Here is a 56,915-nt window from a genome sequence, read left to right as displayed (position 1 = left end):
GCCCGCGCCCGCGCCGAGGTCGGCGGACGCGTCGAAGAGATTCGGAGGCAGCTGGCGGATGGCCGTGTAGACGGGCACGGCCATGTACGGCAGCCACAGGTAGGTGAGCGTGAGCACGACCGTGATCACGCTGAACCCGGGGCCCGTGATCCCGAGCGGCGCCATCACGGCGTTGAAGAAGCCGTCCTCCGTGAAGGTGATGCGCATCGCGAGGATCTTCACGAGGTAGCCCGCCCACAGCGGGAGCGTGATCGCGACCGCGAGCACGGCGCGCAGCCACGTCGGCGCGATCTTCGCCATGAAGATGCCCAGCGGCACCGAGATGAGGATGCAGAGCACGGTGACCGCGAGGGCGATCGCGAGGGTGCGCAGCGCGGTCGAGAGGTAGGCGGGATTCGCGACGAGCTGCTCGAAGTTGCGCAGGGTGAACCCGGGCTCGACCTTCGAGGTGAAGGGGTCGGTCACCCAGAACGCCGTCACGAGCAGCATGACGAGCGAGAAGATGTAGATGCCGATGAGCCAGGCCATCGGGAGCGCGAGCAGGCCCGCGAGCTGGAGTCGCCGTTTCATGGTCGTCCTGTCGTGAAGAGGAGACGGCGGGGCGGCTGGGGTCCGCCCCGCCGGGCTGGTCAGCTCTTGACGGAGAGCCAGGCGTCCGTCCACTGCTGGAAGTTGGTGCACGTCACATCCGTGCGGCCGTCGACGCACTGCTCGATCGGCGTGGTCCAGAACCACACCTTGTCGAAGTACTCCTCGTCGGTCGCGTGGTAGTACTCGCAGTGCTCCTTCGCCTCGTCGCTCGTCTCGCAGAAGGCGGCGTTGGCGGGGGCCATGCCGAAGTTCATCGCGATCGCGCCGTTCACCTCGGGCGACGAGGTGTAGTCCATCCACGCGTACGCGCAGTTGGGGTTCTCGGCCTCGGCCGCGAGCATCCAGGCGTCCGACCATCCGGTCGAGCCCTCCTCGGGCAGCACGCTCTTGAACTTCTCGTCCTCGGTGAGCTTGCGCAGCACCTCCCACGACGTGCCGAGCACGGTCGTCCCGCCGACGAAGGAGGTGATCTGCGCGGCCGGATCGGCCCAGTACTCCGACACGATCTCGTTCTGCTGCTGGAGCAGCTCGATCGCGGCGTCGAGCTGGGTCCGGTCGAGCGCGTACGGGTTGGTGATTCCGAGCTCGGGCTCGTGCGCCATGAGGTACACCGCCGCGTCGGCGATGTAGATGGGAGCGTCGTACGCGATCACCTTGCCGGCGTAGGGGCTGTCGGCCTCCCATGCGACGTCCCAGCTCGTGGGCTCCTCGGTCACGACCTCGCTGTTGTACTGCAGGATGTTCGCACCGCGCCCGATCGGCACGCCGTACGACTTCCCGTTGATGGTGTCGTAGACCTGCCCCTTCATGCCCTCGACGATGTCGTCTCCGAAGTTCGGGATGAGATCGAGGTTGAGGGGCGCCACGTCGCCGCCGGCGATGAGGCGCAGGCTCGCGTCGCCCGACGCCGAGACGAGGTCGTAGTCGCCGGTGCGCATGAGCTGGACCATCTCATCGCTCGTGCCCGCCACGCGCCGGTTCACGACGCAGCCGGTCTTCTCCGTGAACGCGTCGCTCCATGCGGGCTCGACGAAACCGCTCCACGCGACGATGTTCACCTCGCCCTCGTAGTCGCCGAGCTCCTCCTGCATCGGCACATCGGGGACGTCGATCTGGAGCCCGCCGGCGGCCTCCTCGCCGCCCGCGGCCTCCGACGTGCTGCTGCAGCCGGTCACGGCCAGCAGCGAGACGGCGACGAGCGCCGCTGGGGTCATCATCCTGGATCGCATTTGATCGCTCCTCGTTCGGTTCTTGTGTGATGGGTGGATGGCGGATGGCCGCGGTCAGGGAAGGCGCGCGGCGTGGTCGGCGAGCCAGCCGACGCGCACGGCGGCGCCGCGCTCGACGGCCTCGGCCGCGGACGGATGGTGGGCGTTGGGGCGCTCGGCGATGAGCTGCAGGCCGCCCTCGACGTCGACGAGGTACCGGGTCGACGGCCCCGTGTAGACGACCTCCGCCACGACGCCCGCGACCGTCACCTCGCCGGGGCGTGCGTGCTCGTCCGGCCCGAGCACCCGCACGCGCTCGGGCCGGATGCTGAGCGCCTCGCGGCGGCCGGCGATGCGCTCGGCCGCGTCTGCGGGCAGCAGATTCGAGAGGCCGAGGAACCGCGCGACGAACTCGGTCTGCGGGTACTCGTACACCTCGCGCGGCGTGCCGATCTGCTCGATCCGACCGCCGTTGAAGACCGCCACGCGGTCGCTCAGGGTGAGCGCCTCCTCCTGGTCGTGCGTCACGAAGATGAACGTGATGCCGACCTCGCGCTGGATCTGCTTGAGCTCGATCTGCATCTGCTCGCGCAGCTGCTTGTCGAGCGCGCCGAGCGGCTCGTCGAGCAGGAGCACCTGCGGGCGCAGGATGAGCGCACGGGCGAGGGCGATGCGCTGACGCTGGCCGCCCGACAGCTGGTGCGGGAGCCGCTGCGCGACGTGGGCCAGCCGGACCTGCTCGAGTGCGGAGCCCACGCGCTCGCGGCGCGCGGCCCTCCCCTCGCCCCGCACTCGCAGGCCGTACCCCACGTTCTCCTCGATCGTGAGATGGGGGAACAGCGCGTAGTCCTGGAAGACCGTGTTGACCTGCCGTCGGTGCGGCGGCACCCGGGTCACGTCGACGCCGTTCAGCGAGATGGCGCCCGACGTCGCGTCCTCGAAGCCGGCGATCATGCGCAGGACGGTCGTCTTGCCGGAGCCGGACGGCCCGAGCATCGAGAGGAACTCGCCCGGGCGGACGTCGAGGTCGAGATCCTTCACGGCGTCGAACTCGCCGAACGTCTTCGTGACACCGCGGAGCGAGACAGCACCCACGTGCGGGTCGCCGGACTGCGGGCGGGCGGGTGCGGCAGCGGGCGATGAGCTCATCGCTCCTCCTCGGATCATCGTCGAACACGGAAGCTGAGGTTTAACATATGAACCCATAGTTCATATTTCAAGTCTCGAAGGCATAACGTTGGGACGACCGCTCTCGAGGGAGGACCGCTCATGGCCGCACAGGCGCCGCCGCACGCCGTCGCCTCCTCGGGCCCGCGACGCCTGCAGGGCGCGCTGTTCCAGCCGATCGGCGACGAGGGGCGCGCCGCGCTCGTCGAGCGCCGCCTCGATGAGGCGATCACCGGCGGGCACCTGCGCGCGGGCGAGCGCCTGCCGAGCGAGACCGATCTCGCGAAGAGCTTCGGGGTCGCCCCGGTCACCGTCCGCGAAGCGCTCCTCTCGCTGCGCTCGCGCGGCCTCGTCGTGACGCGGCGCGGCCGCGGCGGCGGCAGCTTCGTCGCGGAGGATGCCGACCCGCTCGCCCACGCGCGCGACGCGGTCCGTCGCGCGACGCGGACCGCGCTGCGCGACATGGGCGTCCACTACGCCGCCATCACGGGCGCGGCCGTCCGTCTCGCCGCACGGCGTGCCGACCCCAGCGAGGCGCGCCTCGTCGCGCGCCACCTCGAGCGGCTCGACCCGGCCGACATCGAGGCCTGGCGCCGCATCCTCGACGACGCTCAGCTCGAGCTGGTCGCGCTCAGCCAGTCGGCGCGGCTGACCCGCGTGCAGATGCAGCTGCAGGCCGAGCTCTCCCCGTACCTGCGGCTCATCGACGCCGACGCGTCCGCGCGCGACGCCTACCGCGCTGGCCTCGAGCGCGTCGTCGCGGCGATCGAGGCCGGCGACGACGTCGGCGCCGGCCGCGAGGTCGAGGAGATGACGGCCGCCGTGATCGACACCCTCATCGAGCTGCGCTCGCGACCCGCCGCGAGCGCAGACGACGTCCCGTGAACCTCAAGGAGGAGGTCAGCATGCACCAGGACACCGACACCGCCGTCGACCGTGCCGCGTCGATCGTCGAGAGCTACTTCCGCGCGCCCGTTGACAGCCTCGTCGAGACCGCCGCCGCCGTCTCGCGGGATCTCGACGCCGTGCGCGCGGCAGGGCCGCTCACGGTCTCCGAGCTCGACGCGCTCGTCCAGCCGCACGCGATGACGCTGCTGGCGCTGCCTGACCTCGCCGTGTACGGCGCGGGCTACGTCGCGGCGATCGACCTGCTCGACGACGCACGCAGCCACCTCGCCTGGTGGCAGGGCAGCGACCGGTCGCGCCTCGTCCTCGCGGCGCAGTCGCTCGGCAAGGAGCGCATCGACTACAGCGAGATGGAGTGGTTCCGCGTGCCGCACGCGACGGGCCGCCCGCACGTCGCCGGCCCCTACGTCGACTACCTCTGCAGCGACGAGTACACGGTCACCATCGCTGCGCCCGTCGCCTCCCGCGGCGCGTTCGCCGGCGTGGCCGCGCTCGACCTGCTCGTCGACTCGATCGAGCGCGACCTCACGCCGCGCCTCGAGGAGGTGGGGCTCCCGGTGACCCTCGTGAACGGCGTCGGCCGGGTCGTCGTGTCGACCGACCATCGCTCGGGGGCCGGCGACTCGGTGCGCGGGAGCCGCCTCGCGACGCTGCCTCGCGTCTCCTGCGGCGAGGTCGCGCTCGACGTCATCGTGGGGTGATCCGCGCGCTCTTGTAGCGTGAAGGCCATGTCCGGAACGACGCAGCAGAGCGTGCCGTTCGACGCGCGCCCCCTCACCGAGCCTGTCGACCGCGCCGACGTGAAGCGGTTCGCCGACGAGCTCTCGCGGCGCTTCCCGAACGGCACCGGGGCCGGCGCGGTGATCGCGGTGATCGCGATCGTCTTCGTCGGCGTCATGATCCTCGGGTTCGGCGGCCTCATCCTGTCGATCCTGCTCATGGTCACGGACGCCGACGGCGGCTCGGGGGCCGGCGTCTGGGTCTCGCTCGGCATCGCGGCCTTCATCATCGGCGCGGTCGTCTGGGGCGTGCGGGCGTTCCAGGGGCAGCGCCGCGAGCGGCAGTACCGGCTCGACCGCTTCGCGCGCGCGAACGGCATGAGCTACCTCCCGTCGCTCGGCGACCCCGCCCTCCCCGGCATGATCTTCGGGCTCGGTCGCGCCCGCCGCTCGAACGATCTCGTGCGCGGCGACGCGCCGCGGTTCGCGGAGTTCGCGAACTACCAGTACACGACCGGCTCGGGGAAGAACCAGACCACGCATCGCTGGGGCTACGTGGCCATCCGACTCGACGCACCGCTGCCCCACATCGTGCTCGATGCCGTGGGCAACAACACGATCTTCGGCTCGAACCTCCCGGTCGGCTTCGACAAGGACCAGCGGCTGTCGCTCGAGGGCGACTTCGACCGGCACTTCGCGCTGTACTGCCCGCAGGGCTACGAGGCCGACGCGCTCTACCTCTTCACGCCCGACATCATGGCGCGCTTCCTCGACCACGCCGGGCAGCTCGACGTCGAGATCGTCGACGACTGGCTGTTCCTCTACACGCGGCGCGAGGTCTCGACGCTCGATCCCGCGACCTGGGCGTGGCTCTTCTCGGTCGTCGCCGCCCTCATCCACAAGCTCGATCAGTGGGGGCGCTGGCGTGACGAGCGGCTCGCGGCGGGCACGGGGGTGCCGCGTCCGATCGCCTCGGGGCACCACGAGGCGCCCGCCTTCTCGGCGGCCGCGCCCCTCACGCCTCCGCCGCGCGGCGTCGCCGAGCCGGGGCGGCGCCTCAAGCGCCGGTTCTCGTGGTTCGGCGTCGTCATCATCGCCTTCGTGATCCTGCAGTTCGTGCTGCAGGTGATGGGCGTGCTCGACTGAGCGGATCGGCCGCGCCGATCGCGACGCGGCGCCCGCTCTCGCGATACCAGCGGGCGCAGAGGAGCACGACGAGCCCGAGCTCGACGACCCCGCCCGCGTAGTACATCGTGAGCGCGCCGAGCCGCTCGTCGGCGACGGAGGTCGCACCCGGGGGATGCGCGTAGAGGAGCTTCGCGAGAACCGCGTGCGATGCCATCGCGAGGACGAGCACGATCGCGCGCGTCGTCCATCGGCTCGGATGCGGGTTCGGGTCGACGCCGATCAGCGCGGCCGCGAAGAGGTAGCCGGCCGCGACGGTGTGCGCGTGCACGACGAGGTGCACGAACGGGCTCGCCTGCATCGCCTCGTGCAGCGGCGTGAGATGGATGAGCCACAGGCCGCCCGAGGAGAGGAGCGCCGCGGTCACGGGGTGCGCGAGCACGCGCACGGGCGCGCTGCGCAGCAGGCGCGACAGCCGCCTCGCCGGCGTGACGGGGAGCGTGCGGAGAGCGAGGGTGACGGGCGCGGCGAGCACGAGCAGAATCGGGGCCAGCATGCCGCCCACGACATGGCCCCACGCGTGTCCGACGAAGCTGCCGTGAACGGTCGAGGCGAGCGGCTCGACGACCGGTGCGGTCGCGGCCGCGATGCCGACGCACCAGAGGGCCATCCGGTGCACGGGCCACGGCCGTCCGCCGCGCCGCGAGGCGATCGCTCCTGCCGCGTACGACGCGACCGCGAGCGCGGCCACTGCGAGGACGACGACGTCGAGCGGGACTCCCGCCCCGTGGGCGTGCGCGTGGCCGCCGGACATCGGCGTCATCGCTCGACGTGCGCCCACGCGGCGGCCGGGCGCGTGCGGACGACGAGGACGAGTCCCGCCGCGAGCAACAGCACGGCGATCGCGTTCCAGGCGATGTCGTAGGGCAGGACATCGTCCACGTACCGGATCTGGTGGAGCCCGAGCACCTTGTGCTGGATCGTCCCGTCGTACAGCTGGAAGGCGCCGGCGCCCAGCAGGGCTCCGCCGATCCAGCGCGGCGTCCAGAGCGCCCCGCGCCGCGCGACATCCGCGAGGAGGAACAGCCCGGCCACGGTGCCGAACCAGCTGAAGGCGTGGAAGAGCCCGTCCGACACGAGGCCGGCCGCGGGGGTGCCGCGGTCGTAGAAGTGGTGCCAGTGCAGGATCTGGTGGAACACGGCCTCGTCGACGAACGCGACGAGGCCCATGCCGAAGAGCGCACCGGCCCACGCGGTGCGCGTCGCGTACGTGCCGCGCGCGGCCCACAGGGTCCGGGGGTCAGGAGATCCGGCCATGCTCCGACGCTCTCGCGTGCGCCGTCGCCATCCAAGCCATGGACATCCGCCGACCCGTCGTGCTACGCGCGGCGTCGCACAGCGCCGAGCCATCCGCAACCCCCTCGCGCCATCCGAGCGCCCTGCGCAGACTCGACGCGACGAGGAGGACACATGAAGGCGCTGACGTACCGAGGTCCGTACAAGCTCCAGGTGACGGAGAAGCCCGACCCCCGCATCGAGCATCCCAACGATGCGATCGTCCGCGTGACGCGGGCCGCGATCTGCGGGTCGGACCTGCACCTGCTGCACGGGATGCTCCCGGACACGCGCATCGGGCACACGTTCGGCCACGAGTTCATCGGCGTCGTCGAGGAGGTCGGCGGCTCCGTGCAGCGCCTCGCGGTCGGCGACAAGGTCATGGTGCCGTTCAACATCTTCTGCGGGTCGTGCGCGTTCTGCCGACAGGGCCTCTTCTCGAACTGCCACAGCGTGAACGCGAACGCGACGGCGGTGGGCGGCATCTACGGCTACTCGCACACGGCGGGCGGCTATGACGGCGGGCAGGCGGAGCGCGTCCGCGTGCCGTTCGCGGACGTCGGGCCGATGGTCATCCCCGAGTGGCTGAGCGACGAGGACGCGCTCATGCTCACCGACGCGTTCACGACCGGCTACTTCGGCGCGCGGCTCGGGCACATCGAGGAGGGCGACACCGTCGCGGTCTTCGGCGCGGGCCCCGTGGGGCTCGCCGCGGCGCGCTCGGCCTGGCTCATGGGCGCGGGCCGCGTGCTCGTGCTCGACCACCTCGACTACCGCCTCGAGAAGGCGCGCTCGTTCGCGTACGCCGAGACGCACGCTCTGTCGGAGATCGGCGATCCCGTGCTGCACCTCAAGCGCGAGACCGACCACCTCGGGGCCGACGTCGTGATCGACGCCGTGGGCGCCGAGGCCGACGGCGGATGGCTGCAGCACGTCACCGCCTCGAAGCTCAAGCTCCAGGGCGGCTCTCCGGTCGCGTTGAACTGGGCGATCGACGGCGTGCGCAAGGGCGGCAACGTCGCCGTGATCGGAGCGTACGGCCCGCTGCACAGCGCGGTCCGGTTCGGCGACGCGATGAACAAGGGGCTCACGATCCGCGCCAATCAGACCCCCGTGCGCGCGATGTGGCCCGCCCTGCTCGACCACGTGCGCGCCGGCCGACTGGCGCCGCGCGAGCTCGTGACGCACCGGCTGCCGCTCGACGACATCGTCGACGGCTACCACATGGTCTCGGCGAAGCTCGACGACTGCATCAAGACCGTCGTCGAGGTCTCGGACGACTGAGGAGGATGGACATGACGCAGCCCGTCGACGCGCTCCGCCCGCGCATCCCCGGCTGGGGGATCGAGCTCGAGGACGGATGGCGTGAGGAGCACGAGCTCGACCCGCAGGATCTCGCTGCCCCCTGGGCACTCGAGGAGCGGATGTCCGACCCCGCGCGCGAGCACTCGATCGAGCATCCGCAGCTGCCGCCCGTGTTCGGCACCGCGCAGCCGCTGCACGGGCTCTCGGGCAGGATCCGCCGGATCGCCTACGCCCGGTACAGCGAGGGCAAGCTGCGGCACTGGCTGCTGCTCGTGCTCGGCGACCGCGTCGAGTCGATCGGCGCGCATGTGCGCTCGCTCGCGTCGCGCCATCCCGACAACCCGATCACGCAGACGGGCGTGCGGGGAGAGTGGAGCCGGCGCCCCGTCGGGTCGCGCATCGGCCGCGGCCGCATCGACCTCCGCCACGCGTGGATGGACCCGATCATCGTCGTCGGGCCGTGGGTGCTCGCAGGCGTCCTCGCGGTGCGCGCCCTCGGCTCCCTCACGCGACGCCGGTAACGGCAGCCCAGATCTGCATGTCTCACTCGCCGTCGGTTCGGCGCCCCGATACCCGCCGTGAACGAGACATGCATGAAGGGGGCGGCGTGAACCGGGGCGCGCTCCCGACATGCGGCTACGCCCGGGGCGTCAGGCCGAAGTGCTCCAGCTCGGGCTCCGTGAGCATGCGCGACCGGATGAGGAACCGCATGCCCGTGGGCGACTCGACGCTGAACCCTCCCCCGCGCCCCGGCACGACGTCGATCGTGAGGTGCGTGTACTTCCAGTACTCGAACTGCGACTCCGACATGTAGACCTCGATCGGGTCGTCGAGACCCGCGTCGATCGTCCCGAGCAGCACATCGCCCGTGCCGGTCAGGTACATCCCGACCGGATAGCACATGGGCGACGAGCCGTCGCAGCACCCGCCCGACTGGTGGAACATGAGCGGCCCGTGCTGGGCCGTGAGCGTGCGCAGGAGAGCAGCCGCCTCCTCGGTGACCGCGACCCTGCTGAGCTCCTCGGACATCCCTCCTCCTTCCCTGTGCACCCGCGACGTCGTCGTCGCGGGGATCCGACGCCCGGGCGGGGATTCGGGTCATCCCGCCCGGGCGGATCCGATCGGATCAGAAGAAGCCCATGGGCCCCTCCGCATAGGAGACGAGAAGGTTCTTCGTCTGCTGGTAGTGATCGAGCATACGCAGGTGGTTCTCCCGACCGATACCCGACTGCTTGTAGCCGCCGAAGGCGGCATGCGCCGGGTACTGGTGGTAGGTGTTCGTCCACACCCGCCCTGCTTCGATCGCGCGACCAGCACGGTAGCAGAGGTCGGCACTCCGGCTCCATACCCCCGCGCCCAGGCCGTAGAGGGTGTCGTTCGCGGTCGCGATGGCGTCGTCGTACGTGTCGAAGCCGGTGACCGAGACGACGGGGCCGAAGATCTCCTCCTGGAAGATCCGCATGCTGTTCTGCCCCTCGAACACGGTCGGAGCCACGTAGTACCCGTCCGTGAGGTCGCCGCCGAGGTCGACGCGCTCCCCGCCCGCGAGGACCTTCGCGCCCTCGTCCTTGCCGATCTGGATGTACGACAGGATCTTCTCGAGCTGGTCGTTCGACGCCTGCGCGCCGATCATCGTCTCGGGGTCGAGCGGGTTGCCCTGCCGGATCCTCGAGACGCGGTCGAGCCCGTCCGCCAGGAACGCGTCGTAGATCGACCGCTGGATGAGCGCGCGCGACGGACACGTGCAGACCTCGCCCTGGTTCAGGGCGAACATCGCGAAGCCCTCCTTCGCCTTCTCGTAGTACGCGTCCTGCGCCGACGCGACGTCCTCGAAGAAGATGTTCGGGCTCTTGCCTCCGAGCTCGAGCGTCACGGGGATGAGGTTCTGCGACGCGTACTGCATGATGAGGCGCCCGGTGGTCGTCTCGCCCGTGAACGCGACCTTGCGGATGCGCTTGTGCGACGCGAGCGGAGCACCGGCCTCGATGCCGAAGCCGTTCACGATGTTGACGACGCCCGCCGGCAGGAGGTCGCCGATGAGGTCGAAGAGGAACAGGATCGACGCGGGCGTCTGCTCGGCGGGCTTGAGGACGACGCAGTTGCCCGCGGCGAGCGCGGGCGCGAGCTTCCACGTCGCCATGAGGATGGGGAAGTTCCACGGGATGATCTGGCCCACGACGCCCAGCGGCTCGTGGAAGTGGTACGCGACCGTGTTCTCGTCGAGCTGGCTGATCCCGCCCTCCTGCGCACGCAGCACGCCTGCGAAGTAGCGGAAGTGGTCGACCGCGAGCGGGATGTCGGCCGCGAGTGTCTCGCGCACCGGCTTGCCGTTCTCCCACGTCTCGGCGACGGCGATCGCCTCGAGGTTCTGCTCGATGCGGTCGGCGATCCGGTTGAGGATGACGCTGCGCTCGGCGGGGCTCGTGTGCCGCCACGACGCGAACGCCTTCCACGCCGTCTCGACGGCGCGGTCGATGTCCTCGGCTGTGCCGCGGCCGACTTCGCAGAACGGCTTGCCGTTGACGGGCGAGATGTCCTCGAAGTACTCGCCCTTGACCGGGGCGACGAACTCCCCGCCGATGTAGTGGCCGTAGCGAGCGCGGTACTGGGCGACGGAGCCCTTCTCGCCCGGGGCGGCGTAGACGCTCGAGACGCCCTCTTCCACGATGGTCATTGCTGTCTCCTTCGACTGCGCGACGTCGCGGGGATGCCCCCGCGTGGCTGTGCCGTCACGCTACGTCGGCGGAGGTTGCATCGGATTGCGCGCGGGGCGCTACTCGAGCGCCGCGAGCCGGGCGACGACGCCGGCGCGCCGCGGCGACCGGGCCGGGAGCATCCGCAGCACCTGCCGCAGCGCCTCGACGTCGTCGGCGCCAGCCGCGGTGTCGGTGTACGCGAGGAGCACGTCGACGCCGGCCTCCGCGAGGAGCGCCTCCCGCAGGGACGAGCGGATGGTCTCGCGCAGCTCCTCGACGCCCGGTGCGGCCGAGTCGGGCAGCACGTCGCCCCGGTAGGCCGCGAGCGCGACGCGGTGGGCGCCGCGGTCGAGGAGCGAGAGCACCTGCTGCGCGTCGGTCTCGATGTCGCCCGCCATCCGATACGGGCGGGACTCGGGGACGAGCGCCGGCGCCATCCGCTCGAGCAGCTTGCGCAGCCGCACCATCTCGGGCCGCAGCGTGCCGATCGCGGCGGGGTCGCCGTACACGAGCTCGGCGAGCCGCTCGGCTGTGAGCCCCTGACGATGGGTCGCGAGCATCAGCACGAGCTCGGCGTGGCGCATGCCGAGCTCGACGACGCGCTCGCCGCCGTCTCCGGCGAGGGTGAGCAGCGCGCGATCGCGGCCGAGCACGCTGAGCGTCGCCCGCTGCGCCGTCTCGACGCGTCGACGCGGCTTCCGCGACGGCTCCCTCTCCGCGCGCAGCCGCGCGACCAGGAGCTCGCCCTCGACCGCGCGCGCCGTGGCGTCGACGAGCAGCTGCGCCTGCGGGGTCGCGGCCTCGTCGCCGCCGGTCACGTCGATGACCCCGATGAGGCGGCCGTTCTCGGGGTCTCTGACCGGGGCGGCCGTGCACGACCACGGCTGCACGAAGCGGTTGAAGTGCTCGGCGCCGCGCACCTGCACCGACCTCCCGAGGGCGAGCGCCGTGCCGGGTGCCGCGGTGCCGACCCGGTCCTCGGCCCAGTTCGCGCCCTCGACGAAGCCCATGTCGCCCGTGAGCGCGCGCACGCGGCGGTCGCCCTCGACCCAGAGGAGGCGCCCGGCGGCATCGCCGACCGCGACGACGACGCCCGCCTCGTCGGCCTCGCCGGGGAGGAGGAGCCCGCGGATGAGCGCGAGCGCGCCCGCGAGCGGATGGGCACGCCGGTACTCCTCGAGGGCGGCTCCGGTCAGCTCGAGAGCGGGCAGGGCCTCGGCTCCCACCGCGCTGCCGACGGACCTCCGCCACGACTCCCGCACGAGCGGCCGCACCTGCGCGAGGCGCGGATCCGCGCTGTTGCCGGCGAGGAGCTCATCGTGCGCGCGCTCGACGAGGAGCCGTGAGGCGCGGACGCCCTCGCTGCGCAGCCACGGCGACGACATGGGGCTCCTTCCTCGTCGAGGGAGCGGATGGCCACCAGTGTAGGTCGCCGCGGTGCCGCCGGGGAGGCCCGGTCAGCGCTCGGGCGTCTGCACCGTGAGGAACTCCGACGTGCGGCGCAGCGCGAACCCGAGCTTCTCGTAGGCGCGGATCGCGCCGACGTTGTCGGCCGCCGCATGCAGGAGGGCCCGGTCGCCGCGCTCGCGGATGTGGAAGGCGACATCGAGCACGAGCCGCGACGCGAGGCCCTGCCGGCGGTAGGCCTCGTCCGTCGACACGGCGCTGATCTCGGTCCAGCCGGCCGGGTGCAGGCGCTCCCCCGCCATCGCGACGAGGCGGCCGTCCCGCCGCACGCCGACGTAGCGGCCGAGCTCGTGCGTGCGCGGCAGGAACGGGCCGGGCTGGTTGCGCTCGACGAGCGCGAGCATGTCGGCGACGTCGCCCGCGCCGAGCTCGACGGCCTCGTCGAAGGGCACGGGCGCGAGCCGATCCGTCTCGACGAGCTGGACGCCCGAGCCGCGGCCGAGCTCGGCCCATCCGCTCGGGAGCTCGGGGTCGGCGTTCGAGATCGTGACGGGCGCGCCGGGCCCGAACACGTCGATGAGCGCGTCCCACACGTCGGGGTCGCTCCACGAGCGCACGCCGACGAACGGCGAGACGTCGGCCGGGTAGTGCTTCACGAGCTCGTTGCCGATCGCGAAGTGCGCGTGCGGGCCGGTGAGGGATGACCAGGCCGGGTTGTCGAGGACCGCGTCGTCGATCGCGGGGTCGGCGGGCAGCGGGATGGCCGAGGTCATGGGAGTCCTCCTGTCGAGCGGATGGCGGCACGAGCGGCAACGCGCGACGCCCGCGGACGCTTCCCGACACGCCCGCGGGTGAGGCGGGGTGAATGCGCGGGCGAAAAAGCGGGGCGAACCTGCAGATCCGCTGAGTGCGGACGGTGGCCGGGCAGAAGTCCCCATAGGGTCGAAGGCGGGGTTGGGGAATCTCGGCGTGCTCGCACGCCCATGCGATCGTTCGGTCTGGGGCCGACGGTCATCTCGGCTTGGTGCCGTGCGCTCTTGGAGCGCGCCGTGTCTCCTGCCCTCTCGAAAAAGAGGCTGTCTGGGGAGGCACCGGTGAAAACGGAGACACCGACGTTCGGCGTGCGCGGAAGGCGCCGTGACGGACGACGACGCAGGACGCGACGCGGCGCGATGGCGGTCATCACGACGCTCGTCGCAGGGCTGGTCGGAGCGACGGGCACGCTCGTCGTCGCGGAGCCCGCTGCGGCGACGTATGCGGAGGGCGGATCGGGCCGGCACATCGGCGCGATCGACTGGATCGAATGGGGCGCGAGCGGCGCTCCGATCACGAACGGGACGACCGCGACGAGCACGCGCGACATCGCGGGCCAGGAGCTCACGACGACGTGCACGATCACGGATGTCGTCGGCAGCGTCGCGGCGTACCGCTCGGGCGACTACAGCGGCGACTCGCTCGACGACCTGTACAACATCGGCGGCGCGGGCTCCGCGAACCAGATGGTGTACGGCCTCGTGAACCGCGACAACGGCGCGACGGTGAGCTTCCACTTCTCGTGCGAGACGCGCCTGAACGGCGCCCTCGTGCCGCTCGGCGGCCTCGTCGTCGCCGATGCGGAGTCGAGCAACCGGAGCCAGGGCGAGTACGTCCAGGCCAAGCCCGACGAGGCCGCCACGACCTGGCGCGTGATCGAGCGGGCGCGCAGCTGCGACACGAACGTGCTGGCGACCCTCGCCACCGACAAGACCCTGCGCCTGCACCCGGATGCCGAGCAGTGCTCCTCGCGACAGCGGGGTGGCAGCGGCCCGATGGCGATCGGCTACATGGACGGCGCGACCGGCGCCGCGGTGACGGTCAAGGGCGGCGGCAAGAGCGCCGTCGCGCTCGGCGTCGTCCTCGAGGCGGACTTCGGCGACGCCCCCGAGAGCTACGGCGCTGCCGGCGCCCTCTTCGAGCGCGCCTGGACCGGCGGCGAGGTGCCGGTGGGCGAGACGAACGTCTCCTCGTCTTCGTTCGCGCTGGCGACCCAGAGCCAGCCCCGCACGCGCCTCGGGGCGATCGTCGACTCGGACAACGGCCACCAGTTCAGCGCGGCCGCCGACGCGGACGACCGCACCGCGCAGGCCGATGAGGACGCGGTGGGCGCGATCGGATCGATCGATGTGACGCCCGGGGAGCCCTACGTGCTCGAGGACGTGTCCTGCACGGGGCCCGGGTTCGTCGCGGCCTGGATCGACTGGAACCGCAACGGCGCCTTCGACGACGGCGAGCGCTCGGGAGCGGTCGAGTGCGTCGGCGCGTCCGTCGACCTGGCATGGACCGTGCCGATGGACGCGCAGGACGGCGCGAGCTTCGCGCGCATCCGCATCGCCCAGACGGCGGATGGCGTCGCCTCGCCCGTGGGAATGACGACGACGGGCGAGGTCGAGGACCACGCGCTCTCGATCGCCCTGCCCCACCTCGCGATCGAGAAGATCTCGGACGCAACCGCGGACACGCGCCCCGGCGACACGGTCGCCTACACGGTCCGCGCGCGGAACACGGGAGCCACCGCGTACACCGAGGCGTATCCGGCCGTCGTCTTCGACGATCTCTCGGGCGTGCTGGACGACGCCGCGTACAGCGACGACGCGCGGGCCGACCGCGAGGGCGACCTCGCGTACGCCGAGCCGCTGCTGTCGTGGACCGGGCCCCTCGCCGCGGGCGACGCCGTCGAGATCACCTACACGACCACGGTGAAGGCCGGCGGAGACGGCACCGCGCGCAACGTCGCGTGGGAGCCGAACGACCCCGAGAACCCGGCGACCCCGAGCTGCGACCCCGCCGACGGCGGCGTCGACCCGACGACGGGTGAGCCCTGCGCGGAGGCCGTGCACCTGCTCCCGAAGCTGAAGGTCGTGAAGACCGCGGTCACCGAGGAGCTCCCCGCTGTCGGCGAGACCGCGACGTTCCGCATCGAGCTCACGAACGTGGGCCCCGGCGCCTTCACGGCCGAGGAGCCCGCGCGCGTCGAGGACGACCTCGTCGACGTGCTCGACGACGCGGTCTTCGGCACCGTGACGTCCGATGTCGACCCGCAGCCGGTCTTCGACGGCGAGCGCTATCTCACGTGGCAGGGCGCTCTCGCGTCGGGCCAGACGGTGACGATCGAGTACACGGTCGACTTCCGAGGCACGGGCGACAACGTCCTGCGCAACACCGCGTGCGTGCCCGAGGCCGACACCGCGTCCGGCGCACCGAGCTGCGACTTCGCGCAGATCCCGGCGGCGAACCTCACGTGGTGGAAGACCGTCAAGACAGACGACGACCCCGTCGTCGCCGGCTCGACGCTCGAGTACACGCTGTGGTTCGCGAACGACGGCGAGGCCGATGCGACCGTCGACGCGGTCGACCACCTCGTGCACGTGCTCGACGACGCCGACGTGACCGTCGAGCCGTCGTCCGACACACTCACGGTCGTCCGCGACGGCGACCGCATCGCCATCACGGGCACGGTCGCTCCCGGCGCCACGGTGCCCGTGCGGTACACCGTGACCGTGAAGCCGGATGGGCAGCGCGGCGACGACATCGCGGCGAACTTCCTCCTGCCCGCGGGCGAGGAGCCGCCGACCGAGCCCGTCTGCGAGCCCGACGCCGCACGCTTCCCCGACTGCACGACGACGCCCATCGCGGCCGTCGAGTACGCGAAGTCGGTGACCGCGTCGACCGATCCGGTCGCCGAGGGCACGGTGCTCACCTACGAGATCACCGTCACGGGCACGGGCGAGACGACCGCGCCCGTCGCCCGTGAGGACGACCTCTCGGGCGTTCTCGACGACGCCGATCTGACGACCCAGCCGTCGTCCGACACGGAGTCGGTCACGGTGACCGAGGTGCAGGATGGCCGCTTCGCGATCGGCGGCATGATCGGCGCGGGCGAGACCGCGACGATCACCTACACGGTCACGGTCAAGGCCGCAGCCGATCGGGGCGACCACCGGGCCGACAACTTCCTCGTGGCGCCGGGTGAGACCCCGAGCACCTCGTGCGAGAGCGGCGACGACTGCACGTCGACCCCGATGCCCGCGATCTCGGCCGCCAAGTCGGCCGACCCGGCGACGGGCGAGACGGTCGTCGCGGGCCAGCGCGTGACCTACACGCTCGAGTTCCGCAACGACGGCACGGCGGCCGGCGGCGTCGAGTACGTCGACGACCTGTCCGGTGTGCTCGATGACGCGGCCCTCGTCGACGACCCGTCCTCCGCCGTGCTCGACGCGGTGATCGACGGAGACGCTCTGCGCGTGTCGGGCACGCTCGAGCCGGGCCAGGTCACGACCGTCGAGTACACGGTCGAGGTCGGGCAGGATGGCGCGCGCGGCGACAACCGCCTCGCCAACGTCCTCGCGCCGAGCGACCTCGAGGACCCGTCGTGCGACGACGCCCTCGTGTCGTGCACCGAGCACCCTGTTCCCGAGCTCGCCTCGTGGAAGTCGGTCGAGGCATCCGCGACGCCCGTCGCCGCGGGAACCGAGCTGACCTACACGCTGCACTTCGAGAACACGGGCGAGGCGCCCGCGAGCGTCGACGAGGTCGACCACCTCGTCCACGTGCTCGACGACGCCGACGTGACCGTCGAGCCGACCGCGGGAGCCCTCACGGCCATCCGCGACGGCGACACGATCGCGATCACGGGCGAGGTGGCACCGCGCTCGGTCGAGACCGTGATCTACACGGTGACCGTGAAGGCCGACGGCGAGCGCGGCGACGACATCGCCGCGAACTTCCTGCTGCCGGCGGGCGAGGAGCCGCCGACCGAGCCGACGTGCCAGCCGGCCGACGGCGAGCGCCCCGACTGCACGGTGACGCCCATCGGGCGCCTGCTCACCGGCAAGGCCGTCGAGGCGTCGTCCGACCCGATCGTGACGGGCACGGAGCTCATCTACACCCTGACGTTCGACAACCAGGGCGAGGGCCCCGCGACCGTCGCGCACATCGACCGCCTGGCCGACGTGCTCGACGACGCCACGCTCAGCGAGGCCCCGGTGGCCTCCGATGACGCGCTGCAGGTGACCGAGGTGCTGAACGGCGCCTTCGCGATCACCGGCGAGCTCGCGGCAGGCCAGGTCGTGACCGTGCGCTACACGGTCGTCGTCAACGCCGAGGGCGAGCGCGGGAACGACGTCGCGGCGAACTTCCTCGTGCCCTCGGGCGAGGAGCCGCCCGCGACGTGCGACGGGGCCGACTGCACCGTGACGCCGATCGGCCGCATCACGGCCGAGAAGTCGGCCGACCCGGCATCGGGCACGGCCGTCGACACCGGCGACCGCGTGACGTACACGCTGTCGTTCGCGAACGACGGCCAGGCCGCGACCGCGGTGGACTGGACCGACTCGCTCGCCGACGTGCTGGACGACGCCGAGCTCGTCGAGGGCCCGACGGCGGATGGCCTCACGGCCGTCCTCGACGGAGACGTGCTGCACGTCACGGGAACGCTGGACACGGAGGCCACCGCCGCGGTGACCTACACGGTCGAGGTGCGCCCGTATGACGAGCAGGGCGATCACACGCTGGCGAACCACCTCACCCGGACGGGCGAGGAGCCGCCGACCGCGTGCGACCCCGACTCGCGCCTGTGCACGGAGCACCCGACGGTGACGCCGACGCCCGAACCCACGCCCGAGCCCACTCCGACGGACCCGGCACCCGAACCCACGCCCGGGCCGACACCGACGGACCCGGCACCCGAGCCCACGCCGGAGCCCACTCCGACGGACCCGGCACCCGAACCCACGCCCGAGCCGACACCGACGGACCCGGCACCCGAGCCCACGCCCGAGCCGACGCCGACCGACCCGGCACCCGAGCCGACACCGGAGCCGACGCCGACCGACCCGGCACCCGAGCCGACACCGGAGCCGACACCGACGGACCCGGCACCCGAGCCGACCCCGGAGCCGACGCCGACCGACCCGGCACCTCAGCCCAGCGAGCCCGCGGAGCCGGAGCCGAGCGAGCCCGCGGAGCCCGCGCCATCCGAGCCCGCCGACCCCGCGCCGAGTGCGCCGGCGGACCCGACCCCGGCCCCGCAGCTGGAGGACGACGGCTCGCTGTCGCCCACGGGGGTGTCCATCACGGTGGGCGCGCTCCTGGCGGCGCTCGTCGCCGCGGCCGGCGGTGCGGCCCTGATGGTCCTCCGCCGTCGTCGCGAGCGCGACGCGGCCTGACCCGATGAGAGACGGCCGGTCATCCGAGAGGATGGCCGGCCGTCTCTCTGTCTGCCACGGTGGCCCGCCCTCACTTCTGGGGCAGCGCCAGCCGCCACGCGGTCGCCGACACCCCCGGCTCAGCCGACACGGCGTAGTGCTCCCCCTCCGCGGGATACGCACGCAGGGTGACGGATGCGCGTCCCCGCGGGTGCACTTCGACGATCGACGCGTCGATGAGAATGCGCACGTCGTCGCCCTCGAGCTCGCCCCGCCACACGACCTGGTCGCCCAGGCGCAGGTCGGCCGCCCCCTCCCCCGAGAGCCGGACCTCCGCCTGATCCGGGAGCGCTGCGGGGTCGACCTCCTGGGCTCGGAGCGCGTCCAGCTCGCGTGCGGGTGCGAGCTCGACGTCGTCGCCGCGCACGCTCAGCTCGCGCGGGAACGTGAGCAGCCCCGACCATCCCTGCGCGTCGCTGTCCTCCTGGGCGCGCGCACGGGCGCCGTCCTCCGCGACCTCCTGCGCCCATCCCCACAGGAGCACGCGGTCGCCGCGCTCATCCTGCACGGCTTGCGGCGCATAGAACGCCGCCCCCTCGTCGAGGATCCCCGAAGCGCGCCCGCGGAACGCGGGCAGGCCCGAGGCGGGATCGATGTCGAGCGCGCCGATGATGTAGCCGACACCGAGATGCGGCTGGCCGTCGCGCCACAGCGACACGAGCACGACCCAGTCGTCGCCGCTGCGCACGAGCTGGGGGCACTCCCAGCCTTCGCATGCCGGCAGCTGCGCCGCCACCTCGTCGTCCGAGGTGAGCAGGAAGCCATGCTCCTCCCACGCGTCGAGGTCGTCGGCGGCATAGAGCAGCAGCGCGCCGCGATCCCCCGCGACACCCGATCCCTGCAGGGCCCAGCGGCGGCCGCCGAGCTCGAAGAGGAACGGATCCCGCACCATCGTGATCGCGGGGTCGGCCGGCATCCGTGCCGCGACGTGTCCGGTCTGCTCCCACGTCTCGGCGTCGGAGGATCCGCGCGCGATCACGACCTCCGAGCGACCGTCGAAGCCGACGACCCCCGAGTAGATCGCGGTCGGGACGCCGCCGTCGAGCGCGCCGACGCCGCTGAAGCAGCCGGCGGCATCGGGCCCGCCCTCCTGCGGGCGCAGGGCGATCGGATGCTCGTCCCACCGCAGCAGGTCGGGCGAGCTCACGTGGCCCCAGCAGATGCGCTCGTGCCGCGCCGAATCGGGGTTGTACTGGAAGAACAGGTGCCACCGCCCCTCCGTGAAGAGGATGCCGTTGGGGTCGTTCACCCAGCCGCGCGCGGGGCGGGGGTGAAGCCGCGGGAAGCTTCGATCGGGGTGGTCGACGGCCGGGGCGAGGATGTCCGACATGGGGTCCTTTCGTGAGGGGGATGACGCGCGGCTTCCCGCAGGACGCGGGACGACCGTGCGGAGCTGCTACTTGCCCGCGCCGGCCGTGAGGCCCTCGCGAAGCGGCTTCTGGCCGAAGATGAACACGAGCAGCGCGGGGATCATCGAGAGCACGACGCCTGCGAGGACGGTCGCGATCGAGCCGGTGCCGAGGTTGCCCTGGAGAGTGACGAGCCCGAGCGGGAGCGTGAAGTTCTGCTCGCTGATCGTCAGGATGAGCGGGCGGAAGAACTCGTTCCAGTGGTAGTTGAACGCGAGGATCCCGACGATCGCGAGACCCGGTGCCGCGAGCGGCAGGTAGACCCCGAAGAAGACGCGCCACGGCCCGGCGCCGTCGATCTCGGCGGCCTCCGCGAGCTCGGGTGGGAGCCCCATGAAGTACTGCCGCATGAGGAACGTCCCGAACGCGGTCGGCAGCATCGGCACGATCAGCGCGAGGAGCGTGTCGGCCAGGCCCATGCCGCGGATCAGCATGAACACGGGCACGATCGTGACCTGCATCGGCACCATCATCGTGGCGAGGATGAGCGCGAAGAGGAGCCTCTTGCTGCGGAACTCGAATCGTGCGAAGACGTAGCCGGCCATCGCGGCGGTGAGCATCTGCCCGGCCGCGATGAGCAGCGTGACGAGCGCGCTGTTCCAGGTGTAGAGCCAGACGGGGATCTGCGCGAAGACGTCGGCGAAGGCGCCGAGGCCGAACTCGGTCTCGTTCGTCTCCGGGTTCGACGGCGTGAGCGCCGTGATGAGCGTCCAGACGACCGGGGCGAGCGTGAAGAATGCGGCGATGACGAGCACCGCGTACTTTCCGACCTGGGCGAGGGCCTGCCGCGGGGAGCGGGCTTCAACTGCGTGGATGGACATCGTCGTTCCTCATCCGTAGAAGACGTAGCGCTTGCTGAGCTGGAACTGCACGAGCGTCACCAGCATGATCAGGACGGTCAGCACGATGCCGATCGCGGAGGCGAGCCCGAACTCGAGCTGCTGGAAGGCGGATTCGTAGATCACCATGACCGCCGTGCGGGTCTCGTCGCCAGGACCGCCGCGGGTGAGCACGTACGGCTGGTCGAAGATCTGCAGCGCGTTGATGATCGCCATCACCGAGGCGACGAGCATGGTCGGGCTCACGAGCGGAAGCGTGATCTGGCGGAACTGCGTCCACCCGGTCGCGCCGTCGAGCGAGGACGCCTCGTAGACCTCCTTCGGGATGGCCGAGACGCCGCCGAGGAAGAGCAGGAACGTGAACCCGAAGTTCTGCCAGACGTAGACGAGCAGGACGACGATCTTCGCGCCGAACCCCGTCGTGAGCCATCCGATATTCGCGACCCCGAACCATCCGAGCACCTGGTTCACGAGCCCGAACTCCTGGTTGAACAGGTAGGCCATGACGAGCGAGACGGACGCCGCGGAGAGGATGAGCGGGAAGAAGAGGGATGAGCGGAAGAACGTCCGCAGCCAGCTCGGCATCTTCGACTGGACGAGCACCGCGAGGAAGAGGGCGACGGCGAGCTGGAGCAGCACCGCGACGACGACGAAGCCGATCGTGTTGAGGAACGACACGCGCACGGTCGGGTCGGCGGCGAGCTCGACGAAGTTGTCCACGCCGACGAACTCGGGGGCCGTGATCACGTCCCAGCGGAAGAAGGCGAGAAGGAACGACCCGACGATCGGGATGAAGCTGAACAGGCCCAGCCCGATGACGGTGGGCGCGAGGAAGACCCAGATGAGCAGGCGACTGCCCTTCTTGGCCGTGGCCTCGGGGCGAACGCCCTTCACGCCCCGAGGGAGGACGGCCGCGCGCGTGCTCGGCGGCGGAGTGACGACGGTGGACATCAGCGTCCCTTCAGTGCGAGTTCGAGGTCGCGCTGCATCGTCTCGAGCCCGCGGCGCACGCCGCCGGGTCCGTTCGTGATCGTCGAGACGACGTTCTTGATGAGCGCGGATTCCACAGCGGCCTGCTGCGGCGGAGCGGGCATGGGCCCGGTGTCGGGATGGCGATCGAGGGTGTCGTAGAACACCTCCCAGTGCTTCGGTCCGATCTCGCCGCCGTACAGCTCGGCGTTCAGGGTGCGGCGCGGCAGCGAGGAGTCGGGCTTCTGGTGGGCGAGCGCCATGCCCTCGGTCGAGATGCAGTACTTGAGCCACTCCCACGCCTCGTCCTTGCGGGGCGACGTCTGCATGATCGCGTACCCACCCGCGCCGAACTGGTGGCGCTGGCTGCGCATCCGGGGGAAGTACGTGACGTCGTACTCGTCGTTGGCGAAGCCCGCGTCATGCAGACCCTGCACCCAGAACCCGCCGGCCGGCGTCATCCCGACCGAGCCGCGGGCGAAGAGCGAGACGAGCTCGTTGCCGCCGCCCTGCGCGGGGTTCGCCGCGATGCCCTCGCCGACCATCCGCTGCAGCACCTCGAAGCTCTCGATCGTGCGCTCGTTCAGCGCGTCGGCGTTCTGCCACAGATAGCCGCCGCCGCGCGGCGCCTCGCCGGGGTAGAACCGCGACCAGAGCCAGTCGCCGCCCGGCGCCTTCTCCTCGGTGAGGAAGCTCGCGTCGTTGACGTACAGCCACGGCACGACGCCGCCCCACAGGCGGTTGTTCCAGAAGTACGGGAGGAAGCTCCCCTCGGCCGAGTCCTTCATCGTGCGCGCGACGGTGAAGAAGTCGTCGACCGTCCAGTCGTCGCGCGGCCGCTCGAGACCCGCCCGCTCGAACGCAGCCGTGTTGTAGTACACGTTCGCGGCGTTGAAGTTGTCGGGCAGCTGGAAGAGGCTCCCCTTGTACATGAACGACTCGATGAGCGAGGGATGGACGTCGTCGAAGTACTCCTGAAGGTCGGCGGCGTCACGCTGGACGTAGTCATCGATCGGGTGGGCGAGCCGCTCGGCGAAGAGCTGCGTGCCTTCGGTCGCGACCGACACGACGTCGGGCGGGTTGCCCGCGGCGACCATCGTGAGGATCTTCGCGAAGAAGTTGCTCCAGTCCTGGCCCTGGACCGCGACGATGCGGACGGTGATGCCGGGATGGAGACGCTGGAAGCCCTCGACGAGCGACTGGCGTGCGGCCGCGTCCTGGGCGGTCCCGAAGAGGGCGACGGTGAGCGCGTCGTCGCCGCGACCGGGGATGTCGGCACCGGTCAGGCGCGGCCAGGAGATCGCCGTGCCGGCGATCCCGAGGCCGAGCAGGGCGAGCGCAGCCCTGCGACTCAGTTCAACCACGTTGTTGCTCCTGCGGATGGGGCCACGGCGGCTCGCGCGAGCCGACCGTGTGCCGTGAAATGGAGTGCTGAATGCGTTCAGCAGATGCACCGTAGCATGGTCGGGAACCGTGCGCGAGGGATATGCTGAAACAATTCAGCAACGGGGCGTCGGTGAGGACGCAGCGAGGAGTGCCATGCCGAAGCAGAGCCGCCGCGCCACGCTCGCGGACGTCGCCGAGCGCGCGGGCATGTCGAAGGCCGCCGTGAGCATGATCCTCAACGACCGGCCGGGCTCGAGACTCTCCGCCGCCGCGGCGGATCGCGTGCGGGCGGCCGCGGCCGAGCTCGACTACCGGCCGAATCCGGCTGCCCGCGTGCTCCGCCGCGGCAGGACCCAGACGATCGGATTCATCTCGGATCAGGTCACGCTGACGCGTCAGGCCTCGGGGCTCATCGGCGGAGCGCTCGAGGTCGCCAAGGCGCACGAGCACACCGTGCTCATCGCCGAGACCGGCGGCGGCGACGGCGCCCTCGCCGACGCGTTCGAGACGATGATCGACCACCGCGTCGACGGCATCCTCATCGGGCTCATGGGTGCGCGCATGATCGACCTGCCGGAGACCTCGACGAACGTGCCCGTGGCGATCGTGAACGGGCGATCGTCCTCGGATCATCCGAGCGTTCTGCCCGACGAGCGCGCAGCGGGGTACGCCGTGGCGCGTCACCTGCTGGACGCGGGGCACCGGAGGATCGGCCTCGTCGGCGACCTGCCCGATGAGATCGTGTCGGACCTCCGGCGAAGCGCGACCATCGCGCTGCGCTTCGACGGCATCCAGCGCGCATTCGACGAGGCGGGGGTCGTCCCGGCGCGCGTGGACATCGCCGACTGGCAGCCTGCGCTCGGCTACGACGCCGCGGCCGCGCTTCTCTCGCGGGAACCCGACCTCACGGCGATCCTCGCGTCCAACGACGCGGTCGCGCTCGGGGTCTACCAGGTGCTCCTCGAGCGGGGTCGCCGGATCCCCGATGACGTCTCGGTGATCTCGTTCGACGACGAGGTGCTCGCGGGCTACCAGCGACCAGGGCTCACCACCGCGCGGCTCCCCTACCCCGAGATCGGCTCCCTCGGCGCCTCGATGATCCTCGGCGAGCGCGAGCTCGGCCACGAGCTCGTGCCCATGCCGCTCATCGAGCGGGAGTCGGTGGGGCCGCCGCGGCCCTTCTCAGCATGAGAGATCCGGACGGTGCGGCGGCAGGAGCTCTGCCGCCGCACCGTCCGGACCACGGAACTGCGATCGCGTCGCGCCGACCGGGGATCAGCGCGTGATGTGAATCCGGGTGCTCGCCACGACTTCGCCATCGAGCGAGAGGACGATCGTCCACTTGCCGGGCTTCAGGTCACCGGGAAGGGCGACCTCATGGGCGCCCGCTCCGGACACCGACGCGATCTCCTCGGCCCGGGAGCCGTCGCCGCGGCCGATGCCGATGACGGCATCGGCCCCCTCGCGGACACCGTCGAGCGCGACCTGGATCGTCTCGCCGGCCCGAGCGCGCTCGGGGGCGGTCACCGACGGCTCCTCCTCCACGATCTCGGCCGCGAGCGGCGAGACCGTGATCCGGTCGAGGATGGGGGCGTCCTGGGCGCGAAGCGGGATACCCGGCCAGTTGTCCTCCGCGTAGGTCACGCCGTCGAAATTCGGCTGCTCCTCGGCGGCGAACGTGATCGTGTTCTCCCCCGCCTCGAGATCGAGCACGATCGTCCGCTCCCAGAAGCTGTTCCGGTGGAAGGTCGGCACGAAGAGCACTCGCAGCGGGTCACCGCCGTTCACCGAGATGTCGGCGTGGCGTGCCATGGGGTTCGGGTTGTAGTGCGTCGCGGGGATCTGCTCGGGGTTCGAGAACCGCACGACCACGGCGTGGCGCCCGGCCTCCTCCGCCTGGACGGTGAACGACAGCGTGTTGTCGTTCCCCGGCTCGCCGCCGACGCCCGAGACGGCCTTTCCGCCCTCGGCGTTCGCGAGGTCGACGATCTCAGCGACGCCGGACCGCGTCGCGTCCTCCGCCTGGTACTCGGTCGCGGTGAGCATTCCCGCCCCGGACGAGACCCGCAGGCCGTCGATCGTGGCTTCGCCCGTCACGGTGACCTTGTTGATGCCGCCCGCCAGGTGCACAGCCCCGGCGGTCGACCGGGCGAGGTCGAGCACCTCCTCGCCGTTCACGGCGACGCGGCCGTCGCCCGAGCCGATGACCTCGAGCAGCGCTTCACCATCGCGTGCACCGTGCACCCAGAACGTCGCCGTCTGATCCGCCGCAAGCGCGACCGTGCCGTTGCCCGTGTAGGTCGCCGTGCCGTCGTGGTCCGACAGCGTCGCCTCGTACTCGTCGACGCCGCTGTCCTGGCGGGTGAGGACGATGCGGTCCACGAGGGCGTCGCCCTGCGTCGCGCGTGAGCCGTCGAGGCTCTTCGCGGCGAGCGTGATCGTGTGCGTTCCGGCAGCAAGCTCGACGGTGGTGTCGGCGTGATCCCAGACGACCCACTTGTAGCCGAGCGGGAGGAGGATCTCCTGCTCAGCGGCCCCGTCGACCGTCAGGAAGACGTTGGTCGGGCCGTTCTCCGCGACGAGGCTGTATGTGTTGAGGCTGTTCGCGTAGACCGAGAGATCGTAGGAGCCGTCCTCCGGGACCTCCACCGTGAAGGAGAGACGGCCATCCGAGCCCGTGCGCAGGCCGCCGACGTTGTACCCGCCGGAGGTGTAGAACTTGCTGACGTCCGAGGGCGAGCCCTCGGGGCCGTTGAGGCTGTACCCCGAGCCGGCGTAGTCGGCGTCCTCGGCCTCGTAGACGGCTGACCACGGAGCGGTCGGCGCGGACGCCTCCGTGGCCTCGTCCGCCGGGGTCACGACGAGCTCGTACGCCGACGACTCCTCGAGAGCTGGAAGCTCGTCACCGCCGAACTGCAGCGTCGCGACGCCGTCTACGACCTCGAGCACCTGATCGCCGATCACTGCGGGGCCCTTCGAGTCGCCGAGCTGACCCGTCCACTCGATCTCGCGCACCGTGACCTCGACACGATCGCCGAAGACGTCCGCGGGGATGTTGGCGAAGTCGACGGGTGCCGCACCAGACGCGCCCCCGATGAGCGCTCGCGCGACGCGACGCTCCTCATCGAGAGCGGCCACGCCCTGAAGGGAGTAGTTCTCGCCCGGCGAGGGCGGGGTGAGCTCCACGGTGTGCCCGCTCAGCTGCGCGTAGGAGTTGTAGAGCCACCACTGGCCGTTGCCCCGGTTCGACTGCACAGCCGAGTCGGCGAGGTTGCCGTTGATGTTCCAGAAGGCGATCATGGCGTCGACCTTCGCGTCCTCGATCGCGGAGATCCACTGAATCATCTGGCCGGGGACTGACGTGTGGTAGTTGAAGGCGTACTCGTTGATGTTGATGGGCAACTCGGCCCCCTCGCGCGCCGTGCCCTCGAAGGCGGCGGCCTCCCATGCGCGGAATCGCTCGACCGAGTCGCGGATGGCCTGGGGGTGCGACAGCTCGTGCCACGTGATGATGTCGGGCACCGTGTCCTGTTCGACAGTGTGCGCGAGGAAGCCCTTCATCTGATCGAAGAGGACGCTCGTGCCCGGGCCGGCGACGCGGATGTCGGGGAACGCGGCCTTGATCGTCCGATAGGTCTCGTCCCAGGCCGCGAAGTAGGCAGTCGGGTCGTCAAGCCAGCTCGTGCCGTCGAGGCTCCACTGCCCGGTGCCGAACATGTTTCCCTCGGGCTCGTTGAACGGCTCGATGACGAGGTGCGCCCGCTGCTCGTCGGGGATCTCGGCGATCATGTCGAGCTGCTTCCGGAGCACGTCGCGATAGTCCGCGAGCTTCTCCTCCGGAGTGTCGCCGGGCCACTGATAGGGGAACCCTCGATACCAGTCGGTGACGCGAAGGTAGACGTCGCCGCCCGTCGTCTCGGAGAGCGCCGGAAGGATCTCGAGGGCGTCCGAGCCAGGGTGCTGGGAGCCGTCCTGCGCCTTCGTCGCGACACTGCGCACGTTCATGCCCTCGAGGAGGTTGTCCGTCGGCATCCCATCGCCATAGAGGCCGTACAGGACCCCCGACGCGCCCCCGTGAACGGGACCGGTATTGCTTCCGAGGTCGATGCGGACCTCGCCGCGGTGCACGGTCACCTCTGTGGTGACGGGCTGGCCGGCCGCCGTCCCGTCTACGGAGAAGGTGCCGGTCTGTTCGTACTGAGCGGGGTCGACCGGCTCCCATTCCACGGGCACGTCGCGGTCGACGCCGTCCGTGAACGAGGCGCGGATCGACGCGGGCAGGTCCGGCGCGACGCCGACAGCCGTCCGAACCTCGAACGCCGTCTGGGAAAGGGCGTCGAGGCCGGGCAGTTCCCCGCCGACCAGCGCGCCGACCTCCTCGGCGGAGAGAGCGTCGTGGTACACGCGGAAGTCGTCGACCTCTCCGCGGAAAGCGGGATCCGGGTAGAACGAGCCGCCGATAGCGCCCGCGTCTGCCGCCCCTGCCGACAGGAGCTGGCTCGCCGTCGCCGTCGTCGAAGCTCGGGAGAGGGCGACTCCGTCGACATACGCGGTGAGGATGTCGGCCTCGGTGTCGAGCGTCAGCGTCAGCGTGCTCCAGCGATCTGAAGGCAGAGCGCCGTAGCCGGTGACCTTCGCCTCGCCGCCGGCCCCCGAAGTCGTCACGGCTGCGCGGATGCGGCCCTCTCCGTTCGACGGCGTCGCGAAGAGGTACCGCGTGGTGTCGGATCCCAGACCGAACACCCACTGCCACGCTCCGCCGGATCCGTCCCAACGGATCCTCGCCGACACCGTCAGGTCGGTTGCGCCCTCGAGCGCAGGCCGTGGGACCCGCACGCTCCCCGAGCGCACGTCGATGGCGCCGCCTTCTGCACCCTCGACAGCCGGGACATCGCCGACGATGACTCCGTCCCACCCGTTGCCGGAGGAGTCGGGGACGTTCCCGTCGGCGACGTCATCCATCGTGTAGACGAGGACGGGCGCGGGGCCGTCCTCAGCTGCGGACGCGGGAGCGGTGAGCCCCGTGCTGATCACTGCGGCCGCCGCGAGGAACACGGCGGGCCCGGATCTGGTGGTGATGCGCATGGTCGAAGACCTCTCTGTCTCGTGTATGTGCGTTGCCCTCCGATGGCGGAGAGCGTGGTGACGCCCGCCGTCAGCTGCGGGCGGTGAGCGCGGGCAGGAAGACCCGCATGGTCGACGGACCGCGTTCGGCCCAACGGTGGTAGGGGATGAGGCGGACCTCTGATCGACGCTCCTGTGGGCTCTCCGCCGGAACCGGGCCATACGCCCATCCGCGCGGATCCCGTTCCGGTGCCATGGCGACGCTCACGACGGCGCCGTCGGCGTCCGGACGCGGCTCGAAGCGGGTATCGACGCGGACGCCGTCGATGCGCGTCTGCGGCGGGAGATCGAGCGACTCCACGCAGAGCACCAGCGGCCCCCTCTCCACAGCCACCGTCCCCCGAACCGCGTCGATGCGGGCGTCGGGCCACGTGAAGCGCGGGCCGACAGGCAGCACGAGCTCGACGACGTCCCCGGGAGAGAAGACGCGCCGCACCTGCGCCCATCCGGCTTCGACGAACGTCGGTGCGGCGTCCGGTGCCGCAAGCGTTGCGTGCTCGGCCCATGACGGGACGCGCAGCCGCAACGTGCGCTCCTCGTCGGGAGCTTCGACGACGTGCACGCGGACGCGACCGTCGAACGGGTAGTCGGTCTCGATCCGCAGCACGAGCCCTCGCCCGGTGAGCTCCCCGGCGGCGTACTGCAGGAGGATGAGCGCGTCGCCTTCCTCGGCGGCGAGGTAGGCCGGCAGGGAGGCGAGCGTCCTTGCGACGTTGGTCGGACAGCAGGACACATCGAACCACGGCGCCCGGACACCGCCCTCCGCGCGGTGATTGACCCCGTCCGCCGCTTCACCGGCCTCCTCCCGCTGGTGAAGTGGGTTGGCGTAGAAGAAGGCACGGCCGTCCGCGCTCGGTGACGTCGCCACCACGTTGAAGAGGGTGCGCTCGATGAGGTCGGCGTACTTCACATCGCCCGTCGCGAGGAGGAGCCGCCACGCGAACATGACCGAGGCCACGCCGGCACACGTCTCGCAATACGCACGGTCGGCCGGCAGCTCCCAGTCGTCGCCGAAGCCCTCATCCTGATGACGCGACCCCATCCCTCCTGTGAGGTACGTACGCCGCTCCACCGTGCGGGACCACTGACGCTCGAGCGCGGCCAGGAGGTCGCCGTCGTGCGTCTCCACCGCAACGTCGACGGCGCCCGCGGACAGGTACAGCGCGCGCACGGCATGCCCGCGCAGCACGTCGGCCTCACGGATCGGCGCGTCGTCCTGGAAGTAATCGGCCGACAGCAGCGGTCGCACGGGCAGCCGCCCCCTGCCACGTCGCTCGAGAAAGCGACGGGCCTGCTCGACGTAGCGCGGCTCGCCGAGGGCACGTCCGAACTCCGCGAGCGCGACCTCGATCTCAGGGTGCCCGCAGAGGCCGTCCTCGTCATCCCAGAATCGGGTGCAGACGTGGTCGGCGGCACGGCGCGCCACGGCGACGAGATCGTCGGTGCCATAGGTGCGCACCCGCGCGACGGCCGCCTGGAGCAGGTGCCCGATGTTGTAGAGCTCATGCCCCATCGCCAGGTCGGAGTACCGGGGCGGGAGTCCAGGATGGCCGAACGCCGTGGAGAGGTAGCCGTCGTCGTCCTGGGCGGCTGCGACCCGCGCGACGAGACGCGCGTAAGCCCCCGCGAGCTCGTCGTCCGCCCGGCGCGACAGCTCCCAGGCCATCGCCTCGAGAAGCTTGTACACCTCGGAGTCGGAGAACTGCCATCCCGCTCGCTCGCGCGTCACGTCGCCGCGGGCGATCCGGTCGAAGTTCTCGATCCAGCCGAGCCGCTCCATCCACTCGAGGCAGTGCGCGATGGTCGCCGTGCCGTTCACTCGCTGCCGCGAGCCCCAGAAGCCCGCCCCGTCGAGCGCGTATGACGAGACGTCCACGCCGTGAATGCGCGCGTTCGCGGGTGCCACGGGACGACTGCCGACGCGGAGGCCATTCGGGGACGGCTCGGTCGAGGTCGAGAATGAGGTCACGGATCAGTCCTTCACTGCGCCGGCGGTCACACCGGCGGCGACGTAGCGCTGAGCCATCACAAGGAGGACGGCAGCGGGGATGGAAGCGACGACGGCGGTCGCCATGATGGCGTTCCACTGCGTGGTGTTGTTGCCGATGTATGCGAAGATGCCGAGCGTCACGGGCCGCAGGTCGCTGTTGCGCGCGAGGGTCGATGCGAAGACGAAGTCGGACCACGCCCACAGGAAGGCGAAGAGCGACACCGTGAGCACCGAGTTGCGGCTCATCGGCATCACGATCGACACGAAGGTGCGCCACGCTCCCGCGCCGTCCACGCGAGCCGCCTGCAGCAGCTCCCGTGGCAGACCGGTCATGAACGCGCTGAAGAGCAGCACGCCGAACGGCACGGCGACCGTCGAGTCGGCGAGGATGAGGCCCCACACGCTGTTGAGCAGTCCGAGGCGGACGTAGATCGCGTAGAAGCCCATCGCCATGACCACGGCCGGGATCATCTGCGCCACCAGCAGGAGGAAGTTCAGCGTGCGCCCTCCGCGGAGGTTGAGCAGCGCGATCGCGTAGGCCGCCGGTGCTGCGATGACGACCGTCAGCACCACGCAGCCGAGGCCGATGAGCAGGCTCGTGCCGAGGTTCGGGAGCTGCTGGCGGAAGACCGCTTCGAAACCCTCGAACGTCGGGTCGAACGGGAAGACGTGCGGCGGGTTCGCGCGCAGGTCGCTCGTGCGCGTCAGCGAGACGTTGACCATCCAGTAGACGGGGAAGAGCATCAGGGCGGTGAAGATGACGCCCAGCGCGACCTTCCACCAGTTGTGTCGGGCCGTCATGAGTTCACCTCGCGTCGCTGCACGCGCAGATAGAGGAATCCGAAGATGAGGGCGATCACGATGAGGAGGTTGCCGATCGCGGCCGCGGGCGACAGGTCTGGCTGGCCGGTCCCGAACGCCTCGCGGTAGGACCAGATCGCCAGCGTCGTCGAGGAATTCGCGGGCCCGCCGGCCGTCATGATCCAGATGATGTCGACGACTTTGAGGGTGTAGACGAGCCCGAGCAGGAGCGTGATGGCCGAGACCGGACGCAGGAGCGGAAACGTGATGCTCCAGAACTGTCGCCACGGGCCGGCTCCGTCGAGCGACGCCGCCTCATAGACGTCGCCGGGGATGTTCTGCAGGCCGGCGTAGAGGATGACGAGGTTGAAGGGGATCCCGAGCCAGATGTTCGCGATGATCACCGCGGTGAGCGACGTCTCGGGCGACGTCAGCCAGTTGATCTGGGGCCCGCCGAACGCGGCGAGCACCGAGTTGACGATGCCGCTGTCGCTGTTGAGCATCCACGACCAGGTCGAGGCCGACACGATGAGCGGGAGCAGCCACGGCACGAGGAAGAGTCCGCGCAGGATGCCTGACAGCGGAAAGCTCGTCCGGAAGAAGACGGCGAGCGCCAAGCCGATCGCGTACTGGAACAGCAGCGAGACGAAGACGAATGCTGCCGTGTTCGCGAGTGCCGTAGCGAACAGCGGCGACTGCACGATGTCGACGTAGTTGGCGAGGCCGACGAACTCGGCATTGCCCTGGACGAACGCGCGGATCGTGTAATCGTGGACGCTCAGGTCGACGCTGCGGACGAGCGGGAAGACGTAGAAGATCAGCAGGTACGCCAGCAGAGGCAACGCGAAGGCGAACGCGACCCAGCGCGATCCGAGCAGCGGCGAAGGCCGGCGCCTGCGCGGATCGGGGACGACGAACGCGGCCGTGTCGCCCGGTGCGCCGGCGGTGCGTGCGGAGGTTGTGAGGGTCATGATGCTCTCGTTTCGGGCCGGGGCGGAGAAGGCTCCGCCCCGGCGTCTCTCACGGGGTCACTGGCCCCCGGTCTCGGCCGCGGCGGCCTCCTGCGCGGCGTCGAGGGCGTCCTGCGGAGACTCGGCTCCCGAGAGCGCGCTCTGGACAGCGGTCCAGAGCTGCTCCGAGATGATCGGATAGTCCGTGCCGAGGTTGTCACTCGTGCGGCCCTTCGCCGACTGAACCGCAGAGACCCACGTCTCGAGCTCCGGGTCCTCCTCCAGCAGCGCCTCCTGTCCCTCGGCCGTGGGCGGGATGTAGTACGCGAACGTCGTCGCGGTCTCGACGAACCCCTCGGACGTCGTCATGCACTCGATGATCTGGCGCGTCACCTCATAGCGCGCGGTGTCCGCCTGGACGGGGGCGATGATGAACTCGCCGCCGGTCGGAGCGGGAGCGGCACCGCCGTCCTTCGCAGGCAGCGTGATCACTCCGGTCTCGAAGGGGGCCTCGGCAGCGCTGTTCACCTGCCACGTGCCGTTCTCGGCGAAGGCGAACTCACCGGTGAGGAACTCCTCCCAGACGGTGTTCTGCGAGTTGGTGATGACCGAGTTGGGGGCGTAGCCCGCATCGAGCCACCCCTTCCAGAGCTCGAGGGCCTCGACTGCCTCCGGCGAGTTCAGCTCCGTGAGCTCTGCCCCTGCGCCCCAGAACCACGGAAGGAACTGGAACGAGCCCTCCTCCGTGTTGAGCGCCGAGAAGGTGATGCCGCGCTTGCCGGTCTCGGATACGGCTGCCAGCGCCTCCTCGAAGCTCGCCCAGTCGGTGATCGAGGCGGGGTCGACGCCCGCCTCGGTCAGGATGTCGGCGTTGTAGTAGAGGGCAAGTGTGTTCGCCCCGATCGGGATGCCGTAGGTCTCGCCGTCCAGCTCGCCCGCAGCGAGGAGGTTCTCGTCGACGCCGGAAACGTCCAGGCCGAGCTCATCGACGGTGGACACCATGCCGGTCTCCGCGAGCGTCGAGACGGCGGGGTTGTCGAGCAGGATGATGTCGGGCGAGTTGTTCTCCTGAGCGGCCAGGAGCGCCTGGTTGGTGAGGGCCGTCGTGTCGTACGCCGTGCGCTCGATCGTCACGCCCGCTTCGGTGCCGCAGGCCTGCACGCGGTCGGCCCAGTCGGATCCCTCCTCGTGCTGCGGGTACGGATCCCACCAGGTGTATGTGTCGGATGAGCCCGAGCCGGCTTCGGTGCCGGTCGTGCCCGCGCAGCCGGCGAGCGCGCCGACGGCGATCAGGGCGCTCGCGAGCGCGAGCGGCCTGCGCAGGTTCCTGATGATCATGGGGTTCCTCCTTGAACGGGATGCCCGTCGGGTGCGGGCGGATGCTGTCAGGCGCGAGCGGGGGGTGCGGCGATGGAGCCGCGATCGTGGATGACGGGTGGGATGAGCTCTACGGTGTGGGGCACGTCGGCGCCCTCGATCCGGGCGACGAGCTGCTCGACGGCACGTCGGCCGAGTTCGGCCGCCGCACTGTCGACGGAAGAGAACGGAAGGGAGAACGTGCGGGCGAAGTCATCGGAGTAGCGTCCGATGACGGAGAGGTCTTCGGGAGTCCTGAGACCGCGCTCCCACAGGACGCTGGGCAAGGCCGCCGCCGCCGCCTCGTTGTTCAACAGCAACCCCGTGACGTCCGGATGCGCGTCGAGGAACGACACCAGATCGCGCCCGATGTCGGGCTGGCTCGATGCGCCGAAATAGCGGTGCAGCGTGATCCCCAGCTCTTCGGCGCGCCCCGCTGCAGCGTCGGCGAGGCGCCATACGTACGCGCCGCCGCGCTCCACGACGTGCTCCGGCTGAGAGACGAGGATCAGGTCGCGATGACCGAGCTCGTGAAGACGGTCGACCATGAGACGGCCGGTCGCGACGAAGTCGAGATCGAACACGTCGACGCCCGATGTGTCGGCGGGCAGTCCGACGAGAGCACCGGGCTGCTGCGCAGCGCGCAGCGGCGCGAGGCGGGTGTCGTTCTCGGCGACGTTGAGGAGGACAAACCCGTCGACCATGCGGGAGTCCGAGATGCGCTTGAGAGCCGCGACCCCGTCCTCCTCGGAGATCAGCAGGGTGTCGTAGCCGCGCGCGCGAGCGCAGTCGGAGATTCCGAGGATGTACTGCAGCATGGCGGGCGCGAACTCGTCTGAGAGGAACCGGGCGAGCACCCCCAGCACCTTCGTCTGCGATGTCGCCAGAGCACGGGCTCCGGCGTTCGGGGTGAAGCCAAGTGACCGGACCGCCTCTTCCACGCGCTGGCGGACCTCCGGCGAGATGGCCCGCTTCCCCGACAGCGCGTACGAGGCGGTGCTCCGCGAGACGCCTGCGACGCGGGCGACGTCCCCGATGGTGACCATGCTGTCCTCCACTTCGAACCGGTTCGACTTCGAACCGGTTCGAAGCTAGCGGATGCGCCTCGGTCGGCGCAAGAGGGAGGTTCTGACCGCATGTCGTCGCGCCGCGACAGAGCCCTCTGGCCCTGCTACGGTCCCCTCATGTCGCGGACCGTGATCCTCGTCGAGGGCGAGAGCGACCGCGCGGCGCTGCAGGCCGCGGCGGCGGCCTTGCGTCGCCCGCTCTCGGCCGAGATCGTCGTCATGTACGGCATCACGAACCTGCTGCGTCACCTTGAGGAGCACGCGGCCGACCGCGTCGTCGTGCTCTACGACGCACCCGAGCACCACCGTGTCGAGCGCGCGCTCGCGCATTCGTCGGCGCAGCCATCCGCTCTCTTCTCGTGCGAGCGCGATCTCGAGGAGGAGCTGATCCGCGCGGCGGGAGCCGACCGCGTGCTCGACGTCATCGAGGCGGAGGGCGACCTGCCCGCGTGGCGCGCGCTGCGCGGTCAGCCCTTCCACCGCGAGCACCGCGTCGAGGAGGTGCTTCACCGCTTCATGGGATCGATCGGCGGGCGCAAGCTCCGCTACGCCTCCGCTCTCGTCGCGATCCTCCGCCCCGACGAACTGCCCCGACCGCTCGTGGAGGTCGTCCGAGCAGCGGGTGAATCACGGTGATTCAGCCGCCGAGCGCGATCAGGTCGTCATCGCTCAGCTCGACGCTCGAGGCCGCGATGTTCTCCTCCAGATGGCGGATGGATGTGGTCCCGGGGATCGGGACGACGTTCGCAGAGCGACGGAGGAGCCAGGCGATCGCCACCTGACCCGGCAGCACGCCGTTCCTGCGCGCGACCTCGTCGAGCATTCCGGAGGCGCGCGTGTGGGCGCCGACCGCGAGCGGGAAGAACGGCACGAACGCGATCCCGTGTGCGGCCGTGTAGTCCACAACGGGGTCGTGATCGCGCGCGCCCACGTTGTAGAGGTTCTGAACGGCCGCGATCGGCGCGACCGCGAGGGCCTCGTCGATCTCGGCGACCGACACCTCGGACAGACCGATGTGCCGGATCTTGCCCTCCGCGCGCAGCTCGGCGAGAGCCCCGACCTGGTCGCTGACGGGGTACGCCGGGTCGAGACGGTGGAGGCTGACGAGATCGATCCGGTCGAGACGGAGCCGTCGGAGGGAGAGCTCGACTTGCTGACGGAGGTAGGCGGGATGCCCCAGGGGGACCCACTCCTCCGGCGAAGGCCTGAGGTTGCCGACCTTGGTTCCGATCACGAGATCCTCGGCATAGGGGTGCAGGGCCCGGGCGATCAGCTCCTCGTTCTCACCCAGGGCATAGGAATCGGCCGTGTCGATGAACTGCACCCCGAGCTCGACGGCCCGGCGAAGCACAGCGATGGCAGCAGCCGGATCAGCGGGTGCCCGCCAGATCCGCGCTCCGGCCTGGGTGCCATCGCCGGTCGCGTCCGTGAGCCTCATCGCGCCGAACCCGATCCGGTGGATGGCGAGGTCGCCTCCGAGCGGGAAGGTTTGCGTCAGGGCAGCGGTTGCGTCGTGTGTCGTCGTCATGGGGCGACCGTAGGACCTGACATCAGTGTCAGATGCAAGAGGAGATCGACATGGAGCGTCTCGATGCGATCGGGATCGGCGAGCTGGCGGAGCGCACGCGCTCAAGCGTCCGCTCGATCCGCTACTACGAGCAGCAGGGCCTGATCACCTCGGTTCGCACCGCGGCGGGGCACCGCCGCTTCGATCGCGCCTCCGTCGAGACGGTGCTCCGCATCCGGCGTCTGCTCGACGCCGGCCTGCCGCTCGCGATCGTCGCGAAGATCCTGCCCTGCTTCATCGGCGATGGCGTCAGACTCGACGCGTGCGTCGCCGACTACCTCCGTGAGCATCTCGAGTCCATCGACGAGCGCATCGAGACGCTCGACCATCAGCGCGAGACGGTCGAGGGGCTGCGCCGACTCGTCGCGGTGTGACGTCCGCGGGCGGCGGGTGAATCACGGCGGTCAGGCCCCGAGCGCGATCGTCTCGGAGTGCTCGGCACCGCCCTCGAACCACACGAACTCGACGCTCGCGACCGTCTCGCTGGGGCCCGAGGGGATGTCGCGGACGGCTCCGCGACGCAGCGCCTCCCATTCCTCCGCGGAGAACGCTGCGCCGTAGATGAGCGAGAGATGGAAGACCCACTGCTCCAGGGGCAGCTCGCCGATCCGACGGAAGTCCGTGGCCTCGAGGAGATCGGTGAGGCTCGAGTAGGCGTCGACGAGCGACGCGGTCCGGGCGAGCCGCGTGACGACGATCTGAAAGGGCGCAGGGAAGGCGTCGACGGCGTCCACCTGCAGCTCGATGGGAGGGATCCCCGCCGCCCAGGCCCGGATCTCATCGCGGAGCTCTCCGACGCGGCGCGCTTCCGAGAAGCCGCGCAGCGTCACGTGCCCGACCGTCGGGAAGGGCGCCGTCGGCACCGCCGCGCGGAGCTCCTCCTGCGTCGAGTCGAAGAACGCGGCCACCGGGCCCGTCGGGCAGAGCACGACGTACTGCTGGCCCTCGAGCGATCGCAGCTGCTCGGGGTCGGTCATGATCGCGCGCTTCACGGGCCTCTCCTTCGACGGGGACGAGGTGCCTGCGGGAGTCGAACCCGCCTGCGCGGCTTTGCAGGCCGCTGCCTCACCGCTCGGCCAAGGCACCGTGACCACCGACGATATCGGCGCACTGACCGGGCAGGGCCCTGTGTTTCCGAACGGCGGTCAGACCGCCCTGCAGCAGGGGAGTTCGTCACAGATCGACGTTCAGCCGCCCGCATGTGACGACGGGTCCAGAATCCAGCGGCCCTCGTCGTCGGAGAGCAGAAGACGCGGAGCGGCGACGCCCGCGACCTCGAGAAGGCATGCATGGAGCACCCAGGGGATGACCTCCTCGGGGCGCACGGGGCGAGCGCGATCATCCGGTGCGGCTCCGACCACCCCGGCCGGCACGTCCCCGCGGGCGACGGTCACCGGCCGATGCTCCCCCTCGGTGAGCATCCGCTGGAGGAGACCGTCGGCGCCATCCCGTGCGCACAGAACCTCGACGTCCGGCCGGAGGACGTGCGCGAGTTCGCGAGCGGTCCTGCAGACGGCGGGCGCGGATCCGGCGCGCGACACCGTCCATCCGCTCGGCGACGCGCGGACGCTCAGGCGATGCCCGAGTGCGGACGCGATCCGCGCGACCACGCCGCGCGCGTGGGCGCGGGACAGCACGGCATCGGCCCACGATGCCTGCGCTGCCCCGCACCCTCCGCACATCAGAGCATCACGTCGCCGCTGTTGGGCCCCAGCGTCTGGCCGACGTAGAGGTCTCCGAACGGCGAGGACGCGAGCATGACGGCCGTGGGCGCGACCTCGTCGACCTGCCCGAAGCGCCCGAGGGGCAGCTCGGCGCGCTTCGCGACCTTCCAGTCATCGCTGATGCCGGCCACGAGCGGCGTCTCGATCGGGCCCGGCGCGATGCAGTTCGCGAGCACGCCGTCGCGCGACACCTCGAGAGCGAGCGACTTCGTGAGAGCGATCACGCCGGCCTTGGCCGCCGCGTAGTGCGCCATGCCCGTTCCGCCCTTCTGCCCCAGCTGCGATGCGACGTTGATGATGCGACCGTGCCCGCGCGCACGCATCCCCGGGAGCACCTCGGGGCACAGCAGGAAGACGCTGGTCAGATCGATCGAGACGGTCTCGTTCCACTGCGCGAGGCCCATGCTCTCGACCGGCGACTCGGTCAGGATCCCGTGCGAGGTGACCAGCACGTCGATGCGCCCCAGCGCGCGCTCCGCCTCCGCGACGACGGAGACGATGCTCGCCTCCTCCGCCGCGTCGAAGGTCAGGCCGACGTGCTCGGCCGACCCGCCGCGCGAGATCTCGGCCGCTGCGTCTGCCACACGAGGGCTGCGATCGGCGAGCGCGACGCGTGCCCCCGCGGCGGCGAGATGGATGGCCGTGGCCAGGCCGATCCCGCTCGCGGCGCCGGTGACCAGCGCGGTGCGGCCGACGAGCACTCCGCCGTAGTCCGGAAGGGTCATCCTCAGCTCCTCATCGCGACGGTGAGCCCGCCGTCCACCGTGATCGACTGGCCGCTCACGTAGGCCGCATCGTGCGAGAGCAGGAACGCCGCGACGCTCGCGACCTCCTCCACGCGACCGACGCGCCCCCAGGGGATGTAGTCGCCCGCGGCGCGCAGGCCGTCCGGCCCCAGCGAGTTCGCCGCGTCGAGAGACTGCGGCGATTCGATGAGGCCGGGGATGATCGCGTTCGCGCGGATGCCGTGCGGAGCGAACTCGACCGCGATGCTCCGGACGAGTCCGAGGACGCCCGCCTTCGCCGTCGCGTAGTGCGCGTGCTCCTCCCAGCCGTACACGCCGCCCGCGATGGACGAGATGGCGACGATCGAGCTGCCTTCCGAGAGGTGCGGGATGGCCGCGCGCACGAGCCGCATGACGCCGTGCAGGTCGACCTGGAGCATGGCGTCCCAGGCGTCGTCGGTCATGTCCGCGAAGGCGGCCCGACGGAGGATGCCGGCGTTCGCGACGACGTGATCGATCCGCCCGAAGGCCGCGAGCGCCGCCTCGGCGAAGGCGTCGGTCGACGCGGTGCTCGCGACATCCAGGTCCACGACGATCCCCTCGCCACCCGCGGACTCCACGCCGCGCAGGGTCTCGTGAGCGTCGTGCGGGTCGCCCGGGAAGCGCCCGATGACGACGCGGTGCCCGTCGCCCGCGAGACGCACGGCCGTCGCCCGGCCGATGCCGCTGGCGGCGCCCGAGATGATCGTCACCGGTGCGTCCGTCATGCGGGCACCTCCCCCGCGCGAGGCTCGACGGCGCCCGCGCCCTTCTTGACGAAGAGCATGATGAGGCCGGAGAGGAACGTTCCGAGCGCGCCGACGATGAACGCCGCCATCGAGAAGGGCACGGCGGCCGCGACGAGGCCGGTGAGGATGAACCCCGCGATCACGGCTCCGGGCTGGCTCATCGCGCCGATGAACGTCGAGCCCGTGGCCCGGCAGTCTGCGTCGTAGCACTCCGCCTGGAAGAACATGATCGCGGCGTACGGGCCGAGCAGGAAGAACAGGCCGAGCATGTACGTCACGAGTACGAACACGGGGTTGCTCGGCCCGAGCAGCATCGCGGCGAACATGATGCCGCCGAGCAGCCACCCGCCGACGATGACGTTGCGTCGGCCGAGCCGATCGCCCAGCCATCCGTGCGTGAGGTAGCCGAGCGCGCCGACGATGTTCGACAGGACGATCATGATGAGCGCGTTCGAGGCGTCGAAGCCCTTGCCGCTCTCGAGCACGGTCGTGCCGAGCACCGAGAAGGTCTGGATGCCGAACCAGTTGAACAGCCACGCGAGCGACAGCACGATCGTGCTCCGCAGGTGCCGGCCCTGGAAGATGCGTCGGAACGGGGCGTGCTTCTGCACGTCGAGGCCGACGCTGCGGGCGAACTGCTCGGCGCCCTCGTGGTCGCCGGCCGCGCTGAGCTTCTTGATGTGGCGCATCGCCACGAACTGGGGGCTCTCCTTGAGCGTGAGGCACAGGAGGGCGACGATGATCGCCGGGACGGTCGCCACGAGGAACACGATGCGCCAGTTCTCGGGGCCGACGATCGCCGTCATGATCGCCACGAAGCCCGCGGCGAGCAGGGCGCCCAGCGGCCAGCCGGTCTGCACCATGGAGTAGACGAAGCCCTGGTTGCGCTTGATCTTCTCGTCGTCGGTGACGCTGTAGAGCTCGTTGAGGTAGGTCGCGTTGACCGACTGCTCGGCGAGGCCGAGGCCGCTGATCGCGCGGACGCCGACGAGCGAGACGGCGCCCTGGGTGATCGCGGTCGCGGCAGACGAGGCGGCGGTGCCGCCGACCGAGATCACCATGCCCTTGCGGCGCCCGAGCCGGTCGACGAGCGGACCCACGAGGATCACGACGATGAACGTCCCGATGCTCACGAACGTCGAGACGAGGAGGGCGAAGCTCGGCTCCCAGCCGAATCCCTCCTCGATGCGCGGCAGCAGGGTGCCGAAGAGGATGAAGTCGTAGACCGCGATGGTCCAGGCGAAGAAGGCGATGCCGGTCGCCCGGCGGGTCTCTCTCACGCCGACTCTGCGCAGCGCGGGGGTGATGGTTGACATGTCGTGTCCTTCGGGTGCGCGTCAGTGCTGACGCGGAGAACGGGCGAGGAAGTCGGTCGCGATGCCGTCGAAGGTGCTCCAGCGCACGCCGTCGTGCGAGTTGATGTACTCGATGAGGCGCTCGAGCATGAGGAGCACCTGCGGGCGCCCCGAGACATCCGGGTGGATGGTCATGGTGAAGACCGCGTAGTCGTTCTCGCGGTGGATCCAGTCGAACTGGTCGCGCCACATCTGCTCGATGTCGCGGGGGTTCACGAAGCCGTGGCTGTTCGGGCTCGACTTGATGAACATCATGGGAGGCAGGTCGTCGAGGTACCAGCTGGCGGGGATCTCGACGAGATCGGTCTCCTGACCGCGCACGAGCGGCTTCATCCACGTGCTCGCGGGCTGGTCGTAGTCGATCTTGTCCCAGGTGTCCCCGACGCGGACGTAGTACGGCTCGAAGTCGCGGTGCATGAGCGAGTGGTCGTAGCGGATGCCCTGCTCGATGAGGAGCTCGTTCGTGACGGGCGAGAACTCCCACCACGGCGCGACGTAGCCCGTGGGCCGCTTGCCCGCGCGCCGCTCGATGAGGTCGATGCAGTAGGTCAGGATCTCCGACTCCTGCTCGCGCGTCATGGCGATGGGGTTCTCATGGCTGTAGCCGTGGACCCCGATCTCGTGGCCTGCGGCGACGACCTGGTCGAACTGCTCGGGGAACGTCTCGATGGAATGCCCGGGCCAGAACCACGTGCTCGGCAGGTCGTACCGCTCGAACAGGCGGTTGAGCCGCGGCACGCCGACCTCGCCGGCGAAGAGGCCGCGCGAGATGTCGCCGGGCGAGTCCTCCCCGCCGTACGAGCCGAGCCATCCGCCGACGGCGTCGACGTCGACTCCGAAAGCCACGAAGATTTCCTTGGCCATGGTGGATCTCCTTTTCTCAGTGAGGACGGATGTCCTTCGTGTGGGTGGTCAGAGGGCAGCGGACGGCGCAGACCGCGCGTCCGCATGCGTGCAGACGCGCGCGAATCGGCTGCGCGCGGTCTCCGCGGCGCCGTCGTCCGCCGCGTCCTGGGCTTCCGCGAGGATCAGGGCGAGGAGGATGCGCGCCTGGGTCGCCGGCACCGCGCCGAGGGGCACCGCGCCGGCGTGGACGGCGTCGACCGCGCCGCCTCCCGCGTACAGCGGAACGACGGCGCCTGCCCCCGTCCGCGTTCCGAGCCCGACGACGACGCCCGCCCTCGAGGCGCGCGCGATCCCCTCGGTCAGTCGGGTCCCCGGGTTTCCTGCGCCGCCGCCGAGGACGATCACGCCCTGCGCGCCCGCGCGCACCGCGGCGTCGAGCAGCGCTGAGTCGGCGCCGGGGTAGGCGAGCACGAGGTCGACGCGGACGGCGTCGAAGGCGGCACCCGGTCGGGCGAGGGGTGCGCGGGCGTCGGGGCGGAACGCGTACTCCGGTCGATCGAGGACGCGCCCGATCGGCCCTCCGAAGACGTTCGCGAACGGCTGGGCGGCGAGCGTGTGCGCCTTGCGCAGCCCGAACGCGCTGAAGACCTCGCCGGCGAACACCACGAGCGCTCCGCGACGGCGGCTGTCGGGCGAGGCGGCCACGACCAGGGCGTCTCGCAGGTTGCGCGGACCGTCGGTGTCCGGCGCGTCGGCCGAGCGCTGCGCACCGGTGAGCACGACGGGGCGGGGATCGTCGTGGACGAGGTCGAGCAGAGCAGCCGTCTCCTCGAGCGTGTCCGTGCCGTGCGAGACGACGACGCCGTCGACGTCGTCTCGGGAGAGCACGTGAGCCACCGCGTCGGAGATGGTGCGCAGGTCGCGCAGCTCGAGGTTGAACGAGTTGACCGCCAGCACGTCGTGCACCTCGACCGTGATGTCGCCGTCGAGATCCCCCGCGGCGGCAGCGAGCTCGGCCGCGGAGTCGGTCGCCTTCGACCCGCCGGAGGGCATGCGCCGCGAGGCGATGGTGCCTCCGGTACCGAGGAGCACGAGGTGGGGCATGAGCTTCTTCCGAGGGTCGAGCGAGCGGGTTGCCGTCCATACTGCTCCCACGCAATCGTTAAACGCAATCGTTTGTGTAAAGATCGTGTTACAGGAGTTTGCGGCAAACCGACGCGACATCACGTCGGCGGCGACGGCGCCGTGCGCCACAATGGACTCGTCCCACGAGGAGCACGCGTGACACCACCACCGGGCCGGCGCCCCATCACCCAGCGCGGCATTGCCGACCTCGCCGGCGTGAGCATCACGACCGTCTCCCGCGTCCTGGGCGCCCCCGGCGAGGAGGCCCTGCGCTGGGCCTCACCGGGCAAGGTCGCGGAGATCCGGCAGATCGCCGAGGAGCACGGCTACCGCCGCAACCCCCACGCGGCGAGCCTGCGCACGGCGCGATCGAACCAGATCGGCGTGATCGTCCCCCGCCTCCAGGACTACGTGCTCGCCACGATCTACGAGGGCATCGACGAGGCCGCCGAAGAGCGCGGCATCTCGACCTTCGTGACGAACTCGCTCGACGACGTCGCGCAGCAGCGCATCCGCACCCAGCAGATGCTCGACCGCCGCGTCGACGGGATCATCTTCGGAGACGCCCACCTCGACGACCCGTTCCTCGACGAGCTCGCGGAGCAGGGAGTGCCGTTCGTCGTGACCTCGCGACGACGCCCTCCGCACGTGGGGATCACGTGCGACGACTATCTGGGAGGCCGCCTCGTCGGCGAGCACCTGCTCCGGATCGGCCGCACCGACGTCCTGATCCTCGCGGGCCTCGCGTTCGCCTCCACCGCCCGCGACCGCACGCAGGGGCTGATCGACAGCTTCCATGACGCGGGCGTGGACGTGCCGCCCGAGCGCATCGTCTATCGCGGATTCGACGCGGCCGCCGGGCAGGAGGCGACGATGGCGGCGCTCGACGCCGGGATCCGCCCCGACGCGGTCTTCGCGACCAACGACTTCGCCGCGATCGGAAGCCTCGGCGCCCTCATCACGCGGGGGCTGTCGGTGCCGGACGACGTCGCCCTCGTCGGCTACAACGACACGCCGCTCGCGGCCTCCGTGGGCATCCCGCTCACGACCGTCCGCTCGCCGATGCACGAGATGGGGCGGCGTGCTCTCGAGACCCTCCTGCGGGTCGTCGCGGGCGAGACACCCGAGTCCTCGCTGCTGACGCCCGAGCTCCTCGTGCGCGCGTCGACCACCGTGTCCGAGTCACCGTGACTCACGGCCCGGTCGCCTGAGTCACCGTGACTCACGCGGCCACGGACATCCCGATCACGGCCACGCCGAGCAGCGCATCGAGAGCGCAGCAGAACTCGGCCATGGATGGCGCGACGACGCGTCGCGCGCGCAGGTGCCGCGCATCCCACGCCGCGTGCCCGAGCAGCCCGAGCCCGACGAGCACTCCCGCCCATGGCTGACCGAGCGCCGCGACGACGAGCGCGATCCCGATGATCGCCGCCATCGCAGCGGCCTGCAGCGGAAGCCCCCACGGCGGCCGGATGGCTCCGCGCACGACGCCGACGACGACAAGCACGATCGCGAGGACGACCAGGGCCCAGAACGGGTCGAAACCGTCGATGAGGGCTCCTGCGCCGATGAGCACGAAGGTGACGCCGAAGAGCGGCCACGCGAGGCTGGGCCGGCCGAGCGCGGCGGCGCTGAGGTAGACGAAGCCGGCCGCCGTGAGCACCTGAGCGACCTCGGCGGAGTCCGAGAAGCCGCGCGCGAAGGCGAGGGCGAGCGCCCCTCCGAAGGCGAGGCCCGCGAGCGCGGGCCAACGGCGCAGCAGCCAGGGCCGGCTCCGGGGCGTGATGGCGGTCATGGGCACTCCTCCGGCGTCGAGCGCGTCGGCTTCTCGCACAGCACGGTAGGGCCGCGGCGCACGAGCGGCAAGTGCCCCGGCCCAACGTTGGGCCGCGGCCTGTCCGTACGATCGACCCATGGAACCGGACGAGCGCCTCTACCTCCGCGTCACCCTGCGCGACGTCGAGCCGGAGATCTGGCGCGAGTTCGAGATCGACGGCCAGATGACCATCCGCCAGCTGCACATGGCGATCCAGGTGATGCTGGGCTGGCGCGAGACCCATCGACACGAGACCTTCGAGGGGCTGCCCCTCACCGAGGACCTGACCCCGCGCCCGCCCCTGCGGTGGGGGCAGCCGTCGTCCGACGATCCGGAGATCCTCGATGAGGACGAGTGGACCATCCTCGGGGCCCTCGAGGAGTCACCGCTCGCCTACATCTACGACTTCGGCGACACGTGGCACCACCTCGTGGAGATCAACCACGAGATGACGCCGATCGCCGAGGCCCCGCCCGTGCTTCTGCGCACGGGGCGCAATCGCGGGCCGTGGGAGGACTCCGGCGGCGCGGAGGGGTACCAGGAGAAGTGCGCGATCTGGGCCGACCCCGACCACCCGGAGCACGACGAGATCCGGCAGTGGGTCGCCGACACCGTCGGGCCCTGGGCGCCGGCGGACCCCACGTTCTTCGACCCGCCGTCGATCCAGGCCGAGCTCAACCTGCTCTTCAACCCCGGCGGCTCCGGCGTCCACCCGTACGACATGTCGGGCCTCGTCAAGGCGGACGAGCTGCGCCCGCCGGGCGATGTCGACCTCGAGTCGCCCATCGTCGCGTTCGCGGGGACGCTCCCTCCGGCCATCCGCTCCGAGCTCCGCCAGCATCTCTATCGCACCGGCGTGCTCGCGCCCACCGACCTCGACGATGCGACGGCCGAGCGGCTGATCCGCCCCTTCGCATGGCTCGTGGACGCCGTCGGCGCGGGCGGCATCGACCTCACCTCGGCGGGCTGGCTGCCGCCCGACGTCGTACTCGACGGCATGACCGCGCTCGGCTGGATCGAGGACTGGATCGGCAAGGGCAACCGCGAGGACCTCACGCCGCCGATCGCGAACCTGCGCGAGACGGCGCAGCGTCTCGGGCTCGTGCGGGTGCAGAAGGGGCGCCTGCTGCTGGGCGCAGAGGCGAAGAAAGCGCTCGGCCACCCGCGGCGGCTGCTGCGACTCGTCGCGCGCGGGCTCTACCGCAAGCTGCAGGACGCCGAGGTCGACGCGGCGGTGCTCCTGTTCCTCTCGCTCGCCGACGGCACCCCGGCGGATGAGCGGTGGCGCGCGATCGCCTTCGGGCTCACGATGGCGGGATGGCAGCACCCGAGCGGCGAGTTCGACCGCGATGACATCGCGAGCGTCGCCGGGCGCACGGAGGACCTGCTCGGGGTGCTCTTCGGATGGCGCGAGCGGCTCACGCGCGAGGGAAGCGCCGACATCGCCCTCTTCGCGCGCGAGGCGCTGCGGTAGCACCCGACCGGATCGGTCCGGAACGGTCGGGCGGAGCAGCGGTCGTGCGAACGAGACTCGATCCGGAAGGAGGGGCCATGATCGCCGCACTCAACGACCTGATCGACGCCGTCGAGCGCACGCCCGACGACGAGATCGACGTGGCCGCCGTCGCTCACGCCCACGGCACGACGGAGCACCACCTGCGACGGATGTTCTCGTCGCTCGCGGGCATGCCGATCGCGGAATACGTCCGGAGGCGGCGCATGACGCTGGCCGCGGCGGATGTCGCGGAGTCGTCGGGCGACCTGCTCGCGATCGCCGTGCGGTACGGCTACGGATCGACCGAGGCGTTCGCGCGGGCGTTCCGCAGCGTGCACGGCGTCGGCCCGAGCGAAGCCCGTCGCGACGGCGGCCCCTTCCGCAGTCAACAGCAGCTCAGGTTCCGCCTGACCGTCGAAGGGAGCACCCCCATGCACGTCCGCCTCATCGAACGCCCCGCACTCCGGCTGGTCGGCCACGCCACGCGCGTGCCGCTCATTCACGAGGGGGTCAACCCGCACATCCAGGAGCACATCGCCCGCATCCCGATGGAAGAGCACGTGCGTCTCAAGGCGCTCGGCGACACCGAGCCGGCGGGCATCCTCCAGGTGACCGACGACATCGAGCAGGACAGCGCGGAGGGCAGCGAGCTGACGTACCTGCACGGTGTCGCGATCTCGGATGACGTCGACGCTCCCGACGACCTCGATGCGATCGCGGTGCCCGCCGGCAGCTGGGCCGTCTTCACGAGCGACGGCCCGCATCCGAAGGCCCTGCAGGACATGTGGGCCGCGACCGCCGCCGAGTGGTTCCCGTCGAACCCCTGGCGCCTGCGTCCGGGGCCATCCATCGTGGCCGTTCTCGAGCACGACGCCGCGTTCACCCACGCCCGGTGCGAGCTCTGGCTCCCGGTCGAGCGCGCCTGACGGGCATCGGGCCATCCGCCGCTCGCGAGACGCGCGGCGGATGGCCCGCCGTCAGGCAGCCGGCGCGCGGCCGACCTGACGCAGCCACCCGAATCGATCGGGCACGGTGCCGAACTGCATGCCGGTCAGCTCGTCGCGCAGCCGCGCGGCGATCGGGCCGAAGCCCGCGGTCGGCGTCTCGATGACGCGCTCGGGCGAGACGAGGCGGGCGATGGGCGTCACGACGGCGGCGGTTCCGGTCGCGAACACCTCGACGAGGGTTCCGTCCGCGGCCGCCCTGGCCCACTCGTCGACGCTCACGGGGCGCTCCTCGACCCGGTGGCCGAGGTCGGCCGCGAGCGCGAGCGCGCTGTCCCGCGTGACGCCCTCGAGGATGGTCCCCTCGGCCGGAGGCGTGACGATCGACCCGTCGGCGAAGGCGAAGAAGATGTTCATGCTGCCGGCTTCCTCGACCCAGGTGTGCGTCTCGGCATCGGTGAAGAGCACCTGTGCGCAGCCGTGCGCCTCGGCCTCGCGCTGGGCGGCGAGCGACGCCGCGTAGTTCCCTCCGCACTTCGCGGCTCCCGTGCCGCCGCGCCCCGCGCGCGAGAAGTCCGTCGAGAGCCAGAGCGAGACGCCCTCGCTCGCGCCCGAGAAATAGGCGCCCGCGGGCGAGGCGATCACTCCGAAGAGCGCCTGCTTCGCCGGTCGCACGCCGAGGAACGCCTCCGATGCGATGACGAACGGACGCAGGTAGAGGCTCGCGCCGGGGCGCGCGGGAACCCATTCCGCGTCCTGCGCGAGGAGCGCGTCGACCGCCGAGAGGAACAGCGATTCCGGCGGGACCGGCAGGGCGAGCCGCTCCGCCGAGCGCGCCATCCGCCGCGCGTTCATCTCCGGACGGAACGTGACGAGCCGGCCATCCGGATGGCGGTAGACCTTGAGGCCTTCGAAGATCTCCTGCCCGTAGTGCAGGACGGCGCTTGCAGGATGGAGCGGAAGCGGCCCCATGGGCTCCACGCGCAGGTCGTGCCAGCCGCTGCCTGCACTCCATTCCGCGATCGCCATATGGTCGGTGAAGCGCTGGCCGAACACCGGGTCCTCGAGAATGCGCTCGCGCTCGCCGACCGAGGTCGGGGCGGCATGCCGCCGCACCGCGAAGTCGCCTGCCGTGTATCCGGTCGCCGTCGTCGTCATCTCGTTCCCTTCCCGCGTGTGCATGGCACGCCCATCCGAGCAGGCTCGCAGAGGAGCGGGCCCTCCGTCTCGGGCCAATCGCGAGGTCGTGGCGTGCGCGCGGCCTGCGGCGGTCGCGCGGCATCCGCTATGGTTGCGCAAACATGGTCTGTCGCAGCGGGCGGCCCAACCGGGCGCCGCGCGACGCTTTCGACGACGAAAGGGGCAGTGTCGATGCCGACATCGCACACGCTGCGGCGCGCCGCGGCGCTCACGACGGGCGCCGCGCTCGTGGGAGGGGCGCTGATCGCCTCACCCGCCGCGAGCGCGGCCGAGGCGGCGGAGCGATCCGTCACGATCACGCCGAACCCCGCCTACGCGGGCGAGGCGTTCGAGGGGTGGGGCACGAGCCTCGTCTGGTTCGCGAATGCGACCGGCGACTACCCCGAGGAACTCCGCGAGGAGCTCTACCAGGCGGTCTTCGGCGAGGACGGGCTCGACCTCAACATCGCCCGCTACAACATCGGCGGCGGCAACGCCTCGGACGTGGCCGACTACCTGCGCGCGGGCGGCGCCGTCGAGGGCTGGTGGGCACCGGATCCCGATGGCTCCGAGGGGATCTACGGCGGAGCGGCGACGACCTACGCCGATCGCGACGCGGTTCTCGAGGCGTTCGACGCGGATGACCCCGCGCACTATGACTGGGACGCCGACGAGACGCAGCGCTGGTGGGTCGACCGGCTCGTCGCCGACGGGCAGATCACGCACTGGGAGACCTTCGCGAACTCGGCGCCCTACTTCATGACCGAGAGCGGCTACGTCTCGGGCGGGTTCGACGCGGCAGCCGAGCAGCTCAAGCCCGAGGCGGACGAGGCGTTCGCCCAGTACCTCGTCAAGGTCACGGAGCACCTCGAAGCCGAGCACGGGATCGAAGTCGACACGATCGACCCGTTCAACGAGCCGAACACGAACTACTGGGGGACGCGGCTCGAGAACGGCGTTCCGGTCGGCGGCCGCCAGGAGGGCATGCACGTCGGGCCGCAGCGCCAGGTCGAGGTCGTCGAGGCGCTCGCCGCCGCGCTCGACGGGGCCGAGACGGATGCGCGCATCTCGGCCATGGACGAGACGAACCCCGGGATCTTCGCGCGGAACTGGGCGGCATACCCCGCGGAGACGCGCGAGGACGTCAGCCGCATGAACGTGCACACGTATGGCACGAGCGGACGCCTCGTCGTGCGCGACCTCGCGAAGCAGGCCGACACTCCGCTCTGGATGAGCGAGATCGAGGGCAGCTGGGTCGACGGCTACGACCCCGTCGACATCGAGAACGGTCTCGGCATCGCGGGTCGGATCATGGACGACCTGCGCGAGCTCGAGCCGAGCGCGTGGGTGCTCTGGCAGCCCGTCGAAGACCTCTACAACATGCAGCCGCAGGGCGAGGACCTCAACTGGGGCTCGGTCTTCATCGACCTCGACTGCGAGCCCTACGAGGAGGATGGCCGCTCCGTGTGGAAGTCGGCGCGACGCGTCGCGGACGCGGGCGGCGACTCGTCCGCCGTCGAGCCGTGCGGCGTCGAGGTCAACTCGAAGTTCAACACCATCCGCAACTTCACGAAGTTCATCCACGAGGGCGATCGCCTCGTGCCCGTCGACGACACCTCGAGCACCGCGGCCATCCGCGGTGACGGAACGGGCGCGACCATCGTCCACCGCAACACGAGCGCGGATGCGGCTTCGGTCACGCTCGATCTCTCCGCCTTCGGCGAGATCGCGGACGGCGCGACCGTGACGCCGTACGTCACGACGGAGGCCCCGTCGCCCGATGAGCCGACCGCGAACGCGCTCGTCGAGGGAGCACCCGTCGCCGTCGACGACGCGTCGGCCACGCTCACCGTGCCCGCGAAGTCGGTCACGACGTTCGTGATCGACGGCGTCTCCGGCGTCTCCGCCGATGCTCCCGCCATCGAGGATGGGCACAGCTACCAGCTCGTCGGCGCGCAGAGCGGAAAGGCGCTCACGGCCGGCGGCTCCGGTGCGGCGACGAGCATCACGACGCTCGCCGACGACGCCGCGACCGCATCGGCGCAGAAGTGGACGGCCCACACCGTCGCCGTCGGCGAGAGGACCGCGACCCAGCGCGTCGTGCTCGAGAACGGCGACGGGCGCGTCCTCGGCGCGACGAGCGCGGGCACCGACCTGCGCGACATCGACCCGTCGGCCGCGGCCCAGAGCCCCGAGACACGGTGGATCGTCAACACGACCGACGGGAAGAGCTTCTCGTTCGTGAACGAGGCGCTTGCGCTCGCCCTCGAGGTGGGCGGGCAGTCATCGGCCGAGGGCGCCTCGGTGGGCGTGTACGGCTCCAACGGAGGCGCGAACCAGGCCTGGGAGGCGCGCGACCTGACCCCCGTCAATGGGACGGCGATCCCTGCGCGCACGACGGCCGGCGTCGCTCCTCTGCTGCCCGAGACCGTCCTCTCCGCGTACGCGTGGGGCACGGGCGCGGCGGTTCCGGTCGAGTGGGACCTTCCCGATGACGCGACCTGGGAGAACGAGGGCCGCGTGGAGGTGCCGGGCACGGCCGTCGACCTGTTCGGGCAGAGGTTCACCGTCGTCGCGCACGTCGATGTCGGCGGCCTCACCGCGACGGATCCCGTATCGGTCACGGTCGCGGCGGGCACCACGGCGGACGCCGTGCGGGCCGCGGCTCCGGACACCGTCCCGGCCCGCGTGGGGGCGTCGGAGCACGCCTTCGAGGTGCCGGTCGAGTGGGACTGGACGACGCTCGATGAGAGCGCGCTGACCGAGCCCGGTGCGATCTCGATCGCCGGGACGGCGCAGGCCGACGGCGCGGAGCTCGAGGCGCGGCTCGCCGTGCTCGTCACGGAGGGCACGCAGCGCAGCTTCGCGGCAGACGGGGGCGTCGCCGTCGAGGCCAGCTACACGGAGCCCGGCTACCCGGCGGAGCGCACCCTGAACGGCGTCCTCGACGACAAGGGATGGTCGAACTGGTCCGGCAGCGCCCAGGAGCAGACCAGCACCCTCACCTACACGTTCGAGGCGCGCGACCTCGACGGAGCCGCGATCCGCTTCTGGCGCGACGGCCGCGCGAGCTGGGCCGAGACGATGACGATCGAGGTGCGCGACGCCGACGGCACCTGGGCGCCCGCGCCCGGCTGGGAGTCTCCGCAGGCCGTGGAGTCTCCGTCCACCGGCGCTCCGATCGTGACGACCGAGTTCGCCACCCGGACGGCGACCGGGGTGCGCTTCACCCTGCACGCCGCCGAGGGGATGCACATGATCGTCTCGGAGGTCGAGCTGTTCGAGAGCGTGGCCTCGCCGGCCGCAGTCGCGACCCTCGCGGACCTCCGCGTGGCCGGCGAGACGGTGGAGGGCTTCTCCCCCGAGGCCAGCGCCTACGAGGTGACCGCCGATCCGTCCATTCCGCCCGTCGTGCAGGCCTTCGCGCTCGACGATGAGGCATCGGTCGAGGTGGAGCAGGCCGACGCCTCGAACGGATGGACTGCGCGCATCGTCGTGACATCGGCCGACGGATCCGTCTCGAGCGAGACGACCGTCGCGATCTCGAGGACGGCCGTGATCACACGGCTCGAGCTCAGCGAGGCACCCGCGATCGGCGAGCCCGTTGAGGCGGTCGCGGAGTTCGCCCCCGCCGACGGCGACGTCTCGTGGCAGTGGCTGCGCAACGGGCGGCCGATCGCGGGTGCGACCGATTCGAGCTACACGCCGGTCCGCGGCGACGCCGGCAAGCGCCTGAGCGTCGAGCTCACCGTGTCGGCTCCCGGTGTCGGGAGCGCGACCCTCGTCAGCGAGGAGCAGCGGATGCTGCCGGCGCCGGCACGCCGCTGAGCAGCAGATACCGCACACGCTGCGGCGGACGGGGATGCACCCCTGTCCGCCGCAGCTCTGTCTCCGCTCAACCCGCGGGCAGGATGCGGCGAAGCGCCTCGACGTCGCCCTCGATCGCGACACCCGCGGCCGCGGCGCGCTCGAGCGGCAGCGCACCCTGGATCAGTCCGACAAGAGCTGCCCCTGGCCCCTTCACGACGGCGTCCGGAGTCCGCCCGCCATCGCACGGGCCGACGCGGACCACGCCGTCACCGACGAGCACGTCGAACCCGTCCGCCGGATCGCCGAATCGCACGCACCCAACACCTCGCTCCGGCTGACTGTCGCGCAGCAGGTGCGCCGCCGGCATGCTCAGCCAGTGCATCTGGAAGATCGCGTCGGCGGGCGCATCGCGCACGGTCGGCGCTCCCCATTTCAGCAGCTCGCGCACGACCCCCTCGAGCGCCCGTCCGCGTTCGGTGAGGATGTAGTCGCTCCGCGGCGTATCCCGCTCGCGTCGCAGCACACCTTCCCCCTCCAGGTCGCGCAGGCGCTGGGTGAGCAGATTCGGTGCGAGACCGGGCAGGCCCGCCTGCAGGTCGCGGAATCGGGCACGACCCAGGATGAGCAGCTCGCGCACGATCAGCAGCGTCCAGCGATCGCCGACCACATCCAGAGCACGCGCAACCGCGCACAGCTGGCCGTATGACTTCACGGAACCCTCTTGACTTCGAGAAAGATCACTTGAGAATTTATAGTAACTCGACTCGGGAGGTTCCCCATGATCGTCTCCAGCGACGCGCCGCGTGTCCTGCAGGAGTACTACGCCGTGCTCACGTCCGGCGCCGATGCCTATGGCGATGGCGACGCGCTCCGCCCGCTCCTCTCCGACCATCTCGACTTCACGGGATCACTCGCCGGCCACATCCCCGATGCCACGGAGGGCTTCCTCCAAGGCGCCTCGGGCTTCGTCGCGACGGTGCAGGGAATCGAGCTCGTCCAGGAGGTGCATGGCACGAGCGGCTCCGCGGTCCTCTACGACGCGACGATGCCGGGCGGCGTGGTGCGCATCGCCGAGTTCTTCACGCTTCGCGACGGCGTCATCGATCGGCTGCAGCTGCACTACGACGGCCAGGACTACCTCGCAAAGGGCGGGCGCTGACAGTGGCTGCCGCCGAGCGACCGGCGCGAGATGCGCTCGCGGCGCGCATCCGCGAGCTCCTCGACGGGCGCGTGGTCCGCGAAGTGTCGATGTTCGGCAGCCGCGCGTTCATGGTCGACGAGCGGATGGCGGTGACGGCCGGCAAGGACGGGGAGCTGCTGGTTCACGTCGCACCGAGCCGTCATGCGGACCTGATCGAGAGCACCGCGGCCGAGCAGGCCTTCATGGGCGAGCGGACGATGGGACCCGGATGGCTGCACGTCGCGCCGGAGCACGTGCAGGCGGAGGACGCCTTGCAGTTCTGGGTGGACGTGAGCCTGGAACGAGCGGGCTGACGTCCACGCGACAGCGTGGCGGGGCCTCGCGCGCAACGCGGACGAGGCCCCGCCACGGTCGGCGACGGCCGAAGATCGCCGCCTGACGGGACGCCTACTTCTGTTCGGCGGCCCGGTTCTGTGCGCGCGTCAGGCGCCCGCGGCCAGCTCGTCTCGAGCGTCCTCGAGCGCGCGCATGCGCTCAGGGCTGGGCGCTGCGGCGCTCTCCCGCGTGACGAGCGCCGGGCGCTCGGAGGAGAAGCGCTTGCCGCCAGCGCCGTTCAGGAGGTCGAGCAGCAGCTGGAACCCCCGGCGTCCCATCCCGGCGAAATCCTGATGGGCGGTCGTCAGGGGAGGCGACCAGATCTCACTCAGCGGGTGATCGTCGAATCCGACCACCGAGATGTCCTCCGGGACGCGCAGGCCGGCGTCGGCCAGACCGCGCATGACGCCCATCGCGATCTCGTCGTTGCCGCAGAACACGGCGGTCACGGTCGGATCCGCCGCGATCTCCCGCGCGACCTGCCGTCCGCTCACCGGCTCCCACGTCGCGTCGAACGGCGCGGGGATCGGTGCGCCGGCCTTCCGCAGCGCTCGGCGCCATCCGGTCGTCCGCCCGTCCTCCCGACGCGAGGGCGGCACGCGCACATGATGCACCGTCTCGTGGCCGAGTTCGAGCAGGAAGTTCGTGAGCTCCTCTGCCGCGCGGGTCTCGTCGAGCACCGCCTGCGGAACGCTCACGTCGCGCACGCCGGAGAGCGCGACGACCGGGATGTCGTCGGGAAGCCGGTTCACCACGGCCACCCCGGGAGGGTCGAACTTGAGCACGACCACTCCCGCGATGGCATGTGTGAGCGTGGCGGTGATCGCCCGATCGACCTCGTCATCGTCGGCTGACTCGACGACCGTGATCATGACGGTGTATCCCTCGGCGCGTGCGGCGAGCTCCACGCCTCGGATCGTCTCGGCGTATCCGTAGCGGGACGTGTCCCCGGCGATCACGGCGATGACCTGCGAGCGCCGCGAGACGAGGGCGCGGGCGGCTGCGCTCGGGCGGTAGTTGAGCTCGGCGATCGCGTTCTCGACGGCCTCGCGCTTCGTCGGGCTGACCCTCGCCGCACCGGTGAGCACCCGTGACACCGTCGGCACCGAGACTCCGGCGCGCCGGGCGACGTCGGCGATGGTGGGGTGCTTGCTCTTCATGTCGGTGGTGTCCTTCGCCCTCATCGTCTCACTTGACCGCGCCGCTCGTGATACCGGAGATGATCTTGCGCTGCGCCACGATGAACGTGATCAGGAGCGGAAGGCTCATCAGCACGATGTACGCGAAGATCAGGTGCCAGTTCTGCAGGTAGAGTCCCGAGCTCGCGACCTGGTAGAGGTTCAGGGGCAGGGTGTCCAGGCGACCGCCGACCACGAAGAGCGCGTAGAAGACGTCGTTCCAGATGTAGAGGCAGATGAGGATCGTCGCGGTCGCGAGCACGGGCATGAGCAGCGGCAGGATGATCCGCACGAAGACCCGGACGGGCCCTGCGCCGTCGACCCGCGCGGCTTCCTCGAGCTCGGCGGGGATGGTCCTCACGAAGCCGGTCACGAAGAAGATCACGGTGGAGAGGTACATGCCCATGTAGACGCCGATCATGCCGAGCGGCGTTCCGGCGAGGCCGAGCTGCCGCAGCAGGAGGACGATCGTGACGACCGCGGGCGGGAGCACGATGCCGCTGATGCCGAGCGCGTACACAGCCGACATGACGCGGCCCCGCCGGCGCCCGAGGATCCAGGCGGCCATGGACCCGAGGATGAGCACCCCGAGCACGGAGGGGATCATCACGAGCGCGCTCCCGAGGAACGCCGGCCACATCCGGCCCTCCGTGAAGACCGTCGCGAGATTCTCGAGGAGACGCCACTCGGACGGCAGGCTGAGATCGGGCTCGAAGGCCTCCGCCTGGGTCTTCGACGCGGTGACGACGACGAGCCAGAACGGGATCCCGAGCAGCACGACAGCTGTCACGAAAGCGACGACAGGCTGCGCCCAGCGCGAGGCCGCGACGCTCGAGCGACGCCGCGACGCGGCGTGAGGGATGGTGGCGGTCACAGGATGTCCTCTCGCTTCCGGAGCATGCGGATGACGGGGAAGGCCAGCACGGCCACCGTCAGGAAGAGCACGAGGCTCATCGTCGTCGCCTGGGCGAAGAGGCCCTGGCCGAATGTGCGGAAGATGAAGATGTTGAGGAGCTCGGTCGTGCCGCCCGGACCGCCCGCCGTCGTGGCCTGCACGATGTCGAACCCGTTCATCGAGCCGAGCAGCGCGGTCGCGACATTGAAGGTGACCGCGGGCGCGAGGAGCGGGAAGCGGATGGCGGTGAAGGTTCCCCACCAGCCGGATCCGTCGATCCGCGCCGCCTCGAGAACATCGCCGCTGATCGTCTTCAGCCCCGCGAGATAGATGAGCATGGACAGCCCCATCCACTTCCATGCGTGCACGAGAGCGACGACGACGATGGTCCAGGTCGTGCTTCCGAGCCACGCGATCTGCACGTCCTGCCCGGTGAGGAAGCCGAGGATGCCGTTGAGAGCGCCCTCGGGCTTGAGCATCGCCTGGAAGATGTAGCCGACCGCGAGCGCCGACATGATGACGGGGATGAAGAACGCGACGCGGATGATCCGGTTCAGTCGCGTGTCGCGCTCGAGGAGGAGCGCGAGCGCGAGACCGAAGAGGTTCTGGAAGACGGCGACGAGCACGGCGTAGAGGAGCGTCACCCAGAGCGCGTTCACGAGCTGGCCGCTCGAGAACAGCGCGGTGAAGTTCGCCCAGCCGACGAAGCCGATCTCGGACTTGAAGCTCGACCAGTCGGTGAACGCGTAGATGAAGTTGAAGATCGTCGGCACGAGGAAGAACACGACGAGAACGACGAGCGCGGGGATCAGGAACCAGGCCGGATGGTCCTGCGTGCGTCGTGCGGGCGGGGCCGGCTGCTCGTCGGGTCGAGCGGCCGGCGCCGCCTGGCGCGGGAGACCGAGGGTGGTCGTCATGGGTGAATGCCTTCCGGTGGGGTGCCGGGCGCCGACCTCGTCGGCGCCCGGCTGTCCGAGAGTCAGAAGCCGGAGGCGCCGATCGCCTTGGCCAGCTCGGCGAACTGGGCCTGCGTGGCCTCGCCCACCTCGGCCGGCGTCATGGTGCCCTGGATCATGTCGCCGAGGTTCAGGTAGAGGTCGGGGTTGGCGACGGCGAGCGCCTGCATCGAGCCGACCGCGTCGCCGAGCGACGCGCTCACGTCGAGAAGCGCCTGCGGCACCTCGTCCGACGACGGGACATCCGTCTGCAGCGAGACCGTGGACTGGGCGTTCACGAACTCCTCGTAGCCGTCGCCGAGCCAGTACGAGAGGAGCTGGCGCGATGCGGCCTCGCGCTCGGCATCCCCCGTCTTGAACGCCACGAGGGCGTTGGACTGATCGGGGATGAAGGTGCCCACGTT

The 56,915-nt window shown here is 70.8% G+C and carries 49 protein-coding genes and 1 tRNA gene (2 of these 50 only partly in view); 15 read left to right on the top strand and 35 right to left on the bottom strand.

Going from position 1 to position 56,915, the window contains the following annotated elements; all coding sequences use genetic code 11:
* The 3 genes from GC092_RS01010 to GC092_RS01000 all read right to left on the bottom strand — a co-directional run.
* A protein-coding gene (locus GC092_RS01010) for an ABC transporter permease (protein WP_271174100.1) crosses the window boundary here: on the bottom strand, nucleotides 1-570 show its 5' portion. Its footprint begins 258 nt before the window's first position; the window shows 570 of its 828 coding nt (coding positions 1-570); the start codon lies at nucleotides 568-570; the stop codon falls past the left edge of the window.
* Between the two features lie 59 nt (nucleotides 571-629).
* Entirely contained in the window at nucleotides 630-1,805 is a 1,176-nt protein-coding gene (locus GC092_RS01005; protein ID WP_416383300.1) for an extracellular solute-binding protein, read from the bottom strand.
* 69 nt (nucleotides 1,806-1,874) lie between these two features.
* Complete coding sequence (locus GC092_RS01000) at nucleotides 1,875-2,948, bottom strand: ABC transporter ATP-binding protein (protein WP_271174102.1); 1,074 nt, start codon at nucleotides 2,946-2,948, stop codon at nucleotides 1,875-1,877.
* A 120-nt stretch (nucleotides 2,949-3,068) separates the two neighbouring features.
* On the opposite strand from GC092_RS01000, the gene GC092_RS00995 reads away from it, so the two are divergent.
* Genes GC092_RS00995 through GC092_RS00985 form a run of 3 tightly spaced genes read left to right on the top strand, consistent with a single transcriptional unit; the run spans nucleotide 3,069 to nucleotide 5,737 of the window.
* Nucleotides 3,069-3,851, top strand: a complete 783-nt coding sequence (locus GC092_RS00995; RefSeq protein ID WP_324013550.1) for a FadR/GntR family transcriptional regulator — start codon at nucleotides 3,069-3,071, stop codon at nucleotides 3,849-3,851.
* Between the two features lie 20 nt (nucleotides 3,852-3,871).
* Complete coding sequence (locus GC092_RS00990) at nucleotides 3,872-4,573, top strand: cache domain-containing protein (RefSeq protein ID WP_324013548.1); 702 nt, start codon at nucleotides 3,872-3,874, stop codon at nucleotides 4,571-4,573.
* Between the two features lie 27 nt (nucleotides 4,574-4,600).
* Nucleotides 4,601-5,737 carry a hypothetical protein gene (locus GC092_RS00985; protein WP_324013546.1) on the top strand — a complete coding sequence of 379 codons (1,137 nt, stop codon included), beginning with the start codon at nucleotides 4,601-4,603 and terminating at the stop codon, nucleotides 5,735-5,737.
* Here the strand turns inward: GC092_RS00985 and GC092_RS00980 are convergent.
* Nucleotides 5,682-6,539, bottom strand: coding sequence for a cytochrome c oxidase assembly protein (locus GC092_RS00980; RefSeq protein WP_324013544.1), 858 nt, complete (start codon nucleotides 6,537-6,539; stop codon nucleotides 5,682-5,684). The two genes, GC092_RS00985 and GC092_RS00980, sit on opposite strands and share 56 nt — an antisense overlap.
* Nucleotides 6,536-7,033, bottom strand: coding sequence for a DUF2243 domain-containing protein (locus GC092_RS00975; protein ID WP_324013542.1), 498 nt, complete (start codon nucleotides 7,031-7,033; stop codon nucleotides 6,536-6,538). Before GC092_RS00975 ends, GC092_RS00980 begins: the two co-directional genes overlap by 4 nt.
* A gap of 153 nt (nucleotides 7,034-7,186) precedes the next feature.
* Here GC092_RS00975 and GC092_RS00970 point away from each other — a divergent pair, with 153 nt between their 5' ends.
* Both GC092_RS00970 and GC092_RS00965 read left to right on the top strand, forming a co-directional pair.
* Nucleotides 7,187-8,335, top strand: a complete 1,149-nt coding sequence (locus GC092_RS00970; RefSeq protein ID WP_324013541.1) for a zinc-dependent alcohol dehydrogenase — start codon at nucleotides 7,187-7,189, stop codon at nucleotides 8,333-8,335.
* Between the two features lie 11 nt (nucleotides 8,336-8,346).
* On the top strand, nucleotides 8,347-8,877 hold the full coding sequence (locus GC092_RS00965) for a hypothetical protein (RefSeq protein ID WP_282979881.1): 531 nt from the start codon (nucleotides 8,347-8,349) through the stop codon (nucleotides 8,875-8,877).
* Between the two features lie 115 nt (nucleotides 8,878-8,992).
* Here GC092_RS00965 and GC092_RS00960 read toward each other — a convergent pair whose 3' ends face one another.
* The 4 genes from GC092_RS00960 to GC092_RS00945 form a co-directional block, all read right to left on the bottom strand.
* Entirely contained in the window at nucleotides 8,993-9,385 is a 393-nt protein-coding gene (locus GC092_RS00960; RefSeq protein ID WP_282979883.1) for a DUF779 domain-containing protein, read from the bottom strand.
* Nucleotides 9,386-9,482: 97 nt separating this feature from the next.
* Nucleotides 9,483-11,030, bottom strand: coding sequence for an acetaldehyde dehydrogenase ExaC (locus GC092_RS00955; RefSeq protein WP_324013539.1), 1,548 nt, complete (start codon nucleotides 11,028-11,030; stop codon nucleotides 9,483-9,485).
* A gap of 99 nt (nucleotides 11,031-11,129) precedes the next feature.
* Nucleotides 11,130-12,437 (bottom strand): GAF domain-containing protein, encoded by a 1,308-nt coding sequence (locus tag GC092_RS00950; RefSeq protein WP_324013536.1) that lies wholly within the window; start codon nucleotides 12,435-12,437, stop codon nucleotides 11,130-11,132.
* 72 nt (nucleotides 12,438-12,509) lie between these two features.
* Nucleotides 12,510-13,232 carry a GNAT family N-acetyltransferase gene (locus tag GC092_RS00945; protein WP_271174113.1) on the bottom strand — a complete coding sequence of 241 codons (723 nt, stop codon included), beginning with the start codon at nucleotides 13,230-13,232 and terminating at the stop codon, nucleotides 12,510-12,512.
* A 399-nt stretch (nucleotides 13,233-13,631) separates the two neighbouring features.
* On the opposite strand from GC092_RS00945, the gene GC092_RS00940 reads away from it, so the two are divergent.
* Nucleotides 13,632-18,662 carry a CshA/CshB family fibrillar adhesin-related protein gene (locus GC092_RS00940; RefSeq protein WP_324013535.1) on the top strand — a complete coding sequence of 1,677 codons (5,031 nt, stop codon included), beginning with the start codon at nucleotides 13,632-13,634 and terminating at the stop codon, nucleotides 18,660-18,662.
* Nucleotides 18,663-18,732: 70 nt separating this feature from the next.
* Here GC092_RS00940 and GC092_RS00935 read toward each other — a convergent pair whose 3' ends face one another.
* The 4 genes from GC092_RS00935 to GC092_RS00920 form a co-directional block, all read right to left on the bottom strand.
* Entirely contained in the window at nucleotides 18,733-20,031 is a 1,299-nt protein-coding gene (locus GC092_RS00935) for a glycoside hydrolase family 32 protein (protein WP_324013534.1), read from the bottom strand.
* Between the two features lie 66 nt (nucleotides 20,032-20,097).
* Complete coding sequence (locus GC092_RS00930) at nucleotides 20,098-20,931, bottom strand: carbohydrate ABC transporter permease (protein ID WP_282979889.1); 834 nt, start codon at nucleotides 20,929-20,931, stop codon at nucleotides 20,098-20,100.
* 9 nt (nucleotides 20,932-20,940) lie between these two features.
* Nucleotides 20,941-21,900: a carbohydrate ABC transporter permease gene (locus tag GC092_RS00925; RefSeq protein WP_271174117.1), complete on the bottom strand. Its 960-nt coding sequence runs from the start codon at nucleotides 21,898-21,900 to the stop codon at nucleotides 20,941-20,943.
* The gene (locus tag GC092_RS00920) at nucleotides 21,900-23,282 is read right to left on the bottom strand and encodes an ABC transporter substrate-binding protein (RefSeq protein ID WP_282979890.1); all 1,383 of its coding nucleotides are present in this window, start codon (nucleotides 23,280-23,282) and stop codon (nucleotides 21,900-21,902) included. Before GC092_RS00920 ends, GC092_RS00925 begins: the two co-directional genes overlap by 1 nt.
* Before the next feature lie 175 nt (nucleotides 23,283-23,457).
* Between GC092_RS00920 and GC092_RS00915 the strand changes: the two genes are divergently transcribed.
* The gene (locus GC092_RS00915; protein WP_324013530.1) at nucleotides 23,458-24,495 is read left to right on the top strand and encodes a LacI family DNA-binding transcriptional regulator; all 1,038 of its coding nucleotides are present in this window, start codon (nucleotides 23,458-23,460) and stop codon (nucleotides 24,493-24,495) included.
* 84 nt (nucleotides 24,496-24,579) lie between these two features.
* Here the strand turns inward: GC092_RS00915 and GC092_RS00910 are convergent, their stop codons facing one another.
* The 6 genes from GC092_RS00910 to GC092_RS00885 form a co-directional block, all read right to left on the bottom strand.
* The gene (locus GC092_RS00910; protein ID WP_324013528.1) at nucleotides 24,580-28,389 is read right to left on the bottom strand and encodes a LamG-like jellyroll fold domain-containing protein; all 3,810 of its coding nucleotides are present in this window, start codon (nucleotides 28,387-28,389) and stop codon (nucleotides 24,580-24,582) included.
* A gap of 70 nt (nucleotides 28,390-28,459) precedes the next feature.
* On the bottom strand, nucleotides 28,460-30,397 hold the full coding sequence (locus GC092_RS00905) for a glycoside hydrolase family 127 protein (protein ID WP_324013526.1): 1,938 nt from the start codon (nucleotides 30,395-30,397) through the stop codon (nucleotides 28,460-28,462).
* 3 nt (nucleotides 30,398-30,400) lie between these two features.
* Complete coding sequence (locus tag GC092_RS00900) at nucleotides 30,401-31,219, bottom strand: carbohydrate ABC transporter permease (RefSeq protein WP_324013524.1); 819 nt, start codon at nucleotides 31,217-31,219, stop codon at nucleotides 30,401-30,403.
* Nucleotides 31,216-32,190: a carbohydrate ABC transporter permease gene (locus tag GC092_RS00895; protein WP_324013522.1), complete on the bottom strand. Its 975-nt coding sequence runs from the start codon at nucleotides 32,188-32,190 to the stop codon at nucleotides 31,216-31,218. Before GC092_RS00895 ends, GC092_RS00900 begins: the two co-directional genes overlap by 4 nt.
* A gap of 57 nt (nucleotides 32,191-32,247) precedes the next feature.
* Entirely contained in the window at nucleotides 32,248-33,507 is a 1,260-nt protein-coding gene (locus GC092_RS00890) for a sugar ABC transporter substrate-binding protein (protein WP_324013521.1), read from the bottom strand.
* Nucleotides 33,508-33,554: 47 nt separating this feature from the next.
* Nucleotides 33,555-34,571: a LacI family DNA-binding transcriptional regulator gene (locus tag GC092_RS00885; RefSeq protein ID WP_324013520.1), complete on the bottom strand. Its 1,017-nt coding sequence runs from the start codon at nucleotides 34,569-34,571 to the stop codon at nucleotides 33,555-33,557.
* A gap of 138 nt (nucleotides 34,572-34,709) precedes the next feature.
* Here GC092_RS00885 and GC092_RS00880 point away from each other — a divergent pair, with 138 nt between their 5' ends.
* A complete protein-coding gene (locus GC092_RS00880) occupies nucleotides 34,710-35,228 on the top strand; it encodes an ATP-dependent endonuclease (protein ID WP_324013519.1) in 519 nt (172 codons plus the stop codon).
* Nucleotide 35,229: 1 nt separating this feature from the next.
* Here the strand turns inward: GC092_RS00880 and GC092_RS00875 are convergent, their stop codons facing one another.
* Nucleotides 35,230-36,120 (bottom strand): aldo/keto reductase, encoded by an 891-nt coding sequence (locus GC092_RS00875; protein ID WP_324013518.1) that lies wholly within the window; start codon nucleotides 36,118-36,120, stop codon nucleotides 35,230-35,232.
* Nucleotides 36,121-36,170: 50 nt separating this feature from the next.
* Between GC092_RS00875 and GC092_RS00870 the strand changes: the two genes are divergently transcribed.
* A complete protein-coding gene (locus GC092_RS00870) occupies nucleotides 36,171-36,533 on the top strand; it encodes a MerR family transcriptional regulator (RefSeq protein ID WP_324013517.1) in 363 nt (120 codons plus the stop codon).
* A gap of 30 nt (nucleotides 36,534-36,563) precedes the next feature.
* Here the strand turns inward: GC092_RS00870 and GC092_RS00865 are convergent, their stop codons facing one another.
* The 8 genes from GC092_RS00865 to GC092_RS00830 form a co-directional block, all read right to left on the bottom strand.
* Complete coding sequence (locus GC092_RS00865) at nucleotides 36,564-37,151, bottom strand: 2'-5' RNA ligase family protein (protein ID WP_324013515.1); 588 nt, start codon at nucleotides 37,149-37,151, stop codon at nucleotides 36,564-36,566.
* Between the two features lie 23 nt (nucleotides 37,152-37,174).
* Nucleotides 37,175-37,245 (bottom strand) — tRNA-Cys (locus GC092_RS00860).
* A 101-nt stretch (nucleotides 37,246-37,346) separates the two neighbouring features.
* Entirely contained in the window at nucleotides 37,347-37,796 is a 450-nt protein-coding gene (locus tag GC092_RS00855) for a hypothetical protein (RefSeq protein ID WP_324013514.1), read from the bottom strand.
* Between the two features lie 44 nt (nucleotides 37,797-37,840).
* Nucleotides 37,841-38,608 (bottom strand): SDR family NAD(P)-dependent oxidoreductase, encoded by a 768-nt coding sequence (locus GC092_RS00850; RefSeq protein ID WP_324013512.1) that lies wholly within the window; start codon nucleotides 38,606-38,608, stop codon nucleotides 37,841-37,843.
* Nucleotides 38,609-38,610: 2 nt separating this feature from the next.
* Nucleotides 38,611-39,375: an SDR family NAD(P)-dependent oxidoreductase gene (locus GC092_RS00845; protein ID WP_324013510.1), complete on the bottom strand. Its 765-nt coding sequence runs from the start codon at nucleotides 39,373-39,375 to the stop codon at nucleotides 38,611-38,613.
* A complete protein-coding gene (locus tag GC092_RS00840; RefSeq protein ID WP_324013509.1) occupies nucleotides 39,372-40,712 on the bottom strand; it encodes an MFS transporter in 1,341 nt (446 codons plus the stop codon). The genes GC092_RS00845 and GC092_RS00840 overlap by 4 nt, the downstream gene beginning before the upstream one ends.
* A gap of 21 nt (nucleotides 40,713-40,733) precedes the next feature.
* Nucleotides 40,734-41,615, bottom strand: a complete 882-nt coding sequence (locus tag GC092_RS00835) for a polysaccharide deacetylase family protein (RefSeq protein WP_324013507.1) — start codon at nucleotides 41,613-41,615, stop codon at nucleotides 40,734-40,736.
* Between the two features lie 48 nt (nucleotides 41,616-41,663).
* Nucleotides 41,664-42,701 carry an asparaginase gene (locus GC092_RS00830; RefSeq protein WP_324013506.1) on the bottom strand — a complete coding sequence of 346 codons (1,038 nt, stop codon included), beginning with the start codon at nucleotides 42,699-42,701 and terminating at the stop codon, nucleotides 41,664-41,666.
* 177 nt (nucleotides 42,702-42,878) lie between these two features.
* Between GC092_RS00830 and GC092_RS00825 the strand changes: the two genes are divergently transcribed.
* A complete protein-coding gene (locus tag GC092_RS00825) occupies nucleotides 42,879-43,913 on the top strand; it encodes a LacI family DNA-binding transcriptional regulator (protein ID WP_324013505.1) in 1,035 nt (344 codons plus the stop codon).
* Nucleotides 43,914-43,944: 31 nt separating this feature from the next.
* On the opposite strand, the gene GC092_RS00820 is transcribed toward GC092_RS00825, so the two are convergent.
* Complete coding sequence (locus GC092_RS00820) at nucleotides 43,945-44,517, bottom strand: hypothetical protein (RefSeq protein WP_324013504.1); 573 nt, start codon at nucleotides 44,515-44,517, stop codon at nucleotides 43,945-43,947.
* Between the two features lie 118 nt (nucleotides 44,518-44,635).
* Between GC092_RS00820 and GC092_RS00815 the strand changes: the two genes are divergently transcribed.
* Together GC092_RS00815 and GC092_RS00810 are read left to right on the top strand one after the other, a co-directional pair.
* The gene (locus GC092_RS00815; protein ID WP_324013503.1) at nucleotides 44,636-46,012 is read left to right on the top strand and encodes a plasmid pRiA4b ORF-3 family protein; all 1,377 of its coding nucleotides are present in this window, start codon (nucleotides 44,636-44,638) and stop codon (nucleotides 46,010-46,012) included.
* Nucleotides 46,013-46,089: 77 nt separating this feature from the next.
* Nucleotides 46,090-46,959 carry an AraC family transcriptional regulator gene (locus GC092_RS00810; protein WP_324013502.1) on the top strand — a complete coding sequence of 290 codons (870 nt, stop codon included), beginning with the start codon at nucleotides 46,090-46,092 and terminating at the stop codon, nucleotides 46,957-46,959.
* A gap of 51 nt (nucleotides 46,960-47,010) precedes the next feature.
* Here GC092_RS00810 and GC092_RS00805 read toward each other — a convergent pair whose 3' ends face one another.
* The gene (locus tag GC092_RS00805) at nucleotides 47,011-48,135 is read right to left on the bottom strand and encodes a branched-chain amino acid aminotransferase (protein ID WP_324013501.1); all 1,125 of its coding nucleotides are present in this window, start codon (nucleotides 48,133-48,135) and stop codon (nucleotides 47,011-47,013) included.
* Nucleotides 48,136-48,348: 213 nt separating this feature from the next.
* Between GC092_RS00805 and GC092_RS00800 the strand changes: the two genes are divergently transcribed.
* Nucleotides 48,349-51,984: a glycoside hydrolase gene (locus GC092_RS00800; RefSeq protein ID WP_324013499.1), complete on the top strand. Its 3,636-nt coding sequence runs from the start codon at nucleotides 48,349-48,351 to the stop codon at nucleotides 51,982-51,984.
* A gap of 67 nt (nucleotides 51,985-52,051) precedes the next feature.
* On the opposite strand, the gene GC092_RS00795 is transcribed toward GC092_RS00800, so the two are convergent.
* Nucleotides 52,052-52,633 carry an HxlR-like winged helix-turn-helix transcriptional regulator gene (locus tag GC092_RS00795; RefSeq protein WP_324014820.1) on the bottom strand — a complete coding sequence of 194 codons (582 nt, stop codon included), beginning with the start codon at nucleotides 52,631-52,633 and terminating at the stop codon, nucleotides 52,052-52,054.
* Between the two features lie 111 nt (nucleotides 52,634-52,744).
* Between GC092_RS00795 and GC092_RS00790 the strand changes: the two genes are divergently transcribed.
* Together GC092_RS00790 and GC092_RS00785 are read left to right on the top strand one after the other, a co-directional pair.
* Nucleotides 52,745-53,125: a nuclear transport factor 2-like protein gene (locus GC092_RS00790; protein ID WP_324013498.1), complete on the top strand. Its 381-nt coding sequence runs from the start codon at nucleotides 52,745-52,747 to the stop codon at nucleotides 53,123-53,125.
* 2 nt (nucleotides 53,126-53,127) lie between these two features.
* On the top strand, nucleotides 53,128-53,460 hold the full coding sequence (locus GC092_RS00785) for a TfoX/Sxy family protein (protein WP_324013496.1): 333 nt from the start codon (nucleotides 53,128-53,130) through the stop codon (nucleotides 53,458-53,460).
* Between the two features lie 129 nt (nucleotides 53,461-53,589).
* Here GC092_RS00785 and GC092_RS00780 read toward each other — a convergent pair whose 3' ends face one another.
* From GC092_RS00780 to GC092_RS00765, 4 genes are all read right to left on the bottom strand, one after another.
* Nucleotides 53,590-54,642, bottom strand: a complete 1,053-nt coding sequence (locus GC092_RS00780; protein ID WP_324013495.1) for a LacI family DNA-binding transcriptional regulator — start codon at nucleotides 54,640-54,642, stop codon at nucleotides 53,590-53,592.
* Between the two features lie 28 nt (nucleotides 54,643-54,670).
* Nucleotides 54,671-55,534 carry a carbohydrate ABC transporter permease gene (locus GC092_RS00775; protein WP_324013494.1) on the bottom strand — a complete coding sequence of 288 codons (864 nt, stop codon included), beginning with the start codon at nucleotides 55,532-55,534 and terminating at the stop codon, nucleotides 54,671-54,673.
* Nucleotides 55,531-56,472, bottom strand: a complete 942-nt coding sequence (locus tag GC092_RS00770; protein ID WP_324013492.1) for a carbohydrate ABC transporter permease — start codon at nucleotides 56,470-56,472, stop codon at nucleotides 55,531-55,533. Before GC092_RS00770 ends, GC092_RS00775 begins: the two co-directional genes overlap by 4 nt.
* Nucleotides 56,473-56,534: 62 nt before the next feature.
* Nucleotides 56,535-56,915: the end of an ABC transporter substrate-binding protein gene (locus GC092_RS00765; RefSeq protein WP_324013490.1), read on the bottom strand. The gene runs 936 nt beyond the window's last position; 381 of the gene's 1,317 nt are visible here — the last part of the coding sequence; its start codon lies off the right edge, out of view; it ends in the stop codon at nucleotides 56,535-56,537.

The organism is Microbacterium sp. JZ37, from assembly GCF_035188445.1.
In the GTDB taxonomy this organism is placed as follows: Bacteria; Actinomycetota; Actinomycetes; order Actinomycetales; family Microbacteriaceae; genus Microbacterium; species Microbacterium barkeri.
Note: the sequence above shows the minus strand (reverse complement) of the source record. Positions and strands in the feature narration are given on the sequence as shown.

Coding starts and splice junctions, on each gene's coding strand:
- GC092_RS00935 (WP_324013534.1), bottom strand. CDS start 20,031: ATGTCGGACATCCTCGCCCCGGCCGTCGACCACCCCGATCGAAGCTTC.
- GC092_RS00930 (WP_282979889.1), bottom strand. CDS start 20,931: ATGTCCATCCACGCAGTTGAAGCCCGCTCCCCGCGGCAGGCCCTCGCC.
- GC092_RS00870 (WP_324013517.1), top strand. CDS start 36,171: ATGGAGCGTCTCGATGCGATCGGGATCGGCGAGCTGGCGGAGCGCACG.
- GC092_RS00840 (WP_324013509.1), bottom strand. CDS start 40,712: ATGTCAACCATCACCCCCGCGCTGCGCAGAGTCGGCGTGAGAGAGACC.
- GC092_RS00995 (WP_324013550.1), top strand. CDS start 3,069: ATGGCCGCACAGGCGCCGCCGCACGCCGTCGCCTCCTCGGGCCCGCGA.
- GC092_RS00810 (WP_324013502.1), top strand. CDS start 46,090: ATGATCGCCGCACTCAACGACCTGATCGACGCCGTCGAGCGCACGCCC.
- GC092_RS00980 (WP_324013544.1), bottom strand. CDS start 6,539: ATGACGCCGATGTCCGGCGGCCACGCGCACGCCCACGGGGCGGGAGTC.
- GC092_RS00910 (WP_324013528.1), bottom strand. CDS start 28,389: ATGCGCATCACCACCAGATCCGGGCCCGCCGTGTTCCTCGCGGCGGCC.
- GC092_RS00815 (WP_324013503.1), top strand. CDS start 44,636: ATGGAACCGGACGAGCGCCTCTACCTCCGCGTCACCCTGCGCGACGTC.
- GC092_RS00950 (WP_324013536.1), bottom strand. CDS start 12,437: ATGTCGTCGCCGTGGCTGCGCAGCGAGGGCGTCCGCGCCTCACGGCTC.
- GC092_RS00970 (WP_324013541.1), top strand. CDS start 7,187: ATGAAGGCGCTGACGTACCGAGGTCCGTACAAGCTCCAGGTGACGGAG.
- GC092_RS00890 (WP_324013521.1), bottom strand. CDS start 33,507: ATGATCATCAGGAACCTGCGCAGGCCGCTCGCGCTCGCGAGCGCCCTG.
- GC092_RS00790 (WP_324013498.1), top strand. CDS start 52,745: ATGATCGTCTCCAGCGACGCGCCGCGTGTCCTGCAGGAGTACTACGCC.
- GC092_RS00915 (WP_324013530.1), top strand. CDS start 23,458: ATGCCGAAGCAGAGCCGCCGCGCCACGCTCGCGGACGTCGCCGAGCGC.
- GC092_RS00885 (WP_324013520.1), bottom strand. CDS start 34,571: ATGGTCACCATCGGGGACGTCGCCCGCGTCGCAGGCGTCTCGCGGAGC.
- GC092_RS00770 (WP_324013492.1), bottom strand. CDS start 56,472: ATGACGACCACCCTCGGTCTCCCGCGCCAGGCGGCGCCGGCCGCTCGA.
- GC092_RS00955 (WP_324013539.1), bottom strand. CDS start 11,030: ATGACCATCGTGGAAGAGGGCGTCTCGAGCGTCTACGCCGCCCCGGGC.
- GC092_RS00845 (WP_324013510.1), bottom strand. CDS start 39,375: ATGACGGACGCACCGGTGACGATCATCTCGGGCGCCGCCAGCGGCATC.
- GC092_RS00880 (WP_324013519.1), top strand. CDS start 34,710: ATGTCGCGGACCGTGATCCTCGTCGAGGGCGAGAGCGACCGCGCGGCG.
- GC092_RS00835 (WP_324013507.1), bottom strand. CDS start 41,615: ATGGCCAAGGAAATCTTCGTGGCTTTCGGAGTCGACGTCGACGCCGTC.
- GC092_RS00975 (WP_324013542.1), bottom strand. CDS start 7,033: ATGGCCGGATCTCCTGACCCCCGGACCCTGTGGGCCGCGCGCGGCACG.
- GC092_RS00965 (WP_282979881.1), top strand. CDS start 8,347: ATGACGCAGCCCGTCGACGCGCTCCGCCCGCGCATCCCCGGCTGGGGG.
- GC092_RS00990 (WP_324013548.1), top strand. CDS start 3,872: ATGCACCAGGACACCGACACCGCCGTCGACCGTGCCGCGTCGATCGTC.
- GC092_RS01000 (WP_271174102.1), bottom strand. CDS start 2,948: ATGAGCTCATCGCCCGCTGCCGCACCCGCCCGCCCGCAGTCCGGCGAC.
- GC092_RS00800 (WP_324013499.1), top strand. CDS start 48,349: ATGCCGACATCGCACACGCTGCGGCGCGCCGCGGCGCTCACGACGGGC.
- GC092_RS00940 (WP_324013535.1), top strand. CDS start 13,632: ATGGCGGTCATCACGACGCTCGTCGCAGGGCTGGTCGGAGCGACGGGC.
- GC092_RS01005 (WP_416383300.1), bottom strand. CDS start 1,805: ATGACCCCAGCGGCGCTCGTCGCCGTCTCGCTGCTGGCCGTGACCGGC.
- GC092_RS00900 (WP_324013524.1), bottom strand. CDS start 31,219: ATGACGGCCCGACACAACTGGTGGAAGGTCGCGCTGGGCGTCATCTTC.
- GC092_RS00875 (WP_324013518.1), bottom strand. CDS start 36,120: ATGACGACGACACACGACGCAACCGCTGCCCTGACGCAAACCTTCCCG.
- GC092_RS00820 (WP_324013504.1), bottom strand. CDS start 44,517: ATGACCGCCATCACGCCCCGGAGCCGGCCCTGGCTGCTGCGCCGTTGG.
- GC092_RS00960 (WP_282979883.1), bottom strand. CDS start 9,385: ATGTCCGAGGAGCTCAGCAGGGTCGCGGTCACCGAGGAGGCGGCTGCT.
- GC092_RS00850 (WP_324013512.1), bottom strand. CDS start 38,608: ATGACCCTTCCGGACTACGGCGGAGTGCTCGTCGGCCGCACCGCGCTG.
- GC092_RS00945 (WP_271174113.1), bottom strand. CDS start 13,232: ATGACCTCGGCCATCCCGCTGCCCGCCGACCCCGCGATCGACGACGCG.
- GC092_RS00780 (WP_324013495.1), bottom strand. CDS start 54,642: ATGAAGAGCAAGCACCCCACCATCGCCGACGTCGCCCGGCGCGCCGGA.
- GC092_RS00805 (WP_324013501.1), bottom strand. CDS start 48,135: ATGACGACGACGGCGACCGGATACACGGCAGGCGACTTCGCGGTGCGG.
- GC092_RS00985 (WP_324013546.1), top strand. CDS start 4,601: ATGTCCGGAACGACGCAGCAGAGCGTGCCGTTCGACGCGCGCCCCCTC.
- GC092_RS00830 (WP_324013506.1), bottom strand. CDS start 42,701: ATGCCCCACCTCGTGCTCCTCGGTACCGGAGGCACCATCGCCTCGCGG.
- GC092_RS00925 (WP_271174117.1), bottom strand. CDS start 21,900: ATGTCCACCGTCGTCACTCCGCCGCCGAGCACGCGCGCGGCCGTCCTC.
- GC092_RS00895 (WP_324013522.1), bottom strand. CDS start 32,190: ATGACCCTCACAACCTCCGCACGCACCGCCGGCGCACCGGGCGACACG.